General features: G+C 61.9%; 65 protein-coding genes. 13 read left to right on the forward strand and 52 right to left on the reverse strand.

Annotated features, from left to right (window positions below; genetic code table 11):
• Positions 1–195, forward strand: a 195-nt coding sequence (locus HFRIS_RS25720; protein ID WP_209443035.1) for a hypothetical protein, incomplete at its 5' end; no start/stop codon positions are given.
• On the opposite strand, the gene HFRIS_RS20315 is transcribed toward HFRIS_RS25720, so the two are convergent.
• The 3 genes from HFRIS_RS20315 to HFRIS_RS20325 form a co-directional block, all read right to left on the reverse strand.
• A complete protein-coding gene (locus HFRIS_RS20315) occupies positions 177–1,115 on the reverse strand; it encodes a delta(1)-pyrroline-2-carboxylate reductase family protein (protein WP_006464872.1) in 939 nt (312 codons plus the stop codon). The two genes, HFRIS_RS25720 and HFRIS_RS20315, sit on opposite strands and share 19 nt — an antisense overlap.
• A gap of 25 nt (positions 1,116–1,140) precedes the next feature.
• Complete coding sequence (lhpH, locus tag HFRIS_RS20320; protein ID WP_006464873.1) at positions 1,141–2,151, reverse strand: trans-3-hydroxy-L-proline dehydratase; 1,011 nt, start codon at positions 2,149–2,151, stop codon at positions 1,141–1,143.
• 271 nt (positions 2,152–2,422) lie between these two features.
• A complete protein-coding gene (locus HFRIS_RS20325) occupies positions 2,423–3,559 on the reverse strand; it encodes a branched-chain amino acid ABC transporter substrate-binding protein (protein ID WP_006464874.1) in 1,137 nt (378 codons plus the stop codon).
• 371 nt (positions 3,560–3,930) lie between these two features.
• Here HFRIS_RS20325 and HFRIS_RS20330 point away from each other — a divergent pair, with 371 nt between their 5' ends.
• A complete protein-coding gene (locus HFRIS_RS20330; RefSeq protein WP_006464875.1) occupies positions 3,931–4,395 on the forward strand; it encodes an Lrp/AsnC ligand binding domain-containing protein in 465 nt (154 codons plus the stop codon).
• Positions 4,396–4,441: 46 nt separating this feature from the next.
• On the opposite strand, the gene HFRIS_RS20335 is transcribed toward HFRIS_RS20330, so the two are convergent.
• Entirely contained in the window at positions 4,442–5,428 is a 987-nt protein-coding gene (locus HFRIS_RS20335) for a cupin domain-containing protein (RefSeq protein ID WP_006464876.1), read from the reverse strand.
• A gap of 168 nt (positions 5,429–5,596) precedes the next feature.
• Here HFRIS_RS20335 and HFRIS_RS20340 point away from each other — a divergent pair, with 168 nt between their 5' ends.
• Entirely contained in the window at positions 5,597–6,130 is a 534-nt protein-coding gene (locus HFRIS_RS20340; protein WP_006464877.1) for a carboxymuconolactone decarboxylase family protein, read from the forward strand.
• A 169-nt stretch (positions 6,131–6,299) separates the two neighbouring features.
• Here the strand turns inward: HFRIS_RS20340 and HFRIS_RS20345 are convergent, their stop codons facing one another.
• The 7 genes from HFRIS_RS20345 to gpmA all read right to left on the reverse strand — a co-directional run bounded on the left by HFRIS_RS20345 (position 6,300) and on the right by gpmA (position 14,791).
• Entirely contained in the window at positions 6,300–8,366 is a 2,067-nt protein-coding gene (locus HFRIS_RS20345) for a TonB-dependent receptor (RefSeq protein ID WP_006464878.1), read from the reverse strand.
• A gap of 185 nt (positions 8,367–8,551) precedes the next feature.
• Positions 8,552–8,947: a hypothetical protein gene (locus HFRIS_RS20350; protein ID WP_006464879.1), complete on the reverse strand. Its 396-nt coding sequence runs from the start codon at positions 8,945–8,947 to the stop codon at positions 8,552–8,554.
• Between the two features lie 349 nt (positions 8,948–9,296).
• Entirely contained in the window at positions 9,297–9,782 is a 486-nt protein-coding gene (gene dksA, locus HFRIS_RS20355) for an RNA polymerase-binding protein DksA (protein WP_182993485.1), read from the reverse strand.
• 411 nt (positions 9,783–10,193) lie between these two features.
• Positions 10,194–10,949, reverse strand: coding sequence for a HesA/MoeB/ThiF family protein (locus HFRIS_RS20365; protein WP_006464882.1), 756 nt, complete (start codon positions 10,947–10,949; stop codon positions 10,194–10,196).
• 78 nt (positions 10,950–11,027) lie between these two features.
• Positions 11,028–12,524, reverse strand: coding sequence for a S41 family peptidase (locus tag HFRIS_RS20370; protein WP_006464883.1), 1,497 nt, complete (start codon positions 12,522–12,524; stop codon positions 11,028–11,030).
• 3 nt (positions 12,525–12,527) lie between these two features.
• Positions 12,528–13,928 (reverse strand): murein hydrolase activator EnvC family protein, encoded by a 1,401-nt coding sequence (locus HFRIS_RS20375; RefSeq protein WP_234296973.1) that lies wholly within the window; start codon positions 13,926–13,928, stop codon positions 12,528–12,530.
• 116 nt (positions 13,929–14,044) lie between these two features.
• The gene (gene gpmA / locus HFRIS_RS20380) at positions 14,045–14,791 is read right to left on the reverse strand and encodes a 2,3-diphosphoglycerate-dependent phosphoglycerate mutase (RefSeq protein ID WP_006464885.1); all 747 of its coding nucleotides are present in this window, start codon (positions 14,789–14,791) and stop codon (positions 14,045–14,047) included.
• A 154-nt stretch (positions 14,792–14,945) separates the two neighbouring features.
• On the opposite strand from gpmA, the gene HFRIS_RS20385 reads away from it, so the two are divergent.
• The 5 genes from HFRIS_RS20385 to HFRIS_RS20405 all read left to right on the forward strand — a co-directional run bounded on the left by HFRIS_RS20385 (position 14,946) and on the right by HFRIS_RS20405 (position 17,758).
• A complete protein-coding gene (locus tag HFRIS_RS20385) occupies positions 14,946–15,359 on the forward strand; it encodes a rhodanese-like domain-containing protein (protein ID WP_006464886.1) in 414 nt (137 codons plus the stop codon).
• On the forward strand, positions 15,356–15,616 hold the full coding sequence (gene grxC / locus HFRIS_RS20390; protein WP_006464887.1) for a glutaredoxin 3: 261 nt from the start codon (positions 15,356–15,358) through the stop codon (positions 15,614–15,616). Before HFRIS_RS20385 ends, grxC begins: the two co-directional genes overlap by 4 nt.
• A gap of 51 nt (positions 15,617–15,667) precedes the next feature.
• Entirely contained in the window at positions 15,668–16,162 is a 495-nt protein-coding gene (gene secB, locus HFRIS_RS20395) for a protein-export chaperone SecB (RefSeq protein WP_006464888.1), read from the forward strand.
• A 130-nt stretch (positions 16,163–16,292) separates the two neighbouring features.
• A complete protein-coding gene (locus HFRIS_RS20400; RefSeq protein WP_006464889.1) occupies positions 16,293–16,742 on the forward strand; it encodes an SH3 domain-containing protein in 450 nt (149 codons plus the stop codon).
• Between the two features lie 11 nt (positions 16,743–16,753).
• Positions 16,754–17,758, forward strand: a complete 1,005-nt coding sequence (locus tag HFRIS_RS20405) for an NAD(P)H-dependent glycerol-3-phosphate dehydrogenase (protein ID WP_006464890.1) — start codon at positions 16,754–16,756, stop codon at positions 17,756–17,758.
• Between the two features lie 130 nt (positions 17,759–17,888).
• Here HFRIS_RS20405 and HFRIS_RS20410 read toward each other — a convergent pair whose 3' ends face one another.
• The 6 genes from HFRIS_RS20410 to HFRIS_RS20435 form a co-directional block, all read right to left on the reverse strand.
• A complete protein-coding gene (locus HFRIS_RS20410; RefSeq protein ID WP_006464891.1) occupies positions 17,889–18,143 on the reverse strand; it encodes a hypothetical protein in 255 nt (84 codons plus the stop codon).
• Between the two features lie 438 nt (positions 18,144–18,581).
• Positions 18,582–19,172 carry a GNAT family N-acetyltransferase gene (locus HFRIS_RS20415; RefSeq protein WP_006464892.1) on the reverse strand — a complete coding sequence of 197 codons (591 nt, stop codon included), beginning with the start codon at positions 19,170–19,172 and terminating at the stop codon, positions 18,582–18,584.
• 74 nt (positions 19,173–19,246) lie between these two features.
• A complete protein-coding gene (locus HFRIS_RS20420) occupies positions 19,247–19,894 on the reverse strand; it encodes an HAD family hydrolase (RefSeq protein ID WP_006464893.1) in 648 nt (215 codons plus the stop codon).
• A 59-nt stretch (positions 19,895–19,953) separates the two neighbouring features.
• A complete protein-coding gene (gene ccsB / locus HFRIS_RS20425; RefSeq protein WP_006464894.1) occupies positions 19,954–21,108 on the reverse strand; it encodes a c-type cytochrome biogenesis protein CcsB in 1,155 nt (384 codons plus the stop codon).
• A gap of 96 nt (positions 21,109–21,204) precedes the next feature.
• Positions 21,205–23,376 (reverse strand): cytochrome c biogenesis protein ResB, encoded by a 2,172-nt coding sequence (locus HFRIS_RS20430; protein WP_006464895.1) that lies wholly within the window; start codon positions 23,374–23,376, stop codon positions 21,205–21,207.
• Positions 23,377–23,719: 343 nt separating this feature from the next.
• Entirely contained in the window at positions 23,720–24,382 is a 663-nt protein-coding gene (locus tag HFRIS_RS20435) for a c-type cytochrome (RefSeq protein WP_006464896.1), read from the reverse strand.
• A 204-nt stretch (positions 24,383–24,586) separates the two neighbouring features.
• Between HFRIS_RS20435 and yihA the strand changes: the two genes are divergently transcribed.
• From yihA to HFRIS_RS20455, 4 genes are all read left to right on the forward strand, one after another.
• Positions 24,587–25,315 (forward strand): ribosome biogenesis GTP-binding protein YihA/YsxC, encoded by a 729-nt coding sequence (gene yihA / locus HFRIS_RS20440; protein WP_006464897.1) that lies wholly within the window; start codon positions 24,587–24,589, stop codon positions 25,313–25,315.
• Positions 25,316–25,608: 293 nt separating this feature from the next.
• Positions 25,609–26,628: a porphobilinogen synthase gene (hemB, locus tag HFRIS_RS20445; protein ID WP_006464898.1), complete on the forward strand. Its 1,020-nt coding sequence runs from the start codon at positions 25,609–25,611 to the stop codon at positions 26,626–26,628.
• Between the two features lie 25 nt (positions 26,629–26,653).
• On the forward strand, positions 26,654–27,634 hold the full coding sequence (gene sigJ / locus HFRIS_RS20450; RefSeq protein WP_006464899.1) for an RNA polymerase sigma factor SigJ: 981 nt from the start codon (positions 26,654–26,656) through the stop codon (positions 27,632–27,634).
• A gap of 116 nt (positions 27,635–27,750) precedes the next feature.
• On the forward strand, positions 27,751–28,212 hold the full coding sequence (locus tag HFRIS_RS20455; RefSeq protein WP_006464900.1) for a carboxymuconolactone decarboxylase family protein: 462 nt from the start codon (positions 27,751–27,753) through the stop codon (positions 28,210–28,212).
• Positions 28,213–28,362: 150 nt separating this feature from the next.
• Here the strand turns inward: HFRIS_RS20455 and HFRIS_RS20460 are convergent, their stop codons facing one another.
• The 3 genes from HFRIS_RS20460 to HFRIS_RS20470 all read right to left on the reverse strand — a co-directional run bounded on the left by HFRIS_RS20460 (position 28,363) and on the right by HFRIS_RS20470 (position 32,566).
• On the reverse strand, positions 28,363–29,577 hold the full coding sequence (locus HFRIS_RS20460; RefSeq protein WP_006464901.1) for an ABC transporter substrate-binding protein: 1,215 nt from the start codon (positions 29,575–29,577) through the stop codon (positions 28,363–28,365).
• A gap of 116 nt (positions 29,578–29,693) precedes the next feature.
• Positions 29,694–31,283 (reverse strand): aldehyde dehydrogenase (NADP(+)), encoded by a 1,590-nt coding sequence (locus HFRIS_RS20465; RefSeq protein WP_006464902.1) that lies wholly within the window; start codon positions 31,281–31,283, stop codon positions 29,694–29,696.
• Positions 31,284–31,426: 143 nt separating this feature from the next.
• Positions 31,427–32,566 (reverse strand): iron-containing alcohol dehydrogenase, encoded by a 1,140-nt coding sequence (locus HFRIS_RS20470; RefSeq protein WP_006464903.1) that lies wholly within the window; start codon positions 32,564–32,566, stop codon positions 31,427–31,429.
• Positions 32,567–32,835: 269 nt separating this feature from the next.
• On the opposite strand from HFRIS_RS20470, the gene HFRIS_RS20475 reads away from it, so the two are divergent.
• Positions 32,836–33,780, forward strand: a complete 945-nt coding sequence (locus HFRIS_RS20475; RefSeq protein WP_006464904.1) for a LysR family transcriptional regulator — start codon at positions 32,836–32,838, stop codon at positions 33,778–33,780.
• A 367-nt stretch (positions 33,781–34,147) separates the two neighbouring features.
• Here the strand turns inward: HFRIS_RS20475 and HFRIS_RS20480 are convergent, their stop codons facing one another.
• The 32 genes from HFRIS_RS20480 to rpsJ form a co-directional block, all read right to left on the reverse strand.
• Entirely contained in the window at positions 34,148–34,786 is a 639-nt protein-coding gene (locus HFRIS_RS20480; RefSeq protein ID WP_006464905.1) for a peroxiredoxin, read from the reverse strand.
• 110 nt (positions 34,787–34,896) lie between these two features.
• Complete coding sequence (gene dsbD, locus HFRIS_RS20485) at positions 34,897–36,687, reverse strand: protein-disulfide reductase DsbD (protein WP_006464906.1); 1,791 nt, start codon at positions 36,685–36,687, stop codon at positions 34,897–34,899.
• Positions 36,688–36,714: 27 nt separating this feature from the next.
• The gene (gene cutA, locus HFRIS_RS20490; RefSeq protein WP_006464907.1) at positions 36,715–37,062 is read right to left on the reverse strand and encodes a divalent-cation tolerance protein CutA; all 348 of its coding nucleotides are present in this window, start codon (positions 37,060–37,062) and stop codon (positions 36,715–36,717) included.
• A 150-nt stretch (positions 37,063–37,212) separates the two neighbouring features.
• Positions 37,213–37,608, reverse strand: coding sequence for a 50S ribosomal protein L17 (rplQ, locus tag HFRIS_RS20495; protein ID WP_006464908.1), 396 nt, complete (start codon positions 37,606–37,608; stop codon positions 37,213–37,215).
• Positions 37,609–37,794: 186 nt separating this feature from the next.
• Positions 37,795–38,772, reverse strand: a complete 978-nt coding sequence (locus tag HFRIS_RS20500; RefSeq protein WP_006464909.1) for a DNA-directed RNA polymerase subunit alpha — start codon at positions 38,770–38,772, stop codon at positions 37,795–37,797.
• A gap of 106 nt (positions 38,773–38,878) precedes the next feature.
• Complete coding sequence (rpsD, locus tag HFRIS_RS20505; RefSeq protein WP_006464910.1) at positions 38,879–39,502, reverse strand: 30S ribosomal protein S4; 624 nt, start codon at positions 39,500–39,502, stop codon at positions 38,879–38,881.
• A gap of 160 nt (positions 39,503–39,662) precedes the next feature.
• Positions 39,663–40,067, reverse strand: coding sequence for a 30S ribosomal protein S11 (gene rpsK, locus HFRIS_RS20510; RefSeq protein ID WP_006464911.1), 405 nt, complete (start codon positions 40,065–40,067; stop codon positions 39,663–39,665).
• Between the two features lie 42 nt (positions 40,068–40,109).
• Positions 40,110–40,475: a 30S ribosomal protein S13 gene (gene rpsM / locus HFRIS_RS20515; protein ID WP_006464912.1), complete on the reverse strand. Its 366-nt coding sequence runs from the start codon at positions 40,473–40,475 to the stop codon at positions 40,110–40,112.
• A gap of 28 nt (positions 40,476–40,503) precedes the next feature.
• On the reverse strand, positions 40,504–40,617 hold the full coding sequence (gene rpmJ, locus HFRIS_RS20520; RefSeq protein ID WP_006464913.1) for a 50S ribosomal protein L36: 114 nt from the start codon (positions 40,615–40,617) through the stop codon (positions 40,504–40,506).
• 30 nt (positions 40,618–40,647) lie between these two features.
• The gene (infA, locus tag HFRIS_RS20525) at positions 40,648–40,866 is read right to left on the reverse strand and encodes a translation initiation factor IF-1 (protein WP_005663428.1); all 219 of its coding nucleotides are present in this window, start codon (positions 40,864–40,866) and stop codon (positions 40,648–40,650) included.
• Between the two features lie 33 nt (positions 40,867–40,899).
• The gene (secY, locus tag HFRIS_RS20530) at positions 40,900–42,231 is read right to left on the reverse strand and encodes a preprotein translocase subunit SecY (protein WP_006464914.1); all 1,332 of its coding nucleotides are present in this window, start codon (positions 42,229–42,231) and stop codon (positions 40,900–40,902) included.
• 19 nt (positions 42,232–42,250) lie between these two features.
• Positions 42,251–42,685 (reverse strand): 50S ribosomal protein L15, encoded by a 435-nt coding sequence (gene rplO, locus HFRIS_RS20535; RefSeq protein WP_006464915.1) that lies wholly within the window; start codon positions 42,683–42,685, stop codon positions 42,251–42,253.
• A gap of 26 nt (positions 42,686–42,711) precedes the next feature.
• Positions 42,712–42,891, reverse strand: a complete 180-nt coding sequence (rpmD, locus tag HFRIS_RS20540; protein WP_006464916.1) for a 50S ribosomal protein L30 — start codon at positions 42,889–42,891, stop codon at positions 42,712–42,714.
• Between the two features lie 10 nt (positions 42,892–42,901).
• Positions 42,902–43,420 carry a 30S ribosomal protein S5 gene (gene rpsE, locus HFRIS_RS20545; RefSeq protein ID WP_006464917.1) on the reverse strand — a complete coding sequence of 173 codons (519 nt, stop codon included), beginning with the start codon at positions 43,418–43,420 and terminating at the stop codon, positions 42,902–42,904.
• A 12-nt stretch (positions 43,421–43,432) separates the two neighbouring features.
• A complete protein-coding gene (rplR, locus tag HFRIS_RS20550; RefSeq protein ID WP_006464918.1) occupies positions 43,433–43,795 on the reverse strand; it encodes a 50S ribosomal protein L18 in 363 nt (120 codons plus the stop codon).
• A gap of 12 nt (positions 43,796–43,807) precedes the next feature.
• Positions 43,808–44,341, reverse strand: a complete 534-nt coding sequence (rplF, locus tag HFRIS_RS20555; protein WP_006464919.1) for a 50S ribosomal protein L6 — start codon at positions 44,339–44,341, stop codon at positions 43,808–43,810.
• A 10-nt stretch (positions 44,342–44,351) separates the two neighbouring features.
• Positions 44,352–44,747 (reverse strand): 30S ribosomal protein S8, encoded by a 396-nt coding sequence (rpsH, locus tag HFRIS_RS20560; RefSeq protein ID WP_006464920.1) that lies wholly within the window; start codon positions 44,745–44,747, stop codon positions 44,352–44,354.
• Between the two features lie 14 nt (positions 44,748–44,761).
• Positions 44,762–45,067: a 30S ribosomal protein S14 gene (gene rpsN, locus HFRIS_RS20565; RefSeq protein ID WP_006464921.1), complete on the reverse strand. Its 306-nt coding sequence runs from the start codon at positions 45,065–45,067 to the stop codon at positions 44,762–44,764.
• 7 nt (positions 45,068–45,074) lie between these two features.
• Positions 45,075–45,614, reverse strand: a complete 540-nt coding sequence (rplE, locus tag HFRIS_RS20570; protein WP_006464922.1) for a 50S ribosomal protein L5 — start codon at positions 45,612–45,614, stop codon at positions 45,075–45,077.
• 5 nt (positions 45,615–45,619) lie between these two features.
• Positions 45,620–45,934 carry a 50S ribosomal protein L24 gene (rplX, locus tag HFRIS_RS20575; RefSeq protein WP_006464923.1) on the reverse strand — a complete coding sequence of 105 codons (315 nt, stop codon included), beginning with the start codon at positions 45,932–45,934 and terminating at the stop codon, positions 45,620–45,622.
• A gap of 9 nt (positions 45,935–45,943) precedes the next feature.
• Positions 45,944–46,312 (reverse strand): 50S ribosomal protein L14, encoded by a 369-nt coding sequence (rplN, locus tag HFRIS_RS20580; protein ID WP_006464924.1) that lies wholly within the window; start codon positions 46,310–46,312, stop codon positions 45,944–45,946.
• A gap of 196 nt (positions 46,313–46,508) precedes the next feature.
• Positions 46,509–46,781, reverse strand: a complete 273-nt coding sequence (gene rpsQ, locus HFRIS_RS20585; RefSeq protein ID WP_006464925.1) for a 30S ribosomal protein S17 — start codon at positions 46,779–46,781, stop codon at positions 46,509–46,511.
• The gene (rpmC, locus tag HFRIS_RS20590) at positions 46,778–46,972 is read right to left on the reverse strand and encodes a 50S ribosomal protein L29 (protein WP_006464926.1); all 195 of its coding nucleotides are present in this window, start codon (positions 46,970–46,972) and stop codon (positions 46,778–46,780) included. Before rpmC ends, rpsQ begins: the two co-directional genes overlap by 4 nt.
• A gap of 13 nt (positions 46,973–46,985) precedes the next feature.
• Positions 46,986–47,405 (reverse strand): 50S ribosomal protein L16, encoded by a 420-nt coding sequence (gene rplP, locus HFRIS_RS20595; RefSeq protein WP_006464927.1) that lies wholly within the window; start codon positions 47,403–47,405, stop codon positions 46,986–46,988.
• 2 nt (positions 47,406–47,407) lie between these two features.
• The gene (rpsC, locus tag HFRIS_RS20600; protein ID WP_006464928.1) at positions 47,408–48,226 is read right to left on the reverse strand and encodes a 30S ribosomal protein S3; all 819 of its coding nucleotides are present in this window, start codon (positions 48,224–48,226) and stop codon (positions 47,408–47,410) included.
• Between the two features lie 9 nt (positions 48,227–48,235).
• Positions 48,236–48,568, reverse strand: coding sequence for a 50S ribosomal protein L22 (rplV, locus tag HFRIS_RS20605; protein WP_008334132.1), 333 nt, complete (start codon positions 48,566–48,568; stop codon positions 48,236–48,238).
• A 6-nt stretch (positions 48,569–48,574) separates the two neighbouring features.
• A complete protein-coding gene (rpsS, locus tag HFRIS_RS20610; protein WP_006464930.1) occupies positions 48,575–48,850 on the reverse strand; it encodes a 30S ribosomal protein S19 in 276 nt (91 codons plus the stop codon).
• A gap of 10 nt (positions 48,851–48,860) precedes the next feature.
• On the reverse strand, positions 48,861–49,688 hold the full coding sequence (gene rplB / locus HFRIS_RS20615) for a 50S ribosomal protein L2 (RefSeq protein WP_006464931.1): 828 nt from the start codon (positions 49,686–49,688) through the stop codon (positions 48,861–48,863).
• Positions 49,688–50,005 (reverse strand): 50S ribosomal protein L23, encoded by a 318-nt coding sequence (gene rplW, locus HFRIS_RS20620; RefSeq protein WP_006464932.1) that lies wholly within the window; start codon positions 50,003–50,005, stop codon positions 49,688–49,690. The genes rplB and rplW overlap by 1 nt, the downstream gene beginning before the upstream one ends.
• Positions 50,002–50,622 (reverse strand): 50S ribosomal protein L4, encoded by a 621-nt coding sequence (gene rplD / locus HFRIS_RS20625; RefSeq protein WP_006464933.1) that lies wholly within the window; start codon positions 50,620–50,622, stop codon positions 50,002–50,004. Before rplD ends, rplW begins: the two co-directional genes overlap by 4 nt.
• Before the next feature lie 3 nt (positions 50,623–50,625).
• Positions 50,626–51,282: a 50S ribosomal protein L3 gene (rplC, locus tag HFRIS_RS20630; RefSeq protein WP_006464934.1), complete on the reverse strand. Its 657-nt coding sequence runs from the start codon at positions 51,280–51,282 to the stop codon at positions 50,626–50,628.
• A 172-nt stretch (positions 51,283–51,454) separates the two neighbouring features.
• On the reverse strand, positions 51,455–51,772 hold the full coding sequence (gene rpsJ, locus HFRIS_RS20635) for a 30S ribosomal protein S10 (RefSeq protein WP_006464935.1): 318 nt from the start codon (positions 51,770–51,772) through the stop codon (positions 51,455–51,457).
• Positions 51,773–51,867 lie beyond the last annotated feature (95 nt).

Consider the following 51,867-nt stretch of genomic DNA (forward strand, 5'->3'; position numbering starts at 1 on the left):
CGGTGTCTCCTTGTGGAGGATGATTTATATGAAAAACTGCAAAAGGGGAATGCGAAAAAAACGCGGAAAAAAATGAATGAAAGACGAAAAAAAGAGGAACAACAGCCGCAAGGAAAACCGCAATCGCAGAAAACCGTAAATTATTTATCAAATTTCCTGCGATTGCACGTTCAATTTCAGAGCCCCAAGGTTTGACGCATTACGCGCGCAGCAGCCAGGTCCCAGGACGCCTGGCCCACGGTCTTGAACACCGGCAGTGCCCCGTCCTTGTGCAGCGTGGCGGCCGGCGCCTTGCCGGCCAGCACGTCGGCGATACCCACCACCTGCGCCCAATCGACCTTGGCCTGGATCAGATCACCCGCCTCGTGGTGCGATCCGGGCAGGTCATCGACGACGATGCGACGGGCATGCAACAGCGTGGCCGGGAACTCCACCATGTCAGGCTTGAAGGCCCCCACGCCAATGGCCAGGGTATCCGGTGCGATCCCTTCGGGGATCACCGCCACACGCGAGGTGGTCATGGCGATCACCACGTCGGTGCGTGGCAATTCCTCTTGCAACATCCGTGCCGGGAGTGGACTGGCCACGGCCTGCGGATGACGTTCGCTGATAGCGCGGCAGAAAGCCTGGGTGCGGTCGAGGTCGCGTGCGGCGACCCAGAATTGCGATACGCCGAAATACTCGACCAGGGCATCGGCGTGGGCGGCGGCCTGGGCACCGGTGCCGATCAGCAGTGCCGATTGCGGCCTGCGCGGCAACAGGGTGCGTATGCCCAGCATGCTCATGGCGGCGGTGCGACGGCCGGTGACGGTGGGACCATCCATGAGCGCCAGGCGGCGGCCGGTGTGGGTGTCGAAGGCGATGACCTCGCCCTGGATCGCGGGCAGGTGATGGCGCGCATTGTCGGCGTGGACGGTGATCAGCTTGGTCACCGAGAGGTCCTCGGCAATGGCCGGCATGCCCAGCAGGACGCTGGCGGCATCGATGGGAACGACCTGGCGTTCGGGCGCGCGGATGGCGCCGCTGGCCAGTTCCTGCGCGGCGCGTGCCAGGGCATCGACCAGGGCCGCATAGGGCAGCGCCTGGGCGCTCTGGTGGGGATCGAGGATGTGCATGGAAGTCCTGTCTCGAAGGGGGCGCTCAGCGCAGGAAGAAGCCGGTCGGGAAGGGATCGGACTCTTCCAGCACCCATTGGTTGGTGCTCATGATGTGGGCATGGCCGCTGACTTCGGTGAGCGCGCCATCGAACTCGCCGACCTGGGTGGCGGCAGTCACGCGCACGCCGAAATTGCTGCCGACGATGCTGCCGTTGACGTAGCCCTGGTTCAGCGCCAGCTGTCCGCGCAGGAACAGTTGGGCGGCGCGGCCGGAGGTACCGGTGCCGGTGGGCGAGCGGTCCACCTCGCGGTCGGCGAAGATGCAGACATTGGATTGATCGGCACCGGGGAAATTGGGTTCGCTGTCGATGATGGTGCCATACAGTGTATTGAGGCCGGGCTCCAGCGGATGCTGGATGGCGACCTTGGCGATGACCGCGGCCTTGGTCTCGGCGCCCAGCTGGATCAGCTGGCGCACCAGTTCGGGCTTGACGGTCAGGCCGGCCTGGGCGGCGTTGATGTAGTAGTAGAAGGCGCCGCCGAAGACGATGTCACCGGTGATCTTGCCAAAGCTGGGGGTCTGTACCTCGACATCGCGACGATAGATGAAGGCCGGCACGTTGTTGAAGCTGACCTTGCCGGCACGCACACCGTCCCACTCGACGAAGGCTTCGATGAAGCCGGCCGGGGCATCGAAGCAGATGCGGGTCTGCGGCTGCGTGCGCTCGACGTAACCCATTTCGACCAGCACCTTGCCCAGGGCGATGATGCCGTGACCGCACATGTCGCTATAGCCTTCGTTGTGGATGAAGATGACGCCGAAGTCGGCACCGGCGGTGACCGGCGGCAGCAGGTAGGCGCCATACATGTCGGCGTGGCCGCGCGGCTCGTTCATGAGGAAACAGCGCAGGTCGTCGCGGTGTTCGCGCAGCCAGGCGCGCTGCTGCAGGATGGTGCCGGCGGGGATCTTGGGCAGCCCGGAGACGACGATGCGCAACGGTTCGCCGCCGGTGTGGGCATCGATGGTCTGGACGGTACGGGTGTAGCTGAGCATGTGACTTCCTTCCGGGTATGCTGCGCGCCGCCAAAGGCACAGCCTAACACTGTGCCGCGCCGGCCGGCGAAATGGCCCGCCTTGCAGCCTCAAGCTGGGCACAGGCGGGGTATAAGCGGGTACAAGCGGGGCCAAGCGGGTGCGACAAACCGCTCCCGAGCCGGCCTGGGCCGGCGGGAAGCGGGGATGTAGATCTCTGGAGCGGGGTACGGGAGGCCTGGCGCGCCGCCCGCAAAAGCGGGCGGCTGGATCAGGCCGTCTGGCGGACCGATCAGTAGCTGGTCAGGGGGACCGGCAGGCCGTCCTTGAAGCGATAGACAGTCACGGGCGATTGCTTCAGGTCGTGGTTGGCGTCGAAGTCGTACTGACCGGCCACGCCCTTGTAGCTGATCTTGGCCAGGGCCGGGCCGAAGGCCTTGGGCTCGATGGAGTTGGCCTGCTTCATGGCCTGGGCGATCAGCATCATGCCGTCATAGAACGAGACTGCATAGGTTTCGGCAGGACGGCTGTACTTCTTCTGGTAGTCGTCGGAGAAGATCTTGCCGTCCTTGGCCTTGTCCAGCATGGTGCCGCCCTGGGTGCAGTAGACGGTCTCGCCGATGGCGTCGCCACCCAGACGACCCATTTCCGGCGAGCAGATGCCGTCGCCGCCCATCAGGGGGACGTCGATGCCCAGTTGCTTCATCTGGCGCTTGATCGGGCCGCCTTGCGGAGCATAACCACCGAGGAACACGGCGTCGGGCTTCTTGCCCTTGATCGAGGTCAGGATGGCGGTGAAGTCGGTGGCCTTGTCGTTGGTGAAGTCCTTGCTGACCACTTCGATGCCGTTGGCCTTGGCGACCTTGGCGAATTCCTCGGCCAGGCCCTGGCCGTAGGCGGTGCGGTCATCGATCACGGCCACGCGCTTGAGCTTGAGCTCCTTGGCTGCGTACAGGGCCATCTTGCCGCCCAGTTGGCTGTCGCTGGCGGCCACGCGGAACAGGGTGGCGAAACCTTGCTGGGTGATCTTGGGGTTGGAGGCGACGGTGGCCACCACGATGCCGGCATCGTTGTAGACGCGCGAGGCGGGGATGGTCACGCCCGAGTTGTAGGGACCGACGATGGCCTTGACACCCTGGTCAGCCAGCTTCTGTGCCACGGCCACGCCCTGCTTGGGATCGGCCTGGTCGTCTTCGGCGATGACTTCGAACTTGATCTTCTTGCCGCCCACGGTGATGGGTTGCGCATTCAGACGCTCGACTGCCATCATCAGACCGCCCTGGTTGTCCTTGCCGGCTGATGCCTGGGGACCGGTCAGGGGGCTGGAGAAACCGATCTTCACGACCTGCGCTTCTTGCGCCATGGCGAAGGCGGGGATCAGCGCCAGCGAGGCTGCGATGATGTTGAGTCCGGAGACGCGCTTGAACATGGGGTGTTTCCTCTCTTCTAGAAAGTCAGACTGCGGTTGGTGATTGCATTGAAAACGCTGGAAAAGCAGGATTTGCGCCACCCCGCGCCTTGTGGGCGCGGGCGATGCAATTCCGTTGATGCTGTACTTTCTGCGAATACAGGGGTAAGCGCAGGCAAGCCCTGGCAAAACAAAACTCGTCAACACTCTGGCCGAGATACTGCTGTCATCCGCGCAGAAGGCCGTTTCCGGCGCTTCATGCCCGCATTACGTTGTGTTTTTTATGAGGGAGGATTCTATTGACTCTTCCTTGATATTAGGCGCGTTTATTCCCTTTATAATCAGTATAAAATTCACTCTAAATTTTTTTAACTGAATAAAGTTCAGAAACCATGGCCGGACTCGACAAGATCAGCAAGAAAATTCTGGCGGAGCTGCAAAACGACGGTCGCATCAGCAACGTCGATCTCGCCGCCCGTGTGAACCTGTCGCCGGCAGCCTGCCTGGAACGGGTGCGCAAGCTGCAGGAGGCAGGCTATATCCTGGGTTTTGCGGCGCAGTTGAATCCGGAATTGCTCGATGTGTCGCTGCTGGTGTTCATCGAGGTGGTGCTGGACCGCACCACGCCGGATGTCTTCGCCGAGTTCAAGAAGAGCGTGCAGAGCATTCCCGAGATCATGGAATGCCACATGGTGGCGGGCGGCTTCGACTATCTGGTCAAGTCGCGGGTCAAGGACATGAATGCCTATCGAGAATTCCTGGGCAAGTCGCTGCTGCAGCTCAAAGGCGTGCGCGAGACACATACCTATGCGGTGATGGAAGAGGTGAAGAACACCATCCGCCTGCCGATCCGCTGAATCCCGCCGCCCCTCCTCCCCTCCGCCTCCCCCCTCCTCCCCTGCGCTAGCCCCCGCCCTCTTCTCCCACCGCCTCTGCGGCCCTGCTCCTGCGCCGGTAGGCACCCGGCCCGAGTCCGCTGTATTTCTTGAAGACGCGGTTGAAGGCAGCTTCCGACTGATAACCCACTGCTTCGCCGATCTGTGCCGTGCCCAATTTGCTGTAGCTCAAGAGGCGGGCGGCGCGCGCCATGCGCAACTGCTGCAGAACCTCACCGGGTGTGGTACCGCCCACTTCCTGGAAGCGTCGCACGAAGGTGGCACGCGACATGTGGCACAGGCCGGCCAGGCGCGGCAGCGGCCAGTCCTCCTGGGGTGATTCCAGCATGGCCTGCATCGCGCTCTGCAAGACCGGATGCGCCAGCAGCGCCAGCAAACCCGGTTGTGGACCGCCCCGTGCCAGCCAGGCGCGCAGGGCCAGGCCGAACAGGGCCGCTGCCAGCCCGGCCACCACGGCCTGGGCGCCGGAGCGCAGTTCGCCCTGTCCATCGGCGCCGCCGCATTCGTTGCGCAACAGCGTGGCCAGCGTGCGCAGGCCATCGCCTTCGGGCAGTTCGGCGCTGCGCACCAGCAGCAGCTCGGGCAGGGCCTGCATCAGAGCGTTGGAATGCGGGGCCTCGAAATGAAATTGTCCACAGAGGAAATCGGAGAGAGGCTGGCTGCCTCCGCCCTGGTCATCGTTGACATGCAGCATGACCGGCGCCGCCGTGCTGCCCAGGCGCACAGGACTGGCCTGGGTGGCAGGGGTGGCGGGAGCGATGGAGAGATGGTGGGCGGCGCCACGGGTGAGGATCACCAGGTCGCCGGCCTGCAGGGTCAGGGCTTCGCTATCGGGCAGCTGCAGTTGGGCCTGCCCTTCCAGGATGAAGTGATACGGGGCCACCCCGGTGGGCAAGGCCGGATTGGGCAGGTTCCAGGGCTGGCCGAAGCGGCAGCGGATATCCAGCCCGGCTCGCACGGGGTGGAGAGAGAGGAGACGACTGAGCGCGTCCATCGGCGGATTCCTTCAACTAATTCAGGGTGGTTGAGTTTTTTGAGCAATTTTAAGTCATTTTCAAGCATTCATAATTTCAAGCTACAGGCCTACAGTACATCCATGCGCAACACGGCACTCACGGCAATCCCGCCAACGCCGGCGCTAACCTCTCACAGGAGAACTGTCATGCCCCGTCTTACCACTACCCCCGTTACCGAAGCCACCGGCCAGGCCGCCCAACTGTTTGCCGCCATCAAGTCGGCTGTCGGCATGGTGCCCAATGCCTACGCCGGCATCGGCTCGCTCAGCCCGGTCGCCCTGGAATCGGCCCTGCATCTGGATGGCGCTCTGCGCAAGAGCAGCCTGTCGGCCCAGGAAATCGAAGCCATCAAGCTGGCCGTGAGCGAAAAGGCCGGTTGCGACTACTGCCTGGCGGCGCACTCGCTGATGGGCAAGAAGGTCGGTCTGTCGGCCCAGGCCATCCAGGGCGTGCGCCACGGCCAGGCCTCCGGCGACGACAAGCTGGACGTGCTGGCCGATTTCGCCCGCCTGCTGGTGGGCAGCAGCGGCACCGTCGAGGCCGACGTGGTGGCGCGCGTGCGGGCTGTCTATAGCGATGCGCAGATCGTCGATACCTTGCTGGCCGTGACTGCGATCACCTTCACCAACCTGTTCAACCGTGTGAACGACACCGTTCTGGACTTCCCGCCGGCACCGTGATGCGGCCATGCAGTTGATCCAGCGCGCCCCGACCCGGGGCGCAAAAAAAGCCCGGCGCCTCCTTGCGGAGACGGCCGGGCAAGCCGCGCTGGCGGGAGGCGCAGTCTCCCGCTCGCACTGGAGGGGCCAGCGGATCCGGTCCGCTGACCTGTCGGTCGTGGATCAGCGATCAGAAGGCGCTGCGCACCCCCACGATGAAGTTGCGGCCACCCAGTGGCACCGATTCACGCAGCACCGAGGTGGACAGGCGGATGTCCTGGTTCAGGAGATTGCGCGCCAGGGCGAACCAGGTCAGCTTCACGCCATTGAGGCGCTGGGTGTAGGACAGGTTGGCGTCCAGCTGGGTATAGGACGGGGTCTCGTAGTTTTCGAAGGAGGCCAGGCGATCCTGCTTCTGGGCGCGCAACACCTTCACGCCGCTGGCCCAGGGGCCGGTCTTGTAGGCCATCTCGACGCCATAGCGGGTGGCCGGCTGCAGGGGCAGGTTGCCGAGGCTATCGAGGGTGCCACGCGAGGTGTCGGCAAAGACCCGGCTGGAGAGGCCTTCGCCGTTCCAGTTGTAGCTGACCTCGGCTTCCACGCCACGGATGGTGGCGTCGGCCTGCGACCAGAAGCGCTGGGTGAATTCGCCGGTGGGATCTGCAGCACCGCTGTCATCGACCTGGCCGTTGGTACGGCCGTAGATGTAGTTGTTGACCTTGTTGCGGAAGACATTGCCCTTCCAGCGCACCAGGCCTTCGGTCTTCTGCAGGCTCAGTTCGATGTTGTGTGAAGTTTCCTTCTTCAGCTGGTTATCGCCGATGTCGAAGGTGGCGGTCGATTCGTGCGGGCCGTTGGAGTACAGCTCTTCCACCGTCGGTGCGCGTTGGGCGAACGAATAGGTCAGGCCCAGGCCATAGCCCGGCTGGAAGCTCCACAGGGCACCGGTGGACCAGGACAGCAGGCTGAAGTCCCGTCCTGGCAGGCCGCTGCCGCTGTCGGGACTGCGCTTGACACTCTCGCCGCGCAGGCCGGCGCTGACCAGCACCTGGCCGAACTGGCGTTCTTCGACCAGGAAGCCGGCAAACGAGGTGGAACGGGTCGGCGGAGTCAGTTCGGCCGCGCCGGTGTCGGCCGACAGGGCCGAGTAATTGCTCTGCTCGGTCTGTATGCCGAAGCTACCGTGCCAACCGGCCAGCGGTGCGTGGGTCAACTCCCAGCGGGTCTGCAGGGCGCGGTTGGCAAACACCGTGGCGGGGGTGCCATCCTGCTCCTTTTCGATATGGGTGTAATCGGTATAACCCATGCGGAAGCGGAATTTCTCGATGCCGGCAAACGGGTTGTTGACGACGGTGTCGAGGTCGTAGCGGTTCTGGTGTAGGTCGATGAAGGACATTTCATCGGTGGGGATGCCGTAGTGATCATCCAGGGTTGCCGCCGACAGGCCGATATAGCCCCAGTTGGCGACGTAGGAAATGCCGGCCCCCAGGCTGGTCTCGTGGGTGAAGGAATTGGGCAGGCGACCGGAGGCGCTGGCGGTATCGCCCTGGCGCGCATTACCGGGGATCTTGTAGTTGTCGGTGTCGCGATAGTTGCCGTCCAGGTGCAGGCCGATCTGGCCGGCCGAGGTGTCCAGCGAGAAGGAGCTGTTCTTTTCGCCGTCCACGGTGCCGTAGCGGGCTTCGACGGTGCCGGTGGGCTTGCCCACCAGTTCGGTCGGGATGCGGTCATTGACCACGTTGACCAGGCCGCCGATGGCGCCCGAACCGTACAGCAGCGCGGCCGGGCCACGCAGGATTTCGATCTGGCGCGCAGTGGCGGCTTCGGTGGCGACGGCGTGGTCGTTGGAGACGGTGGAAACATCGGAGACGCCCATGCCGTTCTGCAGGATCATCACGCGCGGGCCTTCCATGCCGCGGATGATGGGACGCGATGCACCGGCGCCGAAGGCCGAGGCCGACACGCCCAGTTCGCCGGAGAGGGTGTCGCCCAGGGAGTTGCCGAGCTTGTTGCGCAGTTCGTCGCCGGTGATCACCTTGGCGGGCGCGAGCACCTGCACGTCTTCCTGTGATGCGAAGGGGGTGGCGGTGACGACGATGGGTTGCAGGGGCGCTGGTGCGGGCGCAGCCGGCGGGGTGGAGGCCAGCGCGGCGGAGTCAGTGGTGGTCGCAGAGGTGGTCTGGGCCGTAGCGGACATGGACCAGGCAGCCAGGGCGGTGAGGACGGCCGAAGCAATGAGTTGGCGTTGGAAAGCCATTGTGAATTCCTTGTTTTGCGCGAGGCGCTGCCTGTCCTGTTCTGGTGGAGACAGGCGGCGCGGATACACCGGCCGTCAGCACGCGCCCGTACGCAGGCGCCTCGTCAGGGACGAGGGCGCGCGGCATACGGAGGCGCGAGGGACAACCGGCAACCAGTCAGATGGGTCTTGCGAGGGGAAGGAATTCAGCGCGGCGGGGCGCGGGAGGAGAAATGGCAGTTGAGCGGGGCGTCCCACGAGGAGAACGCCAGCCACAGGGCCAGCACGCGTAGCGGCGGCAACAGCGGCAAGGGAGGGAAACTGAAATGGACACCGGCCGACAGGGCTGCGGCATCGTAGGCGACGCAGGAGTGATGCAGGTCGTGGGCATGGGGACCGTGCACATGCGCATCCTGACCGGTACTGACCGAGGCCGGCTCGGCTTCGTCGAAGAGGGCGTCGCTGATCAGCGAGTGCACCGTGCCCGGTGCCCAGCCCGCGTGCGCGATGCCGTGGACAAACCCCAGCATCTGCGCGAACAGCAACGACATCGCCAGCATGGCAATGACGGTGAAGCTACGCAGGGAACGCAGTCGGTTCATGGAACGGATCGGCAAGTGGACGACAGGGCTGCAAACACACGCAACACAAAACAGGGCAGAGGCGGGCAGACCAGTGCAATACGGATGACGCAACAGCTTCGACCGCGTTTGCAGCTTTTTCAGGGGCTACTGACGATGAACTGAAGGTACTGACATCGAACACCCTGCAATGCCGCTCAACATGCAGTACTACCGGTGGTCTTTAAATTCGGATATGAAGGATTCTACCCCGTGGCTCATAGCTGGCCAGTCCGAAAAACCGGGGTCAATGATCCTGCACCGGCAACACGGGCTGCCGGCGCCATGCCTGGCCGCGTCGCGGCACAGGCTTCATCCTGCGGGGCGGGGATCAGTCGCCGTAGAGCTTCTGCTTCAACTCGCGGCGTTGCTGCGCTTCCAGCGACAGGGTCGCGGTCGGGCGCGCCAGCAGACGCGGGATGCCGATCGGTTCGCCGGTCTCTTCGCACCATCCGTACTCGCCGTTGTCGATGGACACGATGGACTGCTGCACCTTCTTGAGCAGCTTGCGTTCACGGTCACGGGTACGCAGTTCGAGGGCGTGTTCTTCCTCGATGGTGGCGCGGTCGGCCGGATCCGGCACCAGCACGGTTTCGCGCAGGTGTTCGGTGGTTTCATCCGCGTTCTTGAGCAGATCCTTTTCCAGCTGCTGGAGACGGGCCTTGAAGAAAGCAAGCTGCGCTTCGTTCATGTAGTCCTTCTCGTCCATCTTGAGGATTTGTTCCTCGGTCAGCAACTGCGCTGCAGGGGTAGTTTTGGGAGTCTTGGTTGCCACTTCGCTTACTTTCAATACTACGGGTTTTTCAACTATATCCATTATCCCGGCTGATACTTGGCTGCCGGAACAGGTCGCTTTTGAATCCACTTCCCTAGCCGCGTGGGCACCTCTTCGATTGACGTTGACGCTCGGTGGGGCCGTTGCGGGATCTCCGGGCTGGCCTGCAGGCCGATGGCGTACGCTTTTTCGCGGTCAAGGATTGTACACCAACGATTCCGGATGCCAAGCCTCGGGCACAACAGGATCCTGACCTCGGGCAGCGACGCGCCGGCGGCGCGGTGGTTCATGGAGCGGTTCATGACTCCCCTTTGACGGGCAAGGCAGGGCGGGCTGATCGCGCTTATGAATTATGGTCGTTCCGGACATCAGCCTGGCTTGATGCCGCGTAGCAATTGCATTGCAACATCCAACCGAGTTTATACCAGAAGACCGGGCAGCAAGCTACGGCGCTCAGTCGTGCCGCTGCGCGCAGACCGGGCACTGGTGGTCGCGGCCCACGGTGATCGAGGTCCATTCCATCTCGCGGGCGTCCAGCAGCAGCAGGCGCCCGGCCAGGGAGCGACCGATGCCGGCCAGCAGCTTGATGGCCTCGGCCGCCTGCATGGTGCCGATGATGCCTACCAGCGGCGAGAAGACGCCCATGGTGGAACATTGCACTTCCTCGAACTCGCGCTCGGGCGGGAACAGGCAGGCATAGCAGGGGGCCTTTTCCTGGCGGCTGTCGAAGACGCTGACCTGGCCGTCGAAGCGGATGGCCGCGCCCGAGACCAGCGGCACACCGGCCGCCACGCAGGCGCGGTTGACGGCGTGGCGGGTGGCGAAGTTGTCGCTGCAGTCCAGCACCACATCGGCATCGGCCACCAGCGCCTGCAGGCGTTCGCCTTCGACCCGCTCGGCCAGTGCCGTGACCTGCACACCGGGGTTGATCTGCTGCAGCGCCTCGCGGCCGGAGTCGACCTTGGGCTGGCCGACGCGCGCGGTGGTGTGCATGATCTGGCGCTGCAGGTTGGTCAGGTCCACCGTGTCATGGTCGACCAGAGTGATATGGCCCACGCCGGCCGAAGCCAGATACATGGCCGCCGGCGAGCCCAGCCCGCCGGCGCCGATCACCAGGGCATGCCCCTGCAGCAGCCGGGTCTGGCCCTCGATGTCGATCTCGTCGAGCAGGATGTGGCGCGAATAGCGCAGCAGCTGTTGGTCATCCATGGTCAGGTCGTGCCTCGTTCCAGTAATGAAAAAGGGCCGCTAGCTAGCGGCCCGGTGTGCCAGCCCGAGGGCGGCGGATTACTTGGTGGTGTCGATCTTCTCGGCCGGCGCCTTGTTGTCCTTGCGCTCGTCCTTGACCGGGGTGGCGTTCTTGCCCTCTTCGTTGCGCACTTCCGGCTTGGCATTGGAGACCTTCACCGGCAAGCCCTTGAGATGGTTCAGGGCTTGCCCCAGCTGGAAGTCGTCCTTGCTACCGAATTCCAGCGGCTTGCGCTTCTTCTCGGCGGCGATCAGGCGTTCTTCCGACTGCTCGTCCAGGGCTTGCGCCTTCACTTCGGCCGACTTGTCGGTGTCGTTGGAGAGATGCTTGGACAGGTCGGCTTCACGCAGGCGCAGGCCGTTCAGGCCATCGCCATCGGGGAATTCGTCCACCATGATGTCCGGGACGATGCCACGGGCCTGGATGGAACGACCCTTGGGCGTGTAATAGCGGGCGGTGGTCAGCTTGACGGCGGTGTTCTTTTCCGGCGGCAGGGCGATCACCGACTGCACCGAACCCTTGCCGAAGGACTGGGTACCCATGATGGTGGCGCGCTTGTAATCCTGCAGGGCGCCGGCCACGATTTCGGAAGCCGAGGCCGAGCCGCTGTTGATCAGGACCACCATCGGCACCTTCTTGATGGCATCCGGCAGGCGCGACAGCGGGTCCGACAGCGGGTTGGCGGCGTAGTATTCGCGCTTGGCATAGAACGTCTGCTTGGAGCTGGGCAGCTGGCCGTTGGTGGACACCACCACCGAATCCTTGGGCAGGAAGGCTGCAGCCACGCCGATGGCGCCCGGCAGCACGCCGCCCGGATCGTTGCGCAGGTCCAGCACGATGCCCTTCAGGTTGGGCTCCTGGGCGTAGATGGCGGCCAGCTTCTTGGACATGTCGTCCACCGTCGGCTCCTGGAACTGGGTCACGCGCAGCCAGGCGTAGCCGGGTTCGATGACCTTGGACTTGACGCTCTGCACGCGGATCTCCTGACGGGTGATGGTCAGGATGATGGGCTTGTCCTCTTCCTTGCGGGCGATGGTCAGGGTGATCTTGGTGTTGGGTTCGCCGCGCATCTTCTTGACGGCTTCATCCAGGGTCAGGCCCTTGACCGGGGTGCTGTCCAGGCGGGTGATCAGGTCACCGGCCTTGATCCCGGCGCGGAAGGCCGGCGAATCCTCGATCGGGGAGATGACCTTGACGTAGCCATCTTCCATGCCGACTTCGATACCCAGGCCCACGAACTTGCCCATGGTGCCTTCGCGCAGTTCCTTGTAGGCCTTCTTGTCCAGATAGGCGGAGTGCGGATCAAGCGAGGCAACCATGCCGGAAATGGCTTCGGTCAGCAGCTTCTTGTCGTCGACCTGCTCGACGTAATCCGACTTGATGAGGCCGAACACGTCGGCCATCTGGCGCAGCTCCTCCAGGGGCAGCGACGCCGTTGCATTCTTCTGCGCGATGGCGTCGAACTGAATCATCGCGGTGGCGCCTGCCACCATGCCCAACCCGATCAAACCGATATTCTTGAGTTTGCTGCCCATGTGTCACCTAGTAGTTACCCACCCCAGTGGGTCGAATGCGCGGCCTTGATACCGCATTTCAAAGTATAAACCCGATTGCTCGTTACCGCCGCTGTTGCCTGCAGTAGCAATAGTGTCGCCCGCTTTTACCACATCGCCGGCACGTTTGAGCACCGACTGGTTGTTGCCATAAATCGTCATGTACTGATTGCCGTGATCCACGATGATCAGGTTGCCGAAGCCGCGCAACCAGTCCGCGAAGACCACCCGGCCGGCCGCCACGGCGCGCACTTCCGAGCCTTCGTGGGCGCGGATGAACAGGCCCCGGCTGGTCGGTCCGTCACCCCGGCGACTGCCGAATTTCGATGTCAGGTCACCCTTGACCGGCAGGTGCAGCTGGCCGCGCAGGCTGGCGAAGGGCTTGCCGAAATTGTCCGACTGCGGCTCGGGCAGGGTGTCGTTGCGCGCCAGGGAAGTGCTCTGCGGCGGTTCGTCATCGTCGATGGCGTCGGCCGGGTCGGGCTGTTTCGGTACCGGCTTGCCCTCCCTGGCGGCCCGTGCCGCTTCGGCGGCGCGCTCGGCCGCCCGGGCGCGCTGTTCAGCCAGCCGCTTCTCGCGTTCGGCCCTGGCTTTGGCCAATTGTTCCTGGCGCCGCTTTTCGCGGGCTTCGGCTTCGGCCTTTTTCTGCTGTTCGATGATCTGCGCCAGCTTGTCCACCAGACTGGAGAGGCGCTGCTGGTCCTGCTCGATGCGACCGACCTCCTGGCGCTGGGCATTGAGCTTGGTGGAGAGTTGCGACAACAGGGTCTGGCGACGGCCCTTTTCGCGCTCCAGGACCTTCTTCTGTTCCAGTTCTTCCTGGGCGATTTCTTCCAGTTCGTACTTGGCGTTCTGCGTGTCGGCCTTGTTGGCACGGATGGCCTGCTGGTTGGCGCGCAGGGTTTCGATCAACCTGGCCTGGGCCTGGGAGACATACCCCATGTACTGCAATTCGCGGTTGATGCGATTGGGGTTGTCCCCGGAGAGCAGCAACTTGATGCGATCTTCATTGCCGGCCACGTACTGCTCGCGCAGCAGCCTGGAAAGCTGGGCCTGCTGGGCGTTGACCAGGGCAGTGAGCTCATTGAGCTGCTTGACCAGTTGTGCCAGGCGGGACTCGGTTTCCTGCTGTTCCTGGGCCAGGTCGCGCAGAGACCGGTTGGCCTTGGAGATGGCCTGTTCGGAGACGGCCAGCGCGTCGGCGGCGTTGTCCTTGGCAGTTTCGGTCTGGTCGATGTCGCGCTTGAGGCTGGTCAGGCGCTGCTGCAGGTCGGCACGTTCCTTCTCGGCGGCCTGCTTTTGCCTGGTCCGTTCGGTGATCGGCTGGGCCTGGGCTGCAGACAGTGCCAGCCACAGGCACGCCAATCCGGCCAGTGCGTGGACCAGCGGGCGCAAACGTCCCCGCAGCGCGTCGGCCAACGGGTCGGGGCGCGCCGGTGCTGTGCACTTGCCGGGAACGGACGCGGCCAGTGCGGCCGGCGCCTTGCTGGAGAAACGCAGTTTTATTTCGACTTCCCTTGATTGGCCACGGCCTTGAGTGCTGCCTCGATGGCGGACTGGTCACCCAGGTAGTAGCTCTTGATGGGCTTCAGGTCGGCGTCCAGCTCATAGACCAGCGGCTGGCCGTTGGGGATGTTCAGGCCGACGATGTCGTTGTCGCTGATGCCGTCGAGGTACTTGATCAGGGCGCGCAGGCTGTTGCCGTGGGCGGAGATGATGATCTGCTTGCCGGCGCGGATGGCCGGGGCGATGGAGTCGTTCCAGGCCGGCAGCACGCGGGCCACGGTGTCCTTCAGGCATTCGGTCAGCGGCACCTGTTCGCGCGAGAGGCCGGCGTAGCGGGCGTCGCCGAAGGCATCGCGCTCTTCGCCCGGGGTCAGCGGGTTGGGCGGGGTGTCGTAGCTGCGACGCCAGACCAGCACCTGCTCGTCGCCATACTGGGCGGCGGTCTCGGCCTTGTTCAGACCTTGCAGGGCGCCGTAGTGGCGTTCGTTCAGGCGCCAGTCGTTCTTGATGGGGATGTACATCTGGTCCATTTCATCCAGCGTGGTCCAGAGGGTGCGGATGGCGCGCTTCAACACCGAGGTATAGGCCAGGTCGAAGGAGAAACCGGCTTCCTTGAGCAGCTTGCCGGCCTGACGGGCTTCGGCCACGCCTTTTTCGGTGAGGTCGACATCGACCCAGCCGGTGAAGCGGTTGGCCAGGTTCCAGGTCGATTCGCCGTGGCGCATGAATACGATTTTGTACATAGCGGGACTAGTTTTGATGATGGAGAAAGCGGTGCGGTTGCCCCAAGGTCGACTACGCGAGACCGGGTGCAGACCTTAGACTGTTCGGTCCGGATGCAAACCACGAATGCTTCTATTTTATAATGCCGGGATTCAGTAAACTCATTGGACTGCCGTGAAATTCATCATCGACAATATTTTCCTGATCGCCCTGGCCTTGGTCTCTGGCGGTACCCTGCTGGTTCCCTACCTGCAACAGCGTGGCAACAAGCTCAGCCTGCTGCAGGCCACGCAGATGCTCAACCAGGGCAAGGTGCTGGTGCTGGACGTGCGTGAACCGGAACAATTCGCCGCCGGCCACCTGCGCGAAGCCCGCAATATCCCTCTGAAGGAGTTGCCGCAGCGCATCGGCGAACTGGACAAGATGAAGGGCCGTCCGGTCATCGTGGTCTGCAAGAACGGCACCCAGGCCAATCGCGCCGAGGGTTCGCTCAAGAAAGCCGGTTTTACCGAGGTCTACGGCCTGCATGGCGGCATCGACGCCTGGCAGGGCCAGGGCCTGCCGCTGACCACCAAGGAGGCAAAATGAGCGCCCCGGTCACGATGTACTGCACCGCCGTATGCCCGTATTGCATGATGGCCGAGCGCTTGCTCGCCAGCAAGGGGATCACGCAGATCGACAAGATCCGCGTGGACCTCGAACCTCAACAGCGCGAGCTGATGATGCAAAAGACCGGCCGCCGCACCGTGCCACAGATCTATATCGGCGACACCCATGTCGGCGGATTTGACGATCTGAACGCAATGGATCGCGCCGGCAAGCTGGACCCGCTGCTGCAAGCCTGACGCCAGGGCAGCAAACCTCCCCTATCGATTCACCGAACCTGAAAGAAATCCATGTCGGAACAGAACCAAGAAGCCCAAGAGCAACCCGTTTTCCAGATCCAGCGCGTCTACCTGAAGGATCTGTCACTGGAACAGCCGAATTCGCCGGCCATCTTCCTGGAGCAGGAAGCCCCCTCGATCGAAGTGTCGGTGGACGTCGGTGCCGAGGCGCTGGCTGAAGGCGTCTTCGAATCGACCGTGACCATCACCGTGACCGCCAAGGTCAAGGACAAGGTCGCCTTCCTGGTCGAGGGCAAGCAAGCCGGCATCTTCGAGATCCGCAACGTGCCCGCCGAACAGCTGGACCCGCTGCTGGGCATCGGCTGCCCCAACATCATCTACCCGTACCTGCGCGCCAACATCGCCGACGCCATCACCCGCGCCGGTTTCCCGCCGGTGCACCTGGCCGAGATCAACTTCGAGGTGTTCTACCAGCAGCGCCTGCAGGCGCTGGCCGAGCAGCAAGGCGCGACCCTGGTCAACAACGGCTCCACCGCCGTCAACTGATCCGGTTTCACCATCTGCTTTCAGCACTTGTCCGCCTGCCGGACGGCCGCATCCCCTGCGGCCTGCCGGCACGACACCAAGCCGCCGCAGCCCACGCTGCGGCGCTTTCCCTTCTGCGGAGACTTTCTCAATGAAACGCCTGTCCCTGATTCTTTCCGCCACCCTGCTCGGCGCCTTCATGGCCAAGGATGCCCTGGCCCTGGACTTCAAGTCGGTCGGTGCGGCCCCCGCCATCATGTACGACGCTCCTTCCGAGAAAGGTCGTCGTGTCTACGTTGCGCCGCGTGGCATGCCGGTGGAAGTGGTCTTGACCTATGGCGAATGGAGCAAGGTCAGGGATGCCGCCGGAACCCTTTCCTGGGTCCAGTCCAAGACCCTCACGCCCAAGCGCATGCTGGTGGTGTCGGCGACCAACGCCCGCGTCTTCAATGCGGCCGATGAAAGCAGCCCGGTGGTCTTCAGCGCCGACAAGTCGGTCCTGCTGGAAATGCTGGAGAGCCCCAACAACGGCTGGGTCAAAGTGCGCCATCGCGATGGCCAGAGCGGCTTCGTGAAGGCCGGCGACGTCTGGGGCGACTGAACGGACCTGCCATGAAGATCACCATTCTGGGCGCCGGCGCATGGGGAACCGCACTGGCCATCCCGCTGGCGCGCAAGCATCAGGTCGTGCTGTGGGGCCGCAATGCCGAGGCCATGCAGGAAGCCGACCAGCAGCGCGAAAACCGCCTCTACCTGCCCGGATTTGCACTGCCGCCGGAGCTGCAGGTCGGTTCCGATTTCGACGCCGCCGTACAGCATGTCTGCGCCGACCCGGCCGAGTCGCTGCTGATCGCCGCTTCGTCGGTCTCCGGTCTGCGTGAACTGGCGGGCCATCTGCGCCATCACCCGATTCCCAACCTGGTCTGGCTGTGCAAGGGGCTGGAAGAAGGTACGCGCCTGTTGCCGCATCAGGTCGTGCAGGAGGTCCTGGGCAGCGACCTGCCGGCCGGCGTGCTGTCGGGGCCGTCCTTTGCGCAGGAAGTGGCGCGCGGCCTGCCTTGCGCGCTGACCATCGCCGGTGCCGACGCTGCCCTGTGCGAGCGCGTGGTCAAGGCCGTACATGGCAACAATATCCGCATCTATTCCAGCGATGACCTGGTGGGGGTGGAGATTGGCGGCGCGGTCAAGAACATCCTGGCCATCGCCACTGGCGTGGCCGATGGCCTGCAACTGGGATTGAATGCCCGCGCTGCGCTGATCACCCGCGGTCTGGCAGAAATCACCCGGCTGGGGGTGGCGCTGGGCGGGCGTCCCGAGACCTTCATGGGACTCTCGGGCGTGGGTGACCTGATCCTGACCTGCACCGGCGACCTCTCCCGCAACCGTCGCGTGGGGCTGGGGCTGGCGCAGAACAAGAAGCTGGAAGATATCGTGACCGAGCTGGGTCACGTTGCCGAAGGCGTGCGCTGTGCACAGGCGGTGCGCGCACTGGCACGCGAAAAAGGCATCGATATGCCGATCACCGATGCGGTGGCGGCGGCCCTGTTCGATGGCGTTTCGGTGCAGGAAATGGTTGCCCGGCTACTGGCACGGGACCCGCGCGAGGAAAATCTCTAGGCCTGGACCTCCAGGCTTGGCCCCCGGGGCTGCGTGACGAAAATTCAGAAAACCTCACGCCAGCAGCCCATGCTGGAGAAAATGACAGCCGGAGCGGACCTGCCTCCGGCTGTTTTTCATTGAGCAGGCATCAACGCGCGATGATGTCGCTTTCCATCTTGGGACGTTTGAAGCGCTGGGGCGAACCGCCCTCCAGCGCGTCATCCATCTGCTTGGAGATCTTGTCGTAACGCGCGTTGCAATCATCGTCCTGATGTACCGCCTCGGCACCCTTGAGGCGCTTGGCCAGGCGGGAAGTACGCGCTTCCCCGCCCATGACGTATTGTTGGGCGGCGCGGCCGGCGTGATTATTGTTCGTGGTCTTGTTGCGTTGTATGGCTTGCATCGTATTTCCTCTTACGTCGCTGACGCTCAACGTTCTCCCGTCCTGAGTTTTTTTCGGGAGAACACGCAGCGCCCCGGAAGATGTTGCTTGCTGCCTGATTCCGGGAAACTGCTCCAGATACACAAAGCGCTACGTTTCTTGACAGCGCTTTAGCTATGTAACGCCCGAGCAGCGATTTGGAATACGTGAAAAGTCAGTATTTTGTCAGCCAAATCGAAATTACTTCACGACAATCTTTTTATGCGGCCCCGCAAAAAAGGCGCAAACCCGCAGCCATCAAGGCTGACAGCGCTGTCAGAATGGACGGGATTGTGCAGGTTTTCTGACCAAAGACTGATCAAAAATTTTGTTGCGAAACGTATCTTTATTTCAGTTCAGACGACGAAAAAGCGACAGAAAATTACCTGCCGGCATTTTTATCGGGGGATGCGACAGGGGTCAGGTATGCACCGGTACCGGCCGTCCCAGGTCGCTTGGGACCAGTGAAAAGACGGTGGCATCGCGTGGCTCGCCATGAAATACCAGGCGATTGCGGGCCAGGCATTCCAGCGTCGCCCCGGTTTTCTCCGCGACCCGCTGGCTGCGCAGATTGCCGGCCTGGGCCACGATCTCCAGGCGGGTGAGGCCGGTCTTGGCAAAGGCGAAGGCGGCCGCGGCCCGGGCCGCCACGGCGGCGATGCCGCGGCCGGTATAGCCTTCACGGATCCAATAGCCCAGGTTGGCCATCTGGTTCAGCTGGCTGACCTGATTGACGGCAACCGACCCGATCACCAGGTCGTTGGTGCGATCGATGATGTTGAAGTCATAGGCAGCATGGACCTGCCATTGCTCGATGGCGCGCTGCAGGAACAGCTTGGCGTCGACCAGGCTGTAATCCGGGGTGCACCAGGCCTCCCACTGGCTGATCGCCTGCATCGATTGGCGCACGGCGTCGAACAATGCCGGCGCTTCGCGCAAACCCAGGGGGCGCACTTCGATGGCCCGGTCGCAATAGATGATCTGCCGTTCGCGGTCGATGGGGTGGAGCATGCTTTCCAAGGTTACCCAGGGTGAAAAGTGTGAGTGATCTTACCGAAGCCGGCCATTGCTTGGAAAGCCTGCGCTTAGGCAAGCTGCGCATGCAGTTGTCCGAGGTGGGTGATGACGGCCACGCCGGTGGGGAGCTCCGGGTGCGGCGCATGCTCCTGCAGGGCGATCACCTTCATGCCGGCCGCCAGACCCGCCTGCACGCCCGGCAGGCTGTCCTCCACCACCGCGCAGCGCTGCGGCGGCACGCCCAGGCGTTCGGCGGCAAACAGGAAGAGCGCGGGATCGGGTTTCCAGCGCTGCACATCGTAGGCGCTGAAGATACGCCCGGCGAAATGCGGCAGCAGGCCGGTGACGCGCAGGCACAGCTCAATCTTGTGATGCGGCGCGTTGGAGGCCAGGGCGAAGGGCAGGTGCAGCTTTTCCAGCATCTCCACGGCACCGCTGATCGGCTGCAGGTGCTGCTCCAGCAGGCTGCCCATCAGCGCGCGCAATTCTTCTTCGAAATGGGCGGGCAGCGCCTGGCCGTGCAATTGTTCGATGTGGGAAATGCACCACTTCATGCTGACGCCGCGAAAGCGCGCCAGCGCTTCCTCAGCGCTCAGGCTCACGCCATAGTTGGCCACGTACTCGGACCAGGCCCGCGCCGCCACCACTTCGCTGTCGACCAGGGTGCCGTCGCAATCGAAGATGACCAGTTCGGGCGTCAGGGTGCTGTCGTTCATGCTTGCTCCTTGTGGTTCAGGGGGGCGAGGCCGCCCTGATCAAGGAGCCGCCGACGCCGTCAAAGTTCGCCGTAGGAATGCAGACCCGAGAGGAACATATTGACTCCCAGGAAAGCGAAGGTCGTCACCAGCAGGCCGACCAGCGCCCACCAGGCGGCAGCACGGCCGCGCAGGCCCTTCATCAGGCGCATGTGCAGCCAGGCCGCGTAGTTGAGCCAGACGATGAGCGCCCAGGTTTCCTTCGGGTCCCACGACCAGTAGCCGCCCCAGGCTTCGGCCGCCCACAGCGCACCCAGGATGGTGGCGATGGTGAAGAAGGCGAAACCGACGGCGATGGCCTTGTACATCACATCATCCAGCACCTCCAGCGGGGGCAGGCGATCGGCCAGGTAACCACGCTCGCGCAGCAGATAGGCCACGGCCACCATGGCGGCCAGGGCGAAGGTGCCATAACCGATGAAATTGGCCGGCACGTGGATCTTCATCCACCAGCTTTGCAGCGCCGGTACCAGGGGCTGGATCTCGGCCGCATCCCGCGAGACGGTATACCACATCAGGAAGCCCACCGCCGCCGTGATGACGGTCAGCACGAAGGCGCCCAACTGGCGGGTGGCGTAGCGTTCTTCGTAATACAGGTAGAACAGCGCCGTGATCAGGCAGAACAGGACGAAGACTTCATACAGGTTGGAAATGGGGATGTGGCCCACGTCCGGTCCGATCAGGTAGGACTCGTACCAGCGCACCATCAGCCCGGTAAAGCCCAGCACCACGGCCGCCCAGCACAGGCGCGAGCCGATGGCGTTGCCGGTGCCGGCGGTGGTGGCCAGGCCGCCCCAGTAGAACAGGGTGGACAGGCAGAACAGCGCACTCATCCAGAGAATGGCGGACTGGCTGGAGAGCATGTATTTCAGGAAGAACTTCTTGTCGGCCAGCTCCAGGGCGCCGCCGTACATGGCGATGGCACCCAGCGAGAGCACCGCGATCACCACCATCAGCAGGCGTACCGGTTTCCAGTGCCAGCCCAGCCAGGCGAAGGTGGGCGCGGCCAGCAGCAGCACCGCCTTCTCGTAGTAATCCATGTAGGCGCCGAAGCGCCCGAAGGCGTACAGCGCGCCGGCCACCAGCAGGGCGGCGTAGAGCCAGTCGACGATGCCAAGGCGACGGAAGAAGCCCTGTTCTTCAGAATAGGCCTGGTTTGCTTGGGTCAGTTCCATTGTGTTCTCCACTGCTGCTGTCCCGGGCGGTGCCAGCCAAAGCGGCTGGCGCGCTGATCTGCCCCGGATGATAACCGCCATACGTCGGCGGCATGTTCAATCTTTACCGGTCCCGCTTGCGGCCGGCGATGCCGCCCCCGAGAGGCGGCCCTTCATCTGCTCGAATTCCTTGTCGAAGTCCAGCGTACGGCGCTGGGTGCTCATGGCCATCAGCGCCTGGCTGCCCTGGCCATCGGCGGCCGGCTTGATCCAGATCCACAGACGGCGCTCGCGGATGTACAGCATCGCGAACACGCCCAGCACCAGGAACAGACAGCCCAGGTAGACCACCTTCTTGCCCGGCGAACGCGTCACCTGCAGCACCGATGCCTTGATCTCCTGGAAGCCCGATAGTTGCAGGAACACCGGGGCCGGATAGAAGGCGGCATCAGCCAGCGCATTGATGGAAAGCTGCAGGAAGCGACCATGCTTCTCGTCGCTGCTCACCGCCGCCAGGCCATCCTTGGCGCGGGCCGCCTGCCAGAGCTCCCACATGCTGCCGTTGAGGATCTTCATGAAGATATCGGCGGCCTTTTCCTGTTCGGCCGACGGCAGTTGCTCCAGGAAGCGGGTCACGGCGATATAGCCGGACACCTTGCCGTCACCGGCGAAGATGGACAGGCCGCGCAGCGCCGACTGCTGCAGCTGCTCGCGCAGCACCGGCGAGGCGTCGCGCCCGCTGCTGATGGCCTGCTGGGCATAGCGGCGAGCCGCTTCCTCGCGCAGCGCCGGATTGGCCAGAGCGGCGCGCAGGCGCATCCACTCGGCCACGCTGTCATTGTCGTCGGCCGGGATGCGCAGGTAGCGGAAAGGCTGGTCGGGCTGCTCGCGCATGCCGGCCAGGAAGACGTCGGCGCCGTCGATGGGCAGCGACTGCATGTAGTTGAAATACTCGCGGGCCTGGCCGGTCTTGTCGCGCAACTTGTATTGCACACTCGGGCCGACGTTCTTGAAGTCCTTGCTGTTGGCATTCTTGGCACTGGAGCCCAGGTGCTTGTCCAGGCCCTCGATGAAGCCGCGATTGACGTTCTTGCCGACGTTGACCGCGCGTGCATCACCCGAGGTGGAGCCGGCAGTGGAGCCCGAGGCCGCAGCCTGCATGTTTTCCACATTGAAGGGACGGAAGCCGCTCCATTCGATGGTGTAGTCGCCCAGCGCGGTGGGCAGCGCAGTGGTGCCGTTGACCTCACCGGCCAATTCGAAACGACCGTTGGCACCGCCCCGCATCGGATAGCCGACCAGCTTGAGCTTGCTGCCGCCGTCCTCGAAGCTGGACTGGTAGATCGCCACGCCCTTGTAGATCAGCGGCTCGTTGACCTTGATGGTGGCGGCGGTATCGCGGCCGGTCTCATGGTCGCGCACCACCACTTCGCTGGCGAACAGCTTGGGCATGCCGGTGGAGTAGAAATCGATGATGAAGCGCTTGAGCGTGATGGTGAAGGGCAGGTCCTGGATCATCACGCCATCCTTTTGCGGGATGATGGCCGTGCTGCTGCTGGAGCCTTCCGGGATCAGCGTATTGCCGCGGAAGGTCGGGTTGTTCAGGCCCAGGCGATAGCGTTCAGGAATCTCGGAAATGATGCCGTTGCCGGCGAAGGCCTGCTTGCCATAGAACCACTGCTGGAAGCGGATCGGCAGGTCCGAGTCGAGCAAGCCACCCAGGCAGATGATGACGATGGCCGCGTGCGCGAAGATATAGCCCCATTTGTTGGCCGCGCCCTGCTTGGCCGCCAGCAGCATTGCGCCATCCCGGTCGGCCAGCTTGGTCTTGTAGCCCTTGGACGCCACCTGCCGCACCAGTCGGGCTGCGGCCTCGGCCGGCGCCTCGCCGCTCTGCCACTCGTGCTTGTGATGGAAATTGCGCAGCGACTGCTCGCGCACGTTGTCGCGCCAGCTTTTGGCGTCGCGCAGCATCTTGGGACCGTTGCGGGCGATGCACAGCGAGGTCGACAGCACCAGGAAACCCATGATCAGCAGGAACCACCAGGCCGAATAGACCGCGTACAGACCCACCTTGGCGAAGATCTCGAACCAGAACGGGCCGAACTGGTTGACGTAGTTGGGCATCGGCTCGTTCTGCTTCATCACCGTACCGATCACCGAGGCGATGGCGATCAGCGTCAACAGGCTGATGGCAAAGCGCATCGATGAGATCAGTTCGACCGCCTCTCCCAACCAGCGCTGGCGGGTCCTGATCTGGATTCCTTGGGTACTGCTGCCCGTCGTCATATTCCTGCCTTACCGGACCGGGCCTGCCGGTTCCGCTTACCTGGGGGGCACCTTGCCGGTCGGCAAAGCGATGCGAACCCGGATTTTACCGCTCCGGGAGAAAGTCCGTGATATGCCATCGGCAATAGGCGCCAACGCCATCCGGGTATGTCGGCGCGCTGGGCCGCAGCCGGACCAGCGCGACGGGCGATATCTTCGGCCAGGCGGGCCCGGAATGCCACGACCTGCATCAAGGCAGGTGAAGGCAGATGGAGGCAAAGGGAGGGCCAATGAAGCCGATGAAAAAAGGCGGCACGGGGCCGCCTTTGATATTGCCATCCCTATGCGCAATCCCGCAGATGGCTTATTTCAGACCGGCGATGTAATCGGCCACTGCCTTGATTTCCTTGTCCGACAGGCGTTCGGCAATGCTGGTCATCTGCACGCTGTTGGTACGCGCGCCGCCGCGGAAGTTGGTCAACTGGGCCACCGTGTAATCCTGGTGCTGGCCGGCCAGGCGCGGATACTGGGCCGGGATGCCGGCACCATTGGGGCTGTGGCAGCCGGCACAGGCCGGCACGTTCTTGGCGGCGATGCCACCGCGCCAGATGTGCTTGCCCAGGTCGATGGTGTCCTTGTTCTTGGCCGCGCCGGGCTTGGGTGCCTGGGTAGCCAGATAAGCCGCGACGTTGTGGATGTCCTCGTCCGACAAGGCCTTGGCCATCGGCGACATCACCGGGTTGTTGCGATCCGGGGTACGGAAGTTCAGCAACTGCTTGGCAATGTAGGCCTCATGCTGGCCGGACAGTTTGGGATTCTGGGTGATGGTCGAATTGCCCGCCGCGCCGTGGCAGGACACGCAGGCCACGATGTTGCGCGCATTGTCGCCATTGGTGTAGAGCGCTTCGCCCTTGGCCGGATCGGCCTTGATCGGGGTCTTCTTGTCGTCAGCCGCGTGGGCTGCGCTGGCCACTGCCAGGATGGCAGCAAAAACGGAGTACAACAGTGGGGAAAAGGCACGGTTCATTCGTCACCCTAATACTTATTGTGGAATTGAGAGATTTTGCCCGTTCGGCGGCTAGCTGCCCCTAAACCAAATGCCCGTCGTTTGACCTGTCTCCAATGGCCGCCATATTTTTTACTTGCCCGGCGTCAACGAGGCGTTGGGTTTCGGGCCATTGTACAATAGCTTCTCCGCGTTTTTCCCTCCTCTTTCGGATTTCCCCCCACCATGTCGCAACTTTGGCAAGCCCGTTTCTTCACCACCGTCAATCACCTGCGGGACCTGCCCAAGACCAGCGTACCGGAGATCGCCTTCGCCGGGCGTTCCAATGCCGGCAAGTCCAGTGCCATCAACGTGCTGTGCAACCAGAAGCGCCTGGCCTTCGCCTCCAAGACGCCGGGACGCACCCAGCACATCAACTATTTCTCCATCGGCGGCGCCCACGTCGGGCAGCACCGCAACGACGAGGCGCGCCCGGATGACATCCGCGCCATGCTGGTGGACTTGCCAGGCTATGGCTATGCCGAGGTGTCCGGCTCGGCCAAGCACCACTGGCAAGCCCTGCTGGGCGACTACGTACGACAGCGCGAACAGCTGGCAGCGCTGGTGATGATCGTCGATTCGCGCCGTCCCTTCACCGACCTGGATATCCAGATGATCGAGTGGTTCGCACCGACCGGCAAACCCATCCATTGCATTCTGAGCAAGGCCGACAAGCTCAACCGCAATGAGTCCACCAACGCCCTGCGCCAGGCCCAGACCTACCTGCAGAGCTATGTCGATGAAAACGGCCAGCCCTTCCCGTTCACGGTGCAACTGTTTTCCGCCCTCAAGCGGACCGGCCTGGAAGAGGCCAACGACAAGATCGTGGAACTGGCCGGCCTGAACCAGCCAGCGGCCTCGGCCGCGGTGGCCGACGACGACGTCGCCCAAGATCAGGACACACAGCAAGCCTGATCGCCGACAAGGCGACATCCTTCGGACCGGAGTAAAACGTCATGACGAAAAAAAACCCCGGAGAACAGGGATATTCTCCGGGGCGAACGCCTATCGCTAGCGCGATCGGCCCCGCTCAGGGAGGGAAGGGGAAGCGGGGGGCAAATGAATTACCCGCAGCAAAGATAAGCCATACCGAGGGAAAGTTGTTCGCCGCTCGAATCTAAGCAGGCAATTTTCCGAAGTTAGCGATATTTGCCTAGAAAATATTTCAAGATAGCGTCATACAACATCTCTTTATTGAAAGCGAACATATGTCCTTGACCGATTTCAGTTCCAATGCCGCCTACCCTGCCCTGCGCATGCGCCGCATGCGTCGCGATGCCTTCTCGCGCGCGCTGATGGCCGAAAACGTCATCACCAGCGCCGACCTGATCTATCCGGTATTCGTGCAGGAAGGTCAGAACCTGCGCACCCCCGTGGCCTCGCTGCCGGGCGTGGAACGCCTGTCGCTGGATGCGCTGCTGCCGGTGGCCGAAGAATGCGTGAAGCTGGGCGTGCCGGTGCTGGCGCTGTTCCCGGTGATCGATCCGGCCCTGAAGACGCCCGATGGCATCGAAGCCATCAACCCGGATGGCCTGGTCCCGCGTGTGGTGCGAGCGCTGAAAGAGCGCTTCCCCGAACTGGGCGTGCTGTGCGACGTGGCGCTGGACCCCTACACCAGCCACGGCCAGGACGGCGTGCTGGACGAGACCGGCTACATCCTCAACGATGAAACCCTCGCGCTGCTGGTCAGGCAGGCGCAAACCCAGGCCGATGCCGGCGTGGACGTGGTCGCCCCCTCGGACATGATGGACGGCCGCATCGCCGCCATCCGCGCCATGCTGGAAGCCAAGGGCCATATCTACACCCGCATCATGGCCTACTCGGCCAAGTACGCCTCGGCCTTCTACGGCCCCTTCCGCGATGCGGTCGGCTCGGCCGCCAACCTGGGCAAGGGCAGCAAGGCCACCTACCAGATGGACCCGGCCAACAGCGACGAGGCCCTGCGCGAAGTCGCGCTGGACCTCAAGGAAGGCGCCGACATGGTGATGGTCAAGCCGGGCATGCCTTACCTGGACATCGTGCGCCGCGTGAAGGACGAATTCCGCGTGCCGACCTTCGCCTACCAGGTCAGCGGCGAATACGCGATGATCAAGGCCGCCGCCCAGAACGGCTGGCTGGATCACGACAAGACCATGATGGAAGCCATGATGGCCTTCAAGCGCGCCGGCGCCGATGGCGTGCTGACCTACTTCGCGCTGGACATCGCGCGCAAGCTCAAGCAGGGCTGATCCTCGGCACCCGCCGGCTGCGCTGATGGCAGACGATCTCGACCTCTTCACCCGCCACCGGCCGCGCCTGTTCGGCGTGGCCTACCGCATGCTGGCCTCGCGCAGCGATGCCGAAGACGTGCTGCAGGACGCCTGGCTGCGCTGGCATGCCCAGGACCGGCAGCAACTGGAATCGGCCGAGGCCTGGCTGGTGACGGTGGTGACGCGGCTGTGCATCGATCGCCTGCGCCAGCTGCAGCAGGAGCGCCAGCACTACGTCGGCCACTGGCTGCCGGAACCCCTGGTGGACCTGGCCGAACCGGCCGCCGAGATCGACCTGTACGGCCAGGCCAGCCTGGCGCCTTCGCCGGAGGCGCTGCTGGAGCAGCATAGCGACGTATCCTTTGCCTACCTGTTGCTGCTTGAGCGCCTCAAACCCGAGGAGCGCGCCGCCTTCCTGCTACGCGAAGTATTCGACAACGACTACCCCGACATCGCCGCCATCCTGCAGAAATCCGAGGCCAGCTGTCGCCAGCTGGTGCACCGCGCCCGCGAACGCCTGTCGCGCCATGATGCCAAATCGGCCGGCGCGCCCGGCAGCGTGACCCCGCGCACCACCCTGCGCGCGGCCTCCAGCCCGGTCACTCGCGAAACCCACGCCCTGTTGCTGGAAAAGTTCATGCAAGCGGTCCAGAGTGGCCAGCGCGACGCCATGCTGGGCCTGCTGGCCGAGGATGCCCGCCTGATCGGCGACGGCGGTGGCAAGGTCGCTTCCTTCCCCCATCCGCTGGCCGGCGCCGAGCGCATCTCCTGGCTGTACTACGCCAACCTGCGCCGCTTCGGCGAGCGCATCGCCTATCGTGCAGCCTCGGTCAACGGCACGCCGGGCCTGCTGCGCTACGTCGATGGCACGCTGGAATCGGCCCAGGTGCTGGAAACCGAGGGTGGGCGCATTCGCGAGATCTACGTGGTCCGCAATCCGGACAAGCTGGCGGCCATTGCCCGTCAGCAGCTGGACCCGACCTGAAGATTATTTCGCTTCTTTTTTCCGAAAACTGTCACAACACGACACCCCGCTCCGTCTAGTGGAGGAACACCGGCGATTCGCGCCGCTGTCACCTCACCCACTGATGGAGAATTGTCATGTCCGACTTCAAGCAACGTCTGCCCCACGCCAAGCTCGCCGCTCCCGCCTTCAACGCCCTGCTCAAGGCCAGCGAAGCGGTGCACCAGAGCGGGGTCGATCCCAAGCTGCTGGAACTGGTATTCCTGCGCGTCTCCCAACTCAACGGTTGCGCCTTCTGCGCCGACATGCACTCGCATGACCTGCTCAAGAATGGCGAAGACCAGCAGCGCCTCAACACCCTGGCCGCCTGGCGCGAAATCCCCTTCTTCACCGAACAGGAGCGCGCCGCGCTGAACTGGGCCGAACGCTTCACCTATCTGCACCAGCAGGATGGCGAGAAGGACGATGCCGCCTTCGCCCTGCTGCAACAGCACTTCAGCGAGGCCGAGATCGCCAACCTGACCTTCGCAGTGGCCATCATCAACGCCTGGAACCGCCTGGGCGTGGCCATGCGTCCGCAGGTACCGCGCCGCGCCTGAGAACGCAGCGTCCGGACGAAAAAAAACGCACCCCGGTCACCCGGGATGCGTAGAACATGGTCCGATCCACATCAGACTTTCTGCTCAAAAAGGGGCGGGCGGCGCACTCACGGGCGGCGCCCTGCTGGGCGTTTCAATATCGGCGCTGGCTTACTTCCAGAGCGCGCACTTGGATTCGGCCTTGGTCATGTAGGCCTGCTCGCCGGGAATGGTCTGCACCAGCTTGTAATAATCCCAGGGGCGCTTGGATTCTGAAGGTTTCTTCACCTCCATCAGATACATGTCATGCACCATGCGGCCGTCCGGACGCACCACGCCATTGCTGGTGAAGAAATCGTTGATGCGGTTCTTGCGCAGGTAATCCATGACCTGGTCCGGATCGGTGCTGCCCACGGCCTTCACCGCCTTCAGATACTGCCCCACAGCCGAGGCATCACCAGCCTGGAACATGGACGGCATCTTCTTCATCTTCATGAAGTAGCGATTGGCCCAGGCGCGGCTCTGGTCGTTGAGGTCCCAGTACCAGCCATCGGTGAGGTACATCCCTTGCGTGAGCTGCAGGCCCAGCGAGTGGGTATCGTTGATGAAGATCAGGAGCCCCGCCAGCTTCATGGTCTTGTTCACGCCGAATTCATTGGCCGCCTTGATGGCATTGATGACGTCGCCACCGGCCACCGCCAGCCCGAGGATCTGGGCCTTGGAGGATTGCGCCTGCAACAGGAAGGATGAGAAGTCCGAGGTCGCCAGCGGGACCCGGGTGGCGCCCACGACATTGCCACCATTGCTCTTGACGACATCGCTGGTGTCTTTTTCCAGCGAGGTGCCGAAGGCATAGTCGGCCGTCAGGAAGTACCAGGACTTGCCGCCCTGACGGGTGATGGCTGCCCCCGTGCCGCGCGCCAGGGCCGTGGTGTCGTAGGCGTACTGGATGGTGTAGGCATTGCATTCCTCGTTGGTCTGGCGCGTGGTGCCGGCGCCGACCGAGATGAAGACCTTCTTCTTTTCGCCCGCCACCTTGCCCATGGCCAGGCTGGCCGCCGAGTTCACGCCACCGACCAGCATGTCCACGCCGTCGCGGTCGAACCACTCACGCGCCTTGTTGGCGGCGATGTCGGCCTTGTTCTGGTGGTCGGCAAAGACCAGTTCCACTTTCTTGCCGTTGATGGTGCCGCCGGCATCGGCGATGGCCATGCGGATCGCCTCGACGCCGCCCTGGCCGTCGAAGTCGGCATAGGTGCCCGACATGTCGGTGATGAAGCCGATCTTGATGGTATCGCCCGCCGCGTGGGCGGAAGGGATGGTCGCTGCGCCGAACAGCGCGCAGACGGTAGCAGACAGCGCAGCGCGCTGGATGGATTTCATCATGAGTCTCCTCCTCTTGGGGTCTTGGGATATTGTTGTTGCGACCCCGCAATCGAGTGCGGGGAAGGTGGAACAGGACCGACGACAAGGCGCCGGTCCGGGTGCTGCAACGTGCTGGATCAGGCGACGGTGGCGCGGGTCTGCTCGCCATCGACCAGGCGCATCAGGCCCAGCGGGTTGGCGTTCTGCAGCGGTGCCGGCAGCATCGCGTCGGGGTAGTTCTGGTAGCACACCGGACGCAGGAAGCGCTCGATGGCCAGCGTACCGACCGAGGTGCCACGGGCGTCCGAGGTGGCCGGATAGGGGCCACCGTGAACCATCGCATCACACACCTCGACACCGGTCGGGAAGCCGTTGAGCAGCAGGCGGCCGGCCTTCTGTTCCAGGATCGCGATCAGATCCTGGTTGCCTTGCAGATCACCGATCTCGGCTTGCAGGGTGGCGGTCAGCTGGCCGTTCATCTTGGCGGCGAAGTCCAGCAGTTGCTCGCGGCTTTCCAGTTCGACGATGACGGTGGAGGGGCCGAAGACTTCCTCTTCCAGCGGCGCTTCCTTGGAGAACAGCAGTGCGGCGTCGGCCTTGAACAGATGCGGCACGGCCTGGGTATAGCTGGTGCCACCGGTGGCGATCACCTTCACGCCCGGCAACTGGGTCAGGCGCGCGACACCGCCGTTGTAGTGGGTCAGGCCGCCGCTGTTGAGCATGGTGGCCGGATTGCTGCCGCCGAAGGCCGCCGACAGCTTTTCGATGAAGGCGGTCAGCTCGGGCGAACGCACACCCAGCAGCAGGCCCGGGCTGGTGCACAGCTGGCCCACGCCGACCGTGACCGAACCGGCCAGGTCCTTGGCAATGGCGTCACCGCGCACCTTCAGCGCTTCCGACATCAGGATGATGGGGTTGATGCTGGACATCTCGGCAAACACCGGAATCGGTTGCGGACGGGCAGCCGCCATGTCGCACAGGGCACGGCCGCCACGCAGCGAGCCGGTGAAGCCGACTGCCTGGATGCCGGCGCTCTTGACTAGCTGGGCACCCACGCGATCGCCATAGACCATGTTGAAGGTGCCGGCCGGCATGCCGGTCTTCTTGACGGCGCGCTCGATGGCATCGGCCACCAGTTCGGAGGTCACCAGGTGGCCGCTGTGGGCCTTGAAGACCACCGGGCAGCCTGCTGCCAGGGCGGCGGCGGTGTCACCACCGGCCACCGAGAAGGCCAGCGGGAAGTTGCTGGCGCCGAACACGGCTACCGGACCCACGCCGATCTTGTATTGGCGGATGTCCGGACGCGGCAGCGGTTGGCGCTGCGGCAGGGCGGTATCGATGCGCGCGCCGTAGAAGTCGCCACGGCGCAGGACCTTGGCGAACAGGCGCATCTGGCCGCTGGTGCGGGCGCGTTCGCCGGCCAGGCGCGGCGTGGCCGGCAGGGCGGTTTCACGGGCCACGGCGGCGAGGAAATCGTCACCCAGGGCATCGATCTCGTCGGCGATGGCTTCCAGGAACTGGGCGCGCTGTTGCGAGGTGGTGGCGCGGTACAGCGGATAGGCCTTCTCGGCCGCATCCACGGCGGCGGCCACTTCGTTTTCGGTGGCGGTCAGGAAGGGGGTCTCGAAGAGCGCGCCGGTGGTCGCGTCCACGCTATGCAGGGCGACGTCGCCCTGACCGCTGCGCTGGCCGCCGATGTAGTTGTGTCCAAGGATCTTGTAGCTCACGATGTGCTCCTGCTGGTTTCGTTGATGCCGCCCGGGTTCGGGTCAGGCATGAGAGCCGCGCCCGCGCAATGCGGGAGCAGCTGAGGGGGACTTGCAGGACAGGCCGGCCGTGGCCGCTGCCCTGCGCCGGTCATTGTCGGCCATCACATGGATTGCTGCAGCATCTGCAGGTAATCCTGTTCCGAGGCCTCGCGCGGATTGGTCTTGTGGCTGTGATCGGCCAGCGCGCCCTTGATGATCTGCGGGAACATGGACTCGCTCACGCCCAGTTCACCCAGGCCGGCCGGCAAGCCCAGGCGACGGCTCATATCGCGGATCGCCGGGCCGATCTCGGCACCGCTGGCCAGGCCCATGGCATGGGCCATGCGCGCCATCTTGTTGTCCTTGAGCATGGTCGGCGCGCTTTCGTTGAAGGCGATGATGGCCGGCAGGAAGATGGCATTGAGGGTGCCGTGGTGCAGCTTGGGATTGATGCCGCCCAGCGAGTGCGACAGGCTGTGCACACAACCCAGGCCCTTCTGGAAGGCCATGGCGCCCTGCATCGAGGCACTCATCATGTTGAGTCGTGCTTCGCGGTCGCCCGGCTCACGGGTGGCGCGTTCGATATGCGCCCAGGCGCGCCACAGGCCATCCAGCGCGATGCCATCGGCAGGCGGATTGAAGGACGGTGCCATGAAGGTTTCCAGGCAGTGGGCGATGGCGTCCATGCCGGTGGCGGCGGTCATCAGCGGCGGCAGGCCCAGCGTCAGCTCGGGGTCGCAGATGGCCAGCCGGGGCACCAGGTAGGGCGAGATGATGCCGACCTTGCGGCCGTCGTCCAGGATCAGGATGGCGCCACGGCCGACTTCGCTGCCGGTACCGGCGGTGGTCGGAATGGCGATCACCGGCGCGGTCCGGGCGGTGATGTTGGACAGGCCGCCTTCGATCAGCGCGAACGACTTCAGCGGTCCCTCATGCGTACCGCAGACCGCCACGCCCTTGGCCAGGTCGATGGAAGAGCCGCCACCCACGGCCACGATACCGTCGCAGCCCTGCTCGCGGAACAGCGCCACAGCCGCACGTACGGCACCTTCGTTGGGGTTGGGCGGGGTCTGGTCGTAGACCACGGCCGCACTGCCTTCCTTGAGCTGCGCCAGGACCTTGTCCAGCAGACCGGCATTGCGGATGCCCATGTCGGTGACCACCAGCGGCTTCTTGATGCCGATGCGATCGCATTCCTGCTGCAGCAGCGCCAGTGCGCCGTAGTCGAACTGGACCTGGGTGATGTAGTTGATGAGTGCCATTAGGGTACCGTTAGATGCAATTAAGCTGCAGATCAAGCTTCGAACCAAGCTTCGAATCATGCTGCGATTACATAGCCATGATTCATAGATGTCGCCAGCCAGGCCCCGGTCTGGAAGTGTCGACGCCGTCCTGCGAGCCCGACCTTTTCCCTCTGCGACCTGCTTTTGAAAGCGAGACTCTAAGCCATCGCCCGGCCCTTGGCTAATGAGAGCTGTTGATATGGGTATAACCAAAGCTCATACTGGAGGCCTATTCGAGGATCAACGCCATGCACAACACCCTGCCCTCCCTGGCCTCCATCACCTCCCGCCTGCACCTGCGTCAGTTGCGGCTTCTGATTGCCCTGTCCGACCACGGCTCGCTGCTCAAGGCCGCCGAGCAGGTAGCCCTGACCCAACCGGGCGCCAGCAAGGCGCTGCAGGAGATCGAAAGCACCCTGGGTGTGCAACTGTTCACCCGCACCAACCGCGGGCTGGAGCCCACCGAGCTGGGCCATTGCGTGATCCGCTATGCAAGGCTGATCCAGACCGACCTGACCCACCTGCGGGAAGAGATGCTGTCGATCATGCAAGGTCACGGCGGCCGGCTGGCAGTGGGGACCATCATGGGAGCAGTGCCGCTGTTGACCGATGCGCTGACGCGCCTGCTGGAGAGCCATCCCTCGTTGTCGGTGGAGATCGTGGAAGACACCAGTGCCCGATTGCTGCGCCTGCTCGACCAGGGCCGGCTAGATCTGGCGATCTGCCGCACCAGCATCAGCCAGCGCCCGGACCTGTATGACGCCTTCAACATCCATGACGAACAACTGGCGGTGGTGGCGAGTGTGCAGCATCCCCTGGCCGGAGCATCCAGTCTGCAACTGGCGGACCTGGCCGATTCGCGATGGGTGGTGTATTCGGCCAACATGCCGATGCGGCTCACGCTGGAGCGGGAATTCCACGACGCCGACCTGCGCTTCCCGCTGCACCTGATGGAAACCACCTCGGCCTTCACCACGCTGTCGCTGCTGCAGAAGAATCCGCACTTCGTGGCCCTGCTGTCGGTGGACGTGGCGCAGTTCTGCACGCGTTTCGGCATGACGCGCATCCTGCCGCTGCAATTGCATACCCGCAGCGAACCTTACCAGCTCGTGACACGGCACGGCACCATGCTCTCCCCGGTGGCACGGCTGTTCATCGACGACTTTGCGCGCACGGTGGCGCCGCAAGAGTGAGCCCGGCCCGCCTGGCGCGCCAAATAAAAAGCGCTCCCGCAGGAGTAATGCCGTTCAGTTAAGAAAAAATCGCCGCGCCAGATGACTTTGGCGCGGCGATTTTGCTTGGTTCTCTTCAAGCCATCTGAAACCGTTCGGACTGAGTAGGCCCTTTAGGGCCGTATCGAAGCCTGTCCTGAGCCTGTCGAAGGGGCGCTGCTCAGCTTGTGGCGCGCCTTCGATACGCGGCTACGCCGCTACTCAGGACGAACGGTCAGCGGTGGTGCAAACAAAGTCTGAGCGAGCTTTCGAGCTGGTAACAAGCTTAACTGAACGGCATTACTCCCGCAGGAGCGCTTTTCTCTGGTCCGGCTGACCGCTTGCCGAATTACTTGTTCGGTTGCGGGGTGATACGCAGGTAAGGGCGCGGCGACTTGTAGCCCTTGGGATATTTCTGCTTGATGACTTCCTCATCCTTGACCGACAGCGGGATGATGACGTCGTCGCCGTCCTTCCAGTTACCCGGGGTGGCCACGGTATAGCCATCGGTCAGTTGCAGGGCATCGATGACGCGCAGCACTTCGTCGAAGTTGCGGCCGGTGCTCATCGGGTAGGTGATGATGAGGCGCACTTTCTTCTTGGGATCGATGACGAACAGCGAACGCACCGTGGCCGTCTCGGACTGGTTGGGGTGGATCATGTCGTAGAGACCGGCGACCTTCTTGTCGACGTCGGCCACGATGGGGAAGCCGACCACGGTCTGCTGGGTTTCCTCGATGTCCTTGATCCACTGGTTGTGGGCTTCGGCACCGTCTACCGACAGGGCGATGGCCTTGACGTTGCGCTTGTCGAATTCGGGCTTGAGCTTGGCCGTCAGGCCCAGCTCGGTGGTGCAGACCGGCGTGAAGTCGGCCGGGTGGGAGAACAGCACGACCCAGGAATCACCCGCCCAGTCGTGGAATTTGATCTTGCCGATCGAGGATTCTTGCTCGAAATCCGGTGCAGTATCGCCCAGGCGCAGCGTCATGATGGTCTCCTTGGTTGAACGGTTGAAAACAGAAAGGCTGACTATAACGCGATGCCCGCGTCAGGCCAACGACTATAAAGTGGTATCCAAATAACGCAGCGCAATGATTTCTACAGGTTTTGCAGCGTGGACATGAACTTGTCCGCATCCTGGTAACCGATCACGCGGCGTTGTACCAGCTCGCGTCCGTCAGCATCGAAAAACATGATCCCGGGCGGACCGAAGAGATTGAAGCGCTTGAGCATGGCGCGGTCATCGGCATTGTTGGCAGTCACATCGATCTGCAGCAGCAGCATCTGGCCGAAGCGTCCCTTCACGCGCTGGTCACTGAAGGTGAAGCGTTCCATTTCCTTGCAGGAAACGCACCAGTCGGCGTAGAAGTCCAGCATCACCGGACGGCGCTCACCGGCGGCATTCTGCTGCAGGGCCGCGTCCAGCTCGGCGCTGGAACGGATGCGCACGAAGTCCGCGCCGGCCACCGCGGTACCCTGCGCGCGCAGATGCGACAGCGGCGCCAATGGGTCGCGACCACCGGTCACCACGCTGACCAGTTGCAGCAGACCCAATGTGACCACTGCCAGGCCGAGTCCACGTGCGATCCAGCCTGCCGGGCGGGACCACAGCAGGAAGGCGCCATAGCCGATGCCCAGCATCGCCCAGCCCGCCATCTGCAGCCAGGACGGGATCACCGGCGAAACCATCCACAGCGCCGTACCCAGCATGAGCACGCCAAAGAAGCGCTTGACCGCATCCATCCAGGCGCCGGCGCGCGGGAGCAGGGCGCCAGCAGACGCACCGATGAGCAGCAGCGGTACGCTCATGCCGGCGGCCATCGCAAACAGGGCGCTACCGCCCAGCACCACGTTGCCGGTCTGGCTGATGTACAGAAGTGCCCCGGCCAGCGGCGCGGCCACGCAGGGGCCGACGATCAGCGCCGAGATCGCGCCCATCAGGAACACCCCCAGCCATTTGCCGCTGCCATTGCCCGAGGCCGACGACAGGCGGGATTGCACGGAGGCCGGCACCTGCAGCGTGTAGACGTCGAACATCGACAGGGCCAGTACCGCCATCAGCAGCGCAAAGCCGGCCAGCATCCACGGGTTTTGCAGATAGGCCGACAAGCCCTCTCCCAGCATCCCGGCGGCCACGCCCAGCGCGGTATAGACCAAGGCCATACCAAGCGAGTAGGCGACCGACATCAGGAAGCTGCGAGCGCGGCCACCGCCGGCGGCAGTCTGCTGGCCGACGATGATCGAGGACAGGATGGGCAGCATCGGCAGCACACAAGGCGTGAAGGAGAGCCCGATACCCAGCACGAAGAACAGCGACAGGATGCGCCACAGCTTGCCGCTATTCAGTACGGCGGCAATTCCGTCGATATCGCTGCCGCCGGTGGCCTGCATCGCATCGCTGCCGCCCGCGCTCACGCTCTGGCCGGTCGCCTGGGGCGACATGGTCAGCTTGAGCGTCATCGGTGGATAACATAGCCCCTTGTCGGCGCAACCTTGCGACACCGCCACCACGGTAAATCTGTCCACAGCGCCGCTGACCGGCATGCGGGCCGTCACCGATTGGTGATAGGTCTCCACTTCCTTCTGGAAGTTGTCGTCATATTTGCGCTTGCCGGGGGGGAATTGCGGCTCGCCCAGTGTTGCGCCCTCGGCGCTGAAATGGAAGCGGTCGCGGTACATGTAATAGCCATCGGCGATGCGATAGCTCAATTCCAGGGTCCCGGCATCGACCATGCGTCCGCTGAGCTGGAAGGCCTGCTCCGGCGGAAGATAATCTTCGGCGGCATGCGCCACGATCGTGGACAGCGTGGCCACCAGCATCAGCAGACACTGCAGGGAGAGCAGCCACAAGCGCTGCAGGCGCCGGCCAATCCGGTGGCGCGTCATCATGGGATTCAACGGAGTTCCTTGTGTGCTTTACAGGCGTAATGGCCGGGCGGTTTCATCCTGCATCCAGGCGAGGTAGGCCGGAAGACCTGCCGTGACCGGCAGGGCGATGATCTCCGGCACATCATAGGGATGCAACTGCAGGATGGTCCGCTCCAGCTCCTGGTAGCGCGCCTGCGTGGTCTTGATCAGCAAGGGGATTTCGCTCTCACGCTGCATCTTGCCTTGCCAGCGATAGACCGAGCTCACCGGCGCCAGGATATTGACGCAGGCTGCCAGCCCTTGTTCCACCAGGGCTGTGGCGATCTTTTCGGCCAGCGCCTGATCCGGCACATTGGCCAGGACCAGAAGCGGCTGGTTCAACAGGGACGAGGTCATGTCAGCATCTCCTTGCGCATGCCGTATTCAACCACAGACTGTGCCGGCGCGCCGCCATGCAAGATCAGGACATGCCATGAAAAAAGGCTGCCAAAAACAAAAAAGCCAGGCTGAGCCTGGCTTTTCTGCAGAGACGGACAAGCGAGTGAATTACTCAGCGGTCGGGGCATCAGCGGCGTCGCTGACTTCCGGACGATCCACCAGCTCGACGAAGGCCATCGGTGCGTTGTCGCCTTGACGGAAGCCCATCTTCAGGATGCGCAGGTAGCCGCCGTTACGGGCAGCGTAGCGCGGACCCAGTTCGGAGAACAGCTTGCCGACGATTTCGCGATCGCGCAGGCGGTTGAAGGCCAGACGCTTGTTGGCCAGGGTGTCGGTCTTGCCCAGGGTCAGGATCGGCTCGACGACGCGGCGCAGTTCCTTGGCCTTCGGCAGGGTGGTCTTGATGGCTTCATGACGCAGCAGGGAGACAGTCATGTTGCGTAGCATGGCCAGACGGTGGGACGAAGTACGATTCAGTTTGCGGAGACCGTGACGGTGACGCATGGTAATTTCCTTTCAGGTTACAGTTTTGATCCAGTTCTTCTATCGGCAGGCCAGCTTCGCTGTCCGGACCGCGGACCGGTAAATGACGGATAAAAGTATTGCTACGGGTACGACGGGTACGACAGATACAGCGTCTTGCCAGCCTGGCCGGCGGGATGGTGCTCCACGCCAGCCAGGCAGCAGGAATTACTTCTCCAGACCGGCCGGCGGCCAGTTTTCCAGCTTCATGCCCAGGGTCAGGCCACGCGAAGCCAGGACTTCCTTGATTTCGTTCAACGACTTGCGACCCAGGTTCGGGGTCTTCAGCAGTTCGTTTTCGCTGCGCTGGATCAGATCGCCGATGTAGTAGATGTTCTCGGCCTTCAGGCAGTTTGCGGAACGAACGGTCAGTTCCAGGTCGTCCACCGGACGCAGCAGGATAGGATCGACCTGCGGTGCGCGCGACGGTGCTTCTGCAGTCGCTTCGGTGCCTTCCAGGGCAGCGAACACGTTCAGTTGATCAACCAGCACGCGAGCCGACTGGCGGATCGCTTCTTCCGGAGTGATGACGCCGTTGGTCTCGATGTTCATGACCAGCTTGTCAAGGTCGGTACGCTGTTCCACACGTGCGGATTCCACAGCGTAGGACACGCGACGCACCGGCGAGAAGGACGCGTCCAGGATGATGCGACCGATGGTCTTGTTGGTGTCTTCGGACAGGCGACGCACGTTGCCCGGCACGTAGCCACGGCCCTTTTCGACCTTGATCTGCATGTCCAGCTTGCCGCCACCGGTCAGGTTGGCGATGACGTGATCCGGGTTGATCAGTTCGACGTCGTGCGGCAGATCGATATCGGAAGCCAGGACGGCGCCTTCGCCTTCCTTCTTCAGGGTCAGCGTGACTTCGTCACGGTTGTGCAGCTTGAAGACCACGCCCTTCAGGTTCAGCAGGATGTCCACGACGTCTTCCTGCACGCCGTCCAGCGAGGAGTACTCGTGCACGACACCGGCGATGGTGACTTCGGTGGGAGCGTAACCGCTCATGGTCGACAGCAGCACGCGACGCAGCGCGTTGCCCAGGGTGTGACCATAACCGCGCTCGAACGGCTCCATCACGACCTTGGCGTGACCGGGAGCCAGTGTTTCCACTTCGATGATGCGGGGCTTCAACAAACTGTTTTGCATGAATTGTCCTTTTCAATACCCTCGGCTCGTTACACCGATAAGGCTGATGGCAGTTCGGAAAAATGCCCACCATGAGGTGGGCACAGAGGTACAGCGGTACGGCGGATTAACGCGAGTACAGTTCGACGATCAGCGATTCGTTGACGTCGGCAGCGATTTCGCTACGGTCCGGAGCGGACTTGAAGGTGCCTTCCAGCTTCTTCGAATCCACGGAAACCCACTGCGGGAAACCGTTCGATTCGGCCAGCGACAGGGCTTCGGCGATACGCACTTGCTTCTTGGCCTTTTCGCGGATGGCGACGACGTCACCAGCCTTGACCGAGTAGGAAGCGATGTTCACGACTTGACCGTTCACGGTCAGGGCCTTGTGGGACACCAGCTGACGCGCTTCAGCGCGGGTCGAGCCGAAGCCCATGCGGTAGACGACGTTGTCCAGGCGCGATTCCAGCAGCTTCAGCAGGGTTTCGCCGGTGTTGCCCTTGCGGCGGTCGGCTTCGGCGAAGTAGCGGCGGAACTGACGCTCGAGGACGCCGTACATGCGCTTGACCTTCTGCTTTTCACGCAGCTGGTTGCCGTAGTCGGAAGTGCGGGCGCCGGAGGTGCGGCCGTGTTGACCTGGCTTGGAATCCAGCTTGCACTTGGAATCCAGCGAGCGGCGTGCGCTCTTCAGGAACAGGTCGGTGCCTTCGCGGCGGGAGAGTTTTGCTTTGGGTCCGATATAACGTGCCACGGTATTTCCTTTATCAATGACGTCCCAGACTGCCGGACGCTAGTCTGACCTGCATGCGGTCAGACAGTGGTCTTAAGAACAAAACCCGCCAAGGCGATTGGCGGGTGATTTCCAGCGCTTTCACCTGAAGCCAGGCGAAAGCGCAAGATTATACTACAACTTAGATGCGACGGCGCTTCGGCGGACGGCAACCGTTGTGCGGGACCGGGGTCACGTCCTGGATCTGGGTGATCTTGATACCCAGGTTGTTCAGAGCGCGCACTGCGGATTCACGGCCCGGGCCAGGGCCCTTGATACGCACTTCCAGGTTCTTGATGCCGCATTCGATCGCGACCTTGCCGGCGCTTTCAGCGGCGACCTGGGCGGCGAACGGAGTCGACTTGCGCGAACCCTTGAAGCCAGCACCACCCGAGGTCGCCCACGACAGGGCGTTGCCCTGACGGTCGGTGATCGTGATGATGGTGTTGTTGAACGAAGCGTGAACGTGCGCGATGCCTTCAGCAACGTTCTTCTTAACTTTCTTACGAACACGCGATGCTGCTGCGTTGTTGGGGGACTTTGCCATAATTTCTTCCTTGAATCCGACCAGTGCTTGCGCCTGCCGGGATTATTTCTTCAGCGATTGAGCGGCCTTGCGCGGACCCTTGCGAGTACGGGCGTTGGTGCGGGTGCGTTGACCACGAACCGGCAGGCCACGACGGTGACGCAGACCGCGGTAGCAACCCAGGTCCATCAAACGCTTGATGTTCATGGACAACTCACGGCGCAGATCGCCTTCCACGACGAACTTGGCGATTTCGTCACGCAGCTTTTCCAGCTCGTTATCGTCCAGGTCCTTGACCTTCTTGTTGGTCGGAACGCCGGTAGCAGCGCAAATGTCTTGTGCGCGCGGACGGCCAATACCATAGATGGCGGTCAGGCCGATTACGGTGTGCTGATGGTTGGGGATGTTGACCCCTGCAATACGTGCCATTCGTTATTCCTCGATCAATAACGTTAAGTTAACCCTGGCGCTGCTTGTGACGGGGTTCGGTGCAGATCACACGAACGACGCCATTGCGCTTGATGATTTTGCAGTTGCGGCAGATCCGCTTGACTGATGCGAGCACTTTCATTGTGGCCCTCTTTCTTTCAATGTTTCACTGTTACTTGGTTCGGAACACGATACGTGCCCGGCTCAAATCGTAAGGCGTCAGTTCCACCGTTACCTTATCGCCAGGCAGGATACGGATGTAATTCATGCGCATCTTGCCGGAAATATGGCCGAGTACAACGTGACCGTTTTCCAACTTAACCCTGAATGTCGCGTTGGGCAGATTTTCAAGAATCTCGCCCTGCATCTGAATAACGTCGTCTTTTGCCATTCCGTGTCTTCTTCCTCTGGGGCATGAGGCCGCTTATCGCGGTGTCATGCCACCCTTGAAATTAGCTTTGCGGAGCAACGATTCATACTGCTGAGACATCACATAGTTCTGCACTTGGGCCATGAAATCCATCGTCACGACCACAATGATCAGCAGCGATGTGCCACCGAAATAGAACGGTACCTTCCAGCGTGCGATCAGGAACTCTGGCAACAGGCACACCAGAGTGATGTACACGGCGCCGGCCAGGGTCAGGCGCATCAGGATCTTGTCGATATAACGCGCCGTCTGATCACCCGGACGGATACCCGGAACAAACGCACCACTCTTCTTCAGGTTGTCTGCCGTTTCCTTGCTGTTGAACACCAGTGCGGTGTAGAAGAAGCAGAAGAAGACGATAGCCACCGCATACAGCAAGGCATGGATCGGTTCACCTGGTGCCATCGATGCCGCCAGATCCTTCAGGAAACGAATGAAGGGATTTGACGAATCACCCGATGTGAACCAGCTGGTGATCGTGGCCGGGAACAGGATGATCGACGATGCAAAGATCGGCGGGATCACGCCAGCCATGTTCAGCTTCAGCGGCAGGTGGCTGCTTTGACCACCGTAGATCTTGTTGCCGACCTGACGCTTCGCATAGTTCACCAGGATCTTGCGCTGACCACGTTCGATGAAGACCACCAGGAACGTCACCAGAGCCACGATTACGCAGATCAGGATCGCCGACAGGGCATTCATCGAACCGGTACGAACCAGCTCGAACAAGCCGCCCAGAGCATTCGGCAGGCCTGCTGCAATACCCGCGAAGATGATGATCGAGATGCCATTGCCCAGACCCCGTTCGGTGATCTGTTCGCCCAGCCACATCAGGAACATCGTGCCGGTGATGAGTGTCACCACCGTGGTCATACGGAAGGCCAGACCCGGATCCAGCACCAGGCCGGCTTGCGATTCCAGCGCCACCGCAATGCCCAGCGCCTGGAAGGTCGCCAGCACCAGGGTGCCGTAACGGGTGTACTGCGTGATCTTGCGACGACCGGCTTCACCCTCTTTCTTCAATGCTTCCAGCTGCGGCGAAACCACCGACAGCAGCTGCATGATGATCGATGCCGAGATATACGGCATGATCCCCAGTGCGAAGATCGTAAAGCGCGACAGGGCACCACCGGAGAACATGTTGAACATGCCCAGAATGCCGCCCTGATTCTGCTTGAACAGCTGCGCCAACTGCGTCGGATCAATACCCGGAACCGGGATATGTGCACCGATGCGATAAACGATCAACGCTCCCAGCAGGAACCACAAACGCCCCCAGGGGAAGCCTTTTGCGGCACCTTTCGCTAATTGAGGAGTAGTTGCCAATTAATGCTCCGGGACCGGATCACTCAGCGATGGAACCACCGGCTGCTTCGATAGCGGCCTTGGCACCAGCAGTTGCGATCAGACCCTTGACGGTTACCTTCTTGGTCAGTTCGCCAGCCTTGATGATACGCACGACACGAGCCAGTTCCGACACCAGGCCGGCTTGCTTCAGTGCCAGCACGTCGATCTCGGCGACGGGCAGCTTTTCCAGGTCGGACAGGCGAACTTCAGCCTTGTAAGGCGTAGCCAGCGACTTGAAACCGCGCTTGGGCAGACGGCGTTGCAGGGGCATCTGGCCGCCTTCGAAGCCGACCTTGTGGAAACCGCCCGAACGCGACTTCTGACCCTTGTGACCACGACCGGCAGTCTTGCCCAGGCCAGAGCCGATACCACGACCGACGCGACGCTTAGCGTGCTTCGCGCCTTCTGCGGGTTGGATAGTGTTTAATTGCATGATTCGCTCCGTTCGCAAGCTGACGCTTACGACACCACTTTCACAAGATAGGACACTTTGTTGATCATGCCGCGCACCGACGGGGTGTCTTCCAGTTCGGACACCGAGTTGACGCGACGCAGACCCAGACCGCGCACGGTTGCGCGGTGGTCCTGACGAGTACCGATCAGACCCTTGACCAGCTTGACTTTGATTGTGTTAGCCATCTCGATCACCTTAGCCCAGGATTTCTTCGACCGACTTGCCGCGCTTGGCAGCAATTTCAGCCGGAGTGTTCATCTTCGACAGACCGTCCAGGGTGGCACGGACCATGTTGTAGGGGTTGGTCGAACCGGTCGACTTGGCCACCACGTTGGTCACGCCCATCACCTCGAAGATCGCGCGCATCGGACCACCGGCGATGACGCCAGTACCGTCCTTGGCCGGCGAGATCATCACCGACGAAGCGCCGTGCTTGCCGATGACGGTGTGCTGCACGGTACCGTTCTTCAGGGTGACCTTGATCAGCTTGCGACGTGCTTCTTCCATTGCCTTCTGCACGGCGACGGGCACTTCCTTGGACTTGCCCTTGCCCATGCCGATGCGGCCATCGCCGTCACCAACCACTGCCAGCGCTGCGAAACCCATGATGCGACCACCCTTCACCACCTTGGTGACGCGGTTGACTGCGATCATCTTTTCGCGCATGCCGTCATCAGGCTTGTCGCTTTGCGTTTTCGATTGCATTTTTGCCATGATCGATAATCCTTAGAACTTCAGGCCGGCTTCACGCGCAGCCTCAGCCAGCGCCTTGACGCGACCGTGATAACGGAAACCGGAGCGGTCGAATGCGACTTCAGTCACACCGGCCTTCAGAGCCTTCTCTGCAACGCGCTTGCCGATCAGGGCGGCAGCGGCGGCATTGCCGCCCTTGCCGGATTGACCAGCCAGCTCGGCGCGGACTTCTGCTTCCAGGGTGGAAGCGGAGGCCAGCACGTTGGCGTCGGGGCCGATGACGCTGGCGTAGATGTGCGTGTTGGTACGGTGCACAGCCAGACGATTCACCTTCAGTTCTGCGATCTTGGCGCGAGTCTGAGTCGCACGGCGCAGGCGAGATTGTTTCTTGTCCATCGTCAACCCCTATTACTTCTTCTTGGTTTCTTTGAGCGTCACCACTTCGTCAGCGTAGCGCACACCCTTGCCCTTATAGGGTTCGGGTTCGCGGTACGCGCGAATTTCAGCGGCGACCTGGCCAACCACCTGGCGATCGATACCCTTGATCAGGATTTCGGTCTGGGTCGGGGTCTCAACCTTGATGCCAGCAGGCATCTGGTGAACGATGGGGTGCGAGAAGCCCAGCGACAGGTTCAGCTTGTCGCCTTGTGCTTGTGCACGGAAACCCACGCCGACCAGGTTCAGCTTCTTTTCGAAGCCCTTGGTGACGCCGTTGACCATGTTGTTGACCAGAGCACGCAGGGTGCCCGACATCGCGTTGGCTTCGCGGCTGTCATCAGCCACTTCGAAGCTCAGCGAGCCATTGTTGTTGACCACCTTGACCTTCTTGGTCAGCGGTTGGGTCAAGGAGCCCAGCGGGCCCTTGACGGTGATTTGCTCTGCAGTGATGGTCGCTTCCGCGCCACTCGGCAGTGCAACAGGCATTTTACCTACACGAGACATCTTGCACTCCTTAGGCCACGTAGCAAATCACTTCGCCACCGACACCGGTTGCGCGTGCTTTGCGATCAGTCATCACGCCGCGCGGGGTGGACACAATCGCCACACCCAGGCCATTCATGACGTTCGGAATATCATCCTTGCCCTTGTAGATGCGCAGACCCGGACGGGACACGCGCTCCAGGCGCTCGATGACCGGACGGCCAGCGTAATACTTCAAACCGATTTTCAATTCAGCCTTGCCATCTGCGGCAACCACGGCGAAATCTTCGATATAACCCTCGTCCTTGAGGACGTTGGCAATGGCAACCTTCACCTTGGAAGACGGCATGACGACGGTGGTCTTGTTCACGCCTTGTGCATTGCGGATACGGGTCAGCATATCGGCGATAGGATCGCTCATACTCATTGCTTCTTCTCCTATTACCAGCTAGCTTTGGTCAAACCCGGGATTTCGCCGCGCATGGCGATTTCACGGACCTTGATACGGCCCAATCCGAACTTGCGGAAAGTACCACGGGGACGGCCAGTCAGCGCGCAACGGTTACGTTGGCGGGTCGGAGCCGAGTTACGGGGCAGCGCCTGCAGCTTCAGACGTGCTTCGTAACGCTCTTCATCCGACTTCGATTGGTCGTCGATAATAGCCTTCAACTCGGCGCGCTTGGCAGCATACTTCTTCACCATTTCTGCGCGCTTCTGTTCACGGTTAATCAGTGCCAGTTTTGCCATGGCATCCTCAGTTTCTGAACGGGAATTTAAATGCGGCGAGAAGCGCCTTCGCTTCGTCGTCGGTCTTTGCAGTCGTGGTGATGCTGATGTTCATGCCACGCAGTGCATCGATCTTGTCGTACTCGATTTCGGGGAAGATGATCTGCTCTTTCACACCGATGTTGTAGTTGCCACGACCGTCGAACGCACGACCCGACACACCACGGAAGTCACGCACGCGCGGCAGGGCCACGGTGATCAGACGATCCAGGAATTCGTACATGCGGGCGCCACGCAGGGTCACCATGCAACCGATCGGATAGCCTTCGCGGATCTTGAAACCTGCGATAGCCTTGCGAGCCTTGGTCACCACCGGCTTCTGGCCAGCGATCTTGGTCAGATCGCCAACGGCGTGCTCGATGATCTTCTTGTCCGCAACTGCTTCCGACAGACCCATGTTCAGGGTGATCTTCAGGATGCGCGGAACTTCCATCACCGACTTGTACGAATACTTCGTAGTCAGATCGGCGACGACCTTATCTTTATAAAACTGTTGAAGACGTGCCATGATGTTTAAACCTTAACGACTTCGCCGTTGGACTTGTAAGCGCGGACCTTCTTGCCGTCCACTTCCTTGTAAGCCACACGATCTGCCTTGCCGGTCGCAGCGTTGAACAACGCGACGTTCGACACATGAATTGGCATCAGCTTATCGACGATGCCGCCAGTTGCACCAGTCATCGGATTGGGACGGGTCGCCTTCTTTGCGACATTCACGCCTTCCACGACGACATAATCGGCGCTGACGCGAGCAGTCACGACACCGCGCTTACCCTTGTCTTTGCCGGTCAACACGATGACTTCATCGTTTTTACGAATCTTTGCCATGACCACTCCTTACAGAACTTCAGGTGCCAGGGAGACGATCTTCATGAAGCGCTCTGTACGCAGCTCACGAGTCACCGGCCCAAAGATACGGGTGCCGATGGGCTCCAGCTTGGCGTTCAGCAGGACGGCAGCATTACCATCGAACTTGACCAGCGAACCATCCTGACGACGCACGCCCTTGGCGGTGCGAACGACGACAGCGTTATAAATTTCACCCTTCTTGACGCGACCACGCGGTGCTGCGCTCTTGACAGTAACCTTGATCACATCGCCAATGCCCGCATAGCGGCGCTTGGAACCACCCAAGACCTTGATGCACAGAACTTCGCGCGCACCAGTGTTGTCGGCCACTTCGAGCCGGCTTTCAGTTTGAATCATGATATTTTCTTTCCCAACTTAATCCGCTTCGCACGATGCGCTGGCGGTCAGTCTTGGTCCTGTTAGCAAGCGAACTCGCTAGTTAGGGGACGAATAGAGCTACTCTTGAGCCTCTCTTTGCAGGCTTATGCTTACAAAGAAAGAGCTCGATATTATGGCAGCATAATATCGAGCACGCAAGTACTACATTTACTACTTAGACGATTTGTGCTTCCTGCACCACACGGGTCACAGTCCACGACTTCGTCTTGGAGATCGGACGGCTTTCGGTGATTTCCACCACATCGCCGGCCTTCGCCGAGTTTTGCTCATCATGCGCATGGTACTTCTTGGTGCGCTTGATGATCTTGCCGTACAGCGGGTGCTTCATTTGACGCTCGATTTCGACAGTGACGGTCTTGTCCATCTTGTCCGACACAACTTTGCCAATCAGCGTGCGCTTGAGCGCTTGTTTCACTTGATCGTTCATTGTTGGCCATCCTTCGAGTTGATCACAGTTTTCACACGTGCGATGTCGCGACGTACCTTCTTCAGCTGTGCGGTATTGTTCAGTTGCTGGGTCGCAATTTGCATGCGCAGGCTGAACTGGGCCTTCAACAGCTCGCCCAGTTCCTTTTCCAGCCCTGCCTTGTCCTTACCGCGGAGTTCCGATGCTTTCATGTTCCGCTCCTAATTATTGACCGACTTGGCGAACAACGAAAGTCGTCGCAAGCGGCAATTTGGCAGCAGCCAAACGGAACGCCTCGCGAGCCAGGGTTTCGTCCACACCGTCCATCTCGTACAGTACCTTACCCGGCTGGATTTCAGCCACGTAGTACTCCGGATTGCCCTTACCGTTACCCATACGCACTTCAGCAGGCTTCTGGGAGATTGGCTTGTCCGGGAAAACGCGGATCCAGATACGACCACCGCGCTTGATGTGACGGGTCATCGCGCGACGAGCAGCTTCGATCTGACGAGCAGTAATACGGCCGCGGCCAACTGCCTTCAGACCAAAATCGCCGAACGAGACGGCGGTTCCGCGGGTGTGCGAAATGCCGGTGTTACGACCTTTTTGTTCTTTACGATATTTTCTACGTGCTGGTTGCAGCATGATTATTCTCCTGCTTTCTCAGCCGACACACCGGCATCGGCAGCTTGAGGACGACCACCGCCACGCTTTGCACCGGCGCCAGGAGCACCAGTCTTGGAGCGGGGACGTGCACCCGGCTTGCCGTCGTCACGACGAGGACCACGACGCTTCTTGTCGTCTTCCGGCTCACCGACCAGCACCGGCGCTTCGCCGTTTGCCAGGCGATCGCCCTTGTAGACCCACACCTTCACACCGATGATGCCGTAGGTGGTTTCAGCTTCGCCGAAGCCATAGTCGATATCGGCGCGCAGGGTGTGCAGGGGCACACGGCCTTCACGGTACCATTCGGTACGTGCGATTTCGATGCCGTTCAGACGACCCGACGACATGATCTTGATGCCTTGGGCGCCCAGACGCATGGCGTTCTGCATCGCACGCTTCATGGCGCGACGGAACATGATGCGCTTTTCCAGCTGCTGGCAGATCGAGTCAGCGATCAGCTGAGCATCGGCTTCCGGCTTGCGGATTTCTTCGATGTTGACGTGCACGGGCACGCCCATCAGCTTGGCCAGTGCCGACTTCAGCACTTCGATGTCTTCACCCTTCTTGCCAATCACAACGCCCGGACGGGAGCTGTAAATGGTGATGCGGGCATTCTTGGCCGGACGCTCGATGACCACACGGCCGACCGAGGCGTTCTTCAGCTTCTTCTTCAGGTAAGCACGGACCTTCAGGTCCTCGTTGAGCATGTCGGCAAAGTTGTTGTTGCCTGCATACCAACGCGAGCCCCAGTTACGTGTAACCGCCAGACGGAAACCGGTTGGATGAATCTTCTGTCCCATCGTGACTCCTTAGTTTCCGACGGTCACGTAGATGTGACACGACTGCTTGGAAATACGATCACCACGGCCCTTTGCACGCGCTGTGAAGCGCTTCAGGACCGCACCCTTTTCCACATAAATGGTCTTGACTTTCAGCTCGTCAATGTCGGCACCATCGTTGTGCTCGGCGTTCGCGATTGCGGACTCCAGAACCTTCTTGATGATGACCGCGCCCTTCTTGGGGCTGAAGGCCAAGATATTCAGTGCCTGATCAACTTTTTTACCGCGGATCAGGTCTGCAACCAGGCGGCCTTTCTGGGCCGACAGGTGCACACCGCGCAGAGTAGCTTTAGTTTCCATCATAGGACCTTATTTCTTAGCCTTCTTATCGGCAGCGTGACCCTTGAAAGTACGGGTCAGCGCGAATTCGCCGAGCTTGTGACCAACCATGTTTTCCGACACATAGACAGGCACGTGTGCCTTGCCGTTGTGCACGGCGATGGTCAGACCGATGAAGTCGGGCATGATGGTCGAACGACGCGACCAGGTCTTGATCGGCTTCTTGTCCTTGGTAGCCTGGGCAGCCTCAACCTTTTTCACCAGGTGGGCGTCGCAGAAAGGACCTTTTTTCAATGAACGTGTCATGTTTTATCCTTTATTTCTTGCCGCGACGCGAGACAATCATCGAAGTCGTACGCTTGTTGCTACGAGTCTTCTTGCCCTTGGTCTGCTGGCCCCACGGCGAAACCGGGTGACGGCCAGCGGCGGTCTTGCCTTCACCACCACCGTGCGGGTGATCCACCGGGTTCATGACAACGCCACGAACGGTCGGACGCACACCGCGCCAACGGGTTGCACCAGCCTTACCGATCTTGCGCAGGTTGTGCTCGCCGTTACCGACTTCGCCGATGGTGGCGCGGCATTCGATGTGAACGCGACGCACTTCACCGGAGCGCAGGCGAACCTGAGCGTAGGTACCTTCGCGTGCCATCAGCACGACAGCGGCACCGGCGGTACGGGCGATTTGAGCACCCTTGCCCGGCAGCATTTCCACGCAGTGGATGGTGGTACCGACTGGGATGTTGCGGATCGGCAGGGTGTTGCCCGACTTGATCGGAGCTTCAGAACCGCTGATCAGCTGATCGCCAACCGACACGCCCTTGGGAGCGATGATGTACTTGCGCTCGCCGTCCGCGTAGCACAGCAGTGCGATGTGCGCGGTACGGTTCGGGTCGTATTCGATACGCTCGACCTTGGCAGGAATGCCATCCTTGTTGCGACGGAAGTCGACAACACGGTAGTGCTGCTTGTGACCACCGCCGATGTGGCGGGTGGTGATGTGACCGTTGTTGTTACGGCCGGCGGTCTTGGACTTCTTTTCGACCAGCGATGCCAGCGGACGGCCCTTGTACAGGTCGGGATTGACGACCTTGACCATGCCGCGCCGACCGGGCGAGGTCGGCTTCACTTTTACGAGTGCCATTATTTAGCCTCCTCGGTGAAGTTGATTTCTTGACCCGGCTTCAGGCTGACGAAAGCGCGGCGGGTGTGGTTGCGGCGACCCATACCGTTGCGCGAGCGCTTCTGCTTGCCCTGACGGTTGGCGACTTGCACCGATTCCACTTCCACCTTGAACAGCAGTTCGACGGCGGCCTTGACTTCCAGCTTGGTAGCATCCTTGGCGACCAGGAAGACGACTTGCTCGTTCTTCTCGGCGACGAAAGTTGCCTTTTCGGAGATCACCGGTGCCAGCAGCACCTTCATCAGGCGCTCTTCGCTATGTTTCACGATTGCGTTCATGCCAGCAACTCCTCAATCTTTGCCAGAGCCGGCTTGGTGATCAAGACATTCTTGAAGTACACCAGCGACACGGGATCAGCTTGACGCGGCTCGACCACCAGCACGCCCGGCAGATTGCGCGAGGCCAGCAGCAGCTTTTCGTCCAGGCTGTCGGTAATAACCAGCACCGATTCCATGCCCATGCCCTTCAGCTTTTGGGCCAGCAGCTTGGTCTTCGGGGCTTCGACGGCGAATTCTTCCACGACCGACAGGCGGCCTTCACGTGCCAACTGGGACAGGATCGAGCAGACACCTGCGCGATACATCTTCTTGTTGACCTTGTGGGTGAAGTTTTCGTCAGGCGAGTTCGGGAAGATACGACCACCACCGCGCCACAGAGGCGACGAGGACATACCGGCACGTGCACGGCCAGTACCCTTTTGACGCCACGGCTTCTTGGTGGTGTGGCTGACTTCTTCACGATCCTTTTGCTTGCGATTGCCGCTACGAGCGTTAGCTTGGTAGGCAACCACGACCTGGTGGATCAGAGCTTCGTTGTAGTCACGACCGAAAATGGTATCCGGTGCAGCGACGTTCGAAGCAGCTTGACCTTGGTCATTCAGGAGCTTCAGTTCCATTGATTAAGCCCCCTTCTTCGCTTTGACTTTGACTGCCGGCGAAACGATCACTTGACCGTTCTTGGCGCCGGGAACGGCACCCTTCACCAACAGCAATTGACGCTCTGCGTCCACACGGGCGATTTCCAGGTTCTGGACGGTGGTCTTGACATCACCCAGATGACCGGTCATGCGCTTGCCCGGGAACACGCGGCCCGGATCCTGCGCCATACCGATGGAGCCAGGAACGTTGTGCGAGCGGGAGTTACCGTGGGTCGCGCGACCCGATGCGAAGTTGTAACGCTTGATGGTACCGGCATAGCCCTTACCGATCGACACGCCTTGCACGTCGACTTTCTGGCCAGCTTCAAACATGCCGATGCCAACGACGTCGCCTGCCTTCAGTTCGGCAGCCTTGGAAGCGTCAACACGGAATTCTTTGAGGACAGTACCTGCCTCGACGCCAGCTTTGGCGAAGTGGCCGGCGGCGGCTTTCACCACGCGCGAAGCGCGGCGTTGACCGAAGGTCACCTGAACAGCGGAATAACCATCCACTTCAGGCGTTTTGATTTGTGTCACGCGGTTGTTGGACACGTCCAGCACGGTCACAGGGATCGAATCCCCATCTTCCGTGAAGATGCGCATCATACCAACCTTGCGACCAACAAGGCCCAGGCTCATTGTTTTCTCCATTCCCGCCTGCGATTGGGCGGGGCTGATGTTCGTACTACCATAAATTGCAGGTTTTGCGGACGCAAAACCCACATCGAAGCCGAGTATTATAGCCTCTAAAAGAAAAGCGCACAACCGAGGTTGTGCGCTTTTCCAACACTACACCTGCTGATGACTGCAATTACTGCAGCTTGATTTCGACATCAACGCCAGCGGGCAGGTCCAGCTTCATCAATGCGTCAACCGTCTTGTCGGTCGGATCGACGATATCCATCAGGCGCTGATGGGTACGGATTTCGAACTGATCGCGGGAAGTCTTGTTGACGTGCGGCGAACGCAGGACGTCGAAACGCTGGATGCGGGTCGGCAGGGGAACCGGGCCCTTGACGACAGCGCCGGTACGCTTGGCGGTGTCAACGATTTCCAGAGCGGACTGGTCGATCAGACGATAGTCGAAAGCTTTCAGACGGATACGGATTTTTTGGCTAGGAACCGACATGATTTTCCTTTAAAGAACGAACCGGGGATGGGGATCATCCCCGGCGATGTTAAAAATGCGACTAGTGTTGCTTTGCTGCTACTGCGATTCGACGA

The organism is Herbaspirillum frisingense GSF30, assembly GCF_000300975.2.
Lineage (GTDB): Bacteria > Pseudomonadota > Gammaproteobacteria > Burkholderiales > Burkholderiaceae_D > Herbaspirillum > Herbaspirillum frisingense.

What these genes read in the sequence shown, in the direction of transcription:
- HFRIS_RS20330 (WP_006464875.1), top strand. Translation starts at nt 3,931, where the DNA reads ATGGCCGGACTCGACAAGATCAGCAAGAAAATTCTGGCGGAGCTGCAA.
- ccsB (WP_006464894.1), bottom strand. Translation starts at nt 21,108, where the DNA reads ATGGAACTGACCCAAGCAAACCAGGCCTATTCTGAAGAACAGGGCTTC.
- HFRIS_RS20410 (WP_006464891.1), bottom strand. Translation starts at nt 18,143, where the DNA reads ATGCAAGCCATACAACGCAACAAGACCACGAACAATAATCACGCCGGC.
- rpsE (WP_006464917.1), bottom strand. Translation starts at nt 43,420, where the DNA reads ATGGCAAAAATGCAATCGAAAACGCAAAGCGACAAGCCTGATGACGGC.
- infA (WP_005663428.1), bottom strand. Translation starts at nt 40,866, where the DNA reads ATGGCAAAAGACGACGTTATTCAGATGCAGGGCGAGATTCTTGAAAAT.
- rplR (WP_006464918.1), bottom strand. Translation starts at nt 43,795, where the DNA reads ATGGACAAGAAACAATCTCGCCTGCGCCGTGCGACTCAGACTCGCGCC.
- rplO (WP_006464915.1), bottom strand. Translation starts at nt 42,685, where the DNA reads ATGCAATTAAACACTATCCAACCCGCAGAAGGCGCGAAGCACGCTAAG.
- rpsQ (WP_006464925.1), bottom strand. Translation starts at nt 46,781, where the DNA reads ATGAACGATCAAGTGAAACAAGCGCTCAAGCGCACGCTGATTGGCAAA.
- gpmA (WP_006464885.1), bottom strand. Translation starts at nt 14,791, where the DNA reads ATGTACAAAATCGTATTCATGCGCCACGGCGAATCGACCTGGAACCTG.
- rpsM (WP_006464912.1), bottom strand. Translation starts at nt 40,475, where the DNA reads ATGGCACGTATTGCAGGGGTCAACATCCCCAACCATCAGCACACCGTA.
- rplD (WP_006464933.1), bottom strand. Translation starts at nt 50,622, where the DNA reads ATGGAACTGAAGCTCCTGAATGACCAAGGTCAAGCTGCTTCGAACGTC.
- rplW (WP_006464932.1), bottom strand. Translation starts at nt 50,005, where the DNA reads ATGAACGCAATCGTGAAACATAGCGAAGAGCGCCTGATGAAGGTGCTG.
- HFRIS_RS20370 (WP_006464883.1), bottom strand. Translation starts at nt 12,524, where the DNA reads ATGGGCAGCAAACTCAAGAATATCGGTTTGATCGGGTTGGGCATGGTG.
- rpmC (WP_006464926.1), bottom strand. Translation starts at nt 46,972, where the DNA reads ATGAAAGCATCGGAACTCCGCGGTAAGGACAAGGCAGGGCTGGAAAAG.
- rplV (WP_008334132.1), bottom strand. Translation starts at nt 48,568, where the DNA reads ATGATGGAAACTAAAGCTACTCTGCGCGGTGTGCACCTGTCGGCCCAG.
- HFRIS_RS20430 (WP_006464895.1), bottom strand. Translation starts at nt 23,376, where the DNA reads ATGACGACGGGCAGCAGTACCCAAGGAATCCAGATCAGGACCCGCCAG.
- yihA (WP_006464897.1), top strand. Translation starts at nt 24,587, where the DNA reads ATGTCGCAACTTTGGCAAGCCCGTTTCTTCACCACCGTCAATCACCTG.
- rpmJ (WP_006464913.1), bottom strand. Translation starts at nt 40,617, where the DNA reads ATGAAAGTGCTCGCATCAGTCAAGCGGATCTGCCGCAACTGCAAAATC.
- rplQ (WP_006464908.1), bottom strand. Translation starts at nt 37,608, where the DNA reads ATGCGTCACCGTCACGGTCTCCGCAAACTGAATCGTACTTCGTCCCAC.
- dksA (WP_182993485.1), bottom strand. Translation starts at nt 9,782, where the DNA reads ATGGATATAGTTGAAAAACCCGTAGTATTGAAAGTAAGCGAAGTGGCA.
- HFRIS_RS20350 (WP_006464879.1), bottom strand. Translation starts at nt 8,947, where the DNA reads ATGAACCGACTGCGTTCCCTGCGTAGCTTCACCGTCATTGCCATGCTG.
- rplN (WP_006464924.1), bottom strand. Translation starts at nt 46,312, where the DNA reads ATGATTCAAACTGAAAGCCGGCTCGAAGTGGCCGACAACACTGGTGCG.
- rpsN (WP_006464921.1), bottom strand. Translation starts at nt 45,067, where the DNA reads ATGGCAAAACTGGCACTGATTAACCGTGAACAGAAGCGCGCAGAAATG.
- rpmD (WP_006464916.1), bottom strand. Translation starts at nt 42,891, where the DNA reads ATGGCTAACACAATCAAAGTCAAGCTGGTCAAGGGTCTGATCGGTACT.
- HFRIS_RS20365 (WP_006464882.1), bottom strand. Translation starts at nt 10,949, where the DNA reads ATGGATGACCAACAGCTGCTGCGCTATTCGCGCCACATCCTGCTCGAC.
- sigJ (WP_006464899.1), top strand. Translation starts at nt 26,654, where the DNA reads ATGGCAGACGATCTCGACCTCTTCACCCGCCACCGGCCGCGCCTGTTC.
- HFRIS_RS20460 (WP_006464901.1), bottom strand. Translation starts at nt 29,577, where the DNA reads ATGATGAAATCCATCCAGCGCGCTGCGCTGTCTGCTACCGTCTGCGCG.
- rplB (WP_006464931.1), bottom strand. Translation starts at nt 49,688, where the DNA reads ATGGCACTCGTAAAAGTGAAGCCGACCTCGCCCGGTCGGCGCGGCATG.
- HFRIS_RS20415 (WP_006464892.1), bottom strand. Translation starts at nt 19,172, where the DNA reads ATGCTCCACCCCATCGACCGCGAACGGCAGATCATCTATTGCGACCGG.
- HFRIS_RS20325 (WP_006464874.1), bottom strand. Translation starts at nt 3,559, where the DNA reads ATGTTCAAGCGCGTCTCCGGACTCAACATCATCGCAGCCTCGCTGGCG.
- HFRIS_RS20500 (WP_006464909.1), bottom strand. Translation starts at nt 38,772, where the DNA reads ATGCAAAACAGTTTGTTGAAGCCCCGCATCATCGAAGTGGAAACACTG.
- hemB (WP_006464898.1), top strand. Translation starts at nt 25,609, where the DNA reads ATGTCCTTGACCGATTTCAGTTCCAATGCCGCCTACCCTGCCCTGCGC.
- dsbD (WP_006464906.1), bottom strand. Translation starts at nt 36,687, where the DNA reads ATGATGACGCGCCACCGGATTGGCCGGCGCCTGCAGCGCTTGTGGCTG.
- HFRIS_RS20480 (WP_006464905.1), bottom strand. Translation starts at nt 34,786, where the DNA reads ATGACGCTGCGCCTGGGCGATACTGCACCGGATTTCGAGCAAGAATCC.
- HFRIS_RS20335 (WP_006464876.1), bottom strand. Translation starts at nt 5,428, where the DNA reads ATGGACGCGCTCAGTCGTCTCCTCTCTCTCCACCCCGTGCGAGCCGGG.
- HFRIS_RS20340 (WP_006464877.1), top strand. Translation starts at nt 5,597, where the DNA reads ATGCCCCGTCTTACCACTACCCCCGTTACCGAAGCCACCGGCCAGGCC.
- HFRIS_RS20435 (WP_006464896.1), bottom strand. Translation starts at nt 24,382, where the DNA reads ATGAACCGTGCCTTTTCCCCACTGTTGTACTCCGTTTTTGCTGCCATC.
- lhpH (WP_006464873.1), bottom strand. Translation starts at nt 2,151, where the DNA reads ATGCTCAGCTACACCCGTACCGTCCAGACCATCGATGCCCACACCGGC.
- grxC (WP_006464887.1), top strand. Translation starts at nt 15,356, where the DNA reads ATGAGCGCCCCGGTCACGATGTACTGCACCGCCGTATGCCCGTATTGC.
- HFRIS_RS20315 (WP_006464872.1), bottom strand. Translation starts at nt 1,115, where the DNA reads ATGCACATCCTCGATCCCCACCAGAGCGCCCAGGCGCTGCCCTATGCG.
- HFRIS_RS20420 (WP_006464893.1), bottom strand. Translation starts at nt 19,894, where the DNA reads ATGAACGACAGCACCCTGACGCCCGAACTGGTCATCTTCGATTGCGAC.
- HFRIS_RS20405 (WP_006464890.1), top strand. Translation starts at nt 16,754, where the DNA reads ATGAAGATCACCATTCTGGGCGCCGGCGCATGGGGAACCGCACTGGCC.
- HFRIS_RS20345 (WP_006464878.1), bottom strand. Translation starts at nt 8,366, where the DNA reads ATGGCTTTCCAACGCCAACTCATTGCTTCGGCCGTCCTCACCGCCCTG.
- rpsJ (WP_006464935.1), bottom strand. Translation starts at nt 51,772, where the DNA reads ATGTCGGTTCCTAGCCAAAAAATCCGTATCCGTCTGAAAGCTTTCGAC.
- HFRIS_RS20455 (WP_006464900.1), top strand. Translation starts at nt 27,751, where the DNA reads ATGTCCGACTTCAAGCAACGTCTGCCCCACGCCAAGCTCGCCGCTCCC.
- secB (WP_006464888.1), top strand. Translation starts at nt 15,668, where the DNA reads ATGTCGGAACAGAACCAAGAAGCCCAAGAGCAACCCGTTTTCCAGATC.
- rpsK (WP_006464911.1), bottom strand. Translation starts at nt 40,067, where the DNA reads ATGGCAAAGTCCCCCAACAACGCAGCAGCATCGCGTGTTCGTAAGAAA.
- rplE (WP_006464922.1), bottom strand. Translation starts at nt 45,614, where the DNA reads ATGGCACGTCTTCAACAGTTTTATAAAGATAAGGTCGTCGCCGATCTG.
- rplP (WP_006464927.1), bottom strand. Translation starts at nt 47,405, where the DNA reads ATGCTGCAACCAGCACGTAGAAAATATCGTAAAGAACAAAAAGGTCGT.
- HFRIS_RS20400 (WP_006464889.1), top strand. Translation starts at nt 16,293, where the DNA reads ATGAAACGCCTGTCCCTGATTCTTTCCGCCACCCTGCTCGGCGCCTTC.
- HFRIS_RS20475 (WP_006464904.1), top strand. Translation starts at nt 32,836, where the DNA reads ATGCACAACACCCTGCCCTCCCTGGCCTCCATCACCTCCCGCCTGCAC.
- cutA (WP_006464907.1), bottom strand. Translation starts at nt 37,062, where the DNA reads ATGACCTCGTCCCTGTTGAACCAGCCGCTTCTGGTCCTGGCCAATGTG.
- rpsH (WP_006464920.1), bottom strand. Translation starts at nt 44,747, where the DNA reads ATGAGTATGAGCGATCCTATCGCCGATATGCTGACCCGTATCCGCAAT.
- rplF (WP_006464919.1), bottom strand. Translation starts at nt 44,341, where the DNA reads ATGTCTCGTGTAGGTAAAATGCCTGTTGCACTGCCGAGTGGCGCGGAA.
- rpsC (WP_006464928.1), bottom strand. Translation starts at nt 48,226, where the DNA reads ATGGGACAGAAGATTCATCCAACCGGTTTCCGTCTGGCGGTTACACGT.
- rplC (WP_006464934.1), bottom strand. Translation starts at nt 51,282, where the DNA reads ATGAGCCTGGGCCTTGTTGGTCGCAAGGTTGGTATGATGCGCATCTTC.
- rplX (WP_006464923.1), bottom strand. Translation starts at nt 45,934, where the DNA reads ATGGCAAAGATTCGTAAAAACGATGAAGTCATCGTGTTGACCGGCAAA.
- HFRIS_RS20470 (WP_006464903.1), bottom strand. Translation starts at nt 32,566, where the DNA reads ATGGCACTCATCAACTACATCACCCAGGTCCAGTTCGACTACGGCGCA.
- rpsS (WP_006464930.1), bottom strand. Translation starts at nt 48,850, where the DNA reads ATGACACGTTCATTGAAAAAAGGTCCTTTCTGCGACGCCCACCTGGTG.